The sequence below is a fragment of the Thalassococcus profundi genome, assembly GCF_003344785.1.
GTDB lineage: Bacteria > Pseudomonadota > Alphaproteobacteria > Rhodobacterales > Rhodobacteraceae > Puniceibacterium > Puniceibacterium profundi.
The window spans coordinates 1-57014 of record NZ_QPMK01000011.1 but is presented as its reverse complement, the minus strand read 5'-3'; the positions used below and the strand labels follow the sequence as shown (position 1 = coordinate 57014).

The following is a 57014-nucleotide window of genomic DNA, read 5'->3' as shown; positions in this document are numbered from 1 at the left end:
GTCCTTGAGCGTGGTGACGTGCGGATCCTTGTCTGGATCGGTGATTTTCGGGTTGTTCGGCGTTTTGTCAGCCATGGTCGCCCCTCCTTATTCGGCCGGGACGGCTGCGGCGCCGGCACCTGCCTTGGCAGGCGACCGGGTGGCAGTCATCCAGAGATTGTAGCACATGATGAGCGCGCCCGTGAGGTACAGGACCCCGCCCAGGCCGCGGACGACATACATCGGGAACTTGGCGCTGACGGTGTCGGCAAAGCTGTTCACGAGGAAGCCGTTGGCGTCGACTTCGCGCCACATCAGGCCTTCCATGATGCCGGTGACCCACATCGACGCGGCGTAGAGCACGATGCCGATGGTCGCGAGCCAGAAGTGCCAGCTGACAAGCCCGAGGCTGTAGAGCCGCTCGCGGTGCCAGAGACGCGGCACGAGGAAGTAGAGCGCGCCGAAGGTGATCATGCCGTTCCAGCCAAGCGCGCCGGAATGCACGTGCCCGATGGTCCAGTCGGTGTAATGCGACAGCGAGTTCACCGCACGGATCGACATCATCGGTCCTTCGAAGGTCGACATGCCGTAGAAGCCCAGAGAAATCACCAGCATCCGCAGCACCGGGTCGGTGCGCAGCTTGTCCCAGGCGCCCTGCAGGGTCATCAGGCCGTTGATCATGCCGCCCCAGGAGGGCATCCAGAGCACGATCGAGAACACCATGCCGAGGGTCGAGGCCCAGTCTGGCAGGGCGGTGTAATGCAGGTGGTGCGGACCGGCCCAGATGTAGAGGAAGATCAGCGCCCAGAAGTGGATGATCGACAGCTTGTAGCTGAAGATCGGGCGGTCGGCCTGCTTGGGCACGAAGTAGTACATCATCCCGAGGAAGCCCGCGGTCAGGAAGAAGCCCACGGCGTTGTGGCCGTACCACCACTGCACCATCGCATCCTGCACGCCCGCGAAGACCTGAACCGACTGGCTGCCCCAGATCGAGACCGGAAGGCTCAGGTTGTTGACGATGTGCAGCATCGCCACGGTGACGATGAACGACAGGAAGAACCAGTTGGCGACGTAGATATGCGGTTCCTTGCGCTTGATGATCGTGCCGAGAAAGACCGCGAGGTAGGCGACCCAGACCAGCGTCAGCCAGATGTCGACGTACCATTCCGGCTCTGCGTATTCCTTGGACTGCGTCGCACCCAGCAGGTAGCCGGTGGCGGCCAGCACGATGAAGAGCTGGTAGCCCCAGAACACGAACCACGCGAGGTTGCCGCCCCAGAGGCGGGCGGCGCAGGTGCGCTGGACCACGTAGAAGGACGTGCAGATCAGGGCGTTGCCGCCGAAGGCGAAGATCACCGCCGAGGTGTGCAGCGGCCGCAGGCGGCCGAAGTTCGCATAGCCTTCGGACCAGTCGAAGTTGAGCCCCGGAAAGGCCAGCTGGAAAGCGATGAAGGTGCCCACCAGGAACCCGGCGATGCCCCAGAAGGCGGTGGCGATCACGCCGTAGCGGATGACCCCGTCCATGTAGCTTGCCGACAGGTCCGAATCGGGTGTGACCGGCTCGTCGGTGTTGCGCAGCACCCACAGGAACATGGCGCCCGCGATCACCATGATCAGCATGGCGTGGACCATGTAAGACAGATCGCGCGCGTAGTTCGCGGCGATCATCGCGACGAGGGTGATGAGCCCCAGCGCGACCAGTTTGACGTAATTCAGCATGTGCGTCCCCTCGTCTGTTCCACGCCGCGCACGTCGGCGCGACACGGTTTTCGTCCGGGCCGTCATGCAGGCTTTGGGGCGGGCGATCTTTGATCTGGGTCAAGCCGCGATGTTTGTGTGCGATGTGTTCCGTGGACGCCGTGTGGCTTGACCCATGTCAAGGACCGGTCATTGTGGCGGGCGCAAGGTGGGCCATAACCACCGAAAGGGAGGATCCATGCATTTCAAATCCATTCTGACCGTGCTCAGCGACGAAAAACTCGGCGACCTGACCATGGAACATGCCGCCGAGCTGACGCAGGCGCATGACGCGCATCTGGACGTGCTCTGCCTCGGCGTGGACCGGACCCAGCAGGGCTATTACTACGGTGGGGCGAACGCGATGGTGATGCGCGAAACCCTGGCCCGCGCGCAGGACGAGGCCGAGGCCCTGGCCGCCCATGCGCGCGAGTGGCTGGGCCGGACCGATCTGCGCTGGGGCGTGGAGGAGGATGTGGCGATCCTGGCGCAGATCGGTCAGCAGGTGGCGGGGCGCGCGCGGTTCTCGGACCTCGTGGTGCTGCCGAAACCCTATGGCAAGGATCACGGCGTCGAGCTCGAGCCGGTGATCGAGGGCGCGCTGTTCGAAGGGCTGACGCCGGTGATGGTCGTGCCCGACGACGCGACGCCCATGGTGGCGCCGAAATCGGTGCTGGTGGCCTGGAACGGCGGCGCCGAGGCGCTGCGTTCGGTGCGCGCGGCGATGCCGCTCTTGCGCGGGGCCGAGCGGGTGCACGTGGTGCTGGTCGATCCGCCGCGGCAGGGGCCGAACCGGTCCGACCCGGGCGGCGTGCTGGCGCAGTATCTGTCGCGCCACGGCGTGAAGGCCGAGATCGACATCCTCGCCAAGACCAGGAACCGGGTGTCGGACGTGCTGTTGCGCCACGCGGGCGACACGGCGGCGCAGATGATCGTCATGGGCGCCTACGGCCATTCGCGGTTCCGCGAAGCGATCCTGGGCGGTGCCACGCGCAACATGCTCGAACAGACGGATGTGCCGGTGTTCATGGCGCATTGAGGTCGGCGCGGGACGGCATGCGGCCGCTCGCGCGCCGGGGCGCGCGTCGCCCCGCCCGCCATCCCGCGATTGCGCCGATGAGCCGCCGATGCTAGGCTTGGGACCGGCCCTGCAGGGGGCCGCCCGATCCGCGGAAAGCGTCGCGCACCTGCTTACGAGAACCGATCACATGCGGTTTTTTCTGCGCCCCACCTGACGGCGGATCCCGGGGCGGCACCAGGAGGAACCTGCCATGGCCCGTATCACGGCCCCCGAACCCGATCTTACCCCCGACAGGCTGCGCCGAGAGGCCAAGACATTGCGCCGCGCGAGCCGCGCCGGCGAGCCCGGCGCGCTCTACCGTCTGCGCACGGTGCTGCCGAAGGCCGATCCGCAAAGGCTCAGACATGCCGACGCCCTGCACGTCGTCGCCCGCGAGCACGGCTTTGCCAGCTGGCCGAAACTGAAGCTTTCGGCAGAGCTGCACGGCCTCGACCGTGCGGCGGCGGCGCAAAGGCTGGGGCTTGCTCTCCAGCTCGGGCAGGCCGCCGTGGCGGAGGCGCTGCTTGTGCGAATGCCTGATCTGCCGCAGGGCTTTTTCGGTTTGCAGGTCGCGCTTTACGACATCGACGCGGTGCGCGCGGCCCTCGCTCGGGAGCCGAAGCTGGCCACGGACGTGGCGGGCACCAAGCGTCCGATCCTGCACCTGGCGTTCTCGCGCTGGATCAAGGCGCGGCCGGACCTCGAGACCGAGATGCTCGCCGTGGCCGAGGCGCTGGTCGCCGCGGGTGCCGATGTGAACGACGGCTTCGCCCCCGATCCCGGCGATCCGCACCGGCTGTCGGCGCTTTACGGGGCCATCGGCCATGCTGACAACATGGCGTTGGGGCGCTGGCTCCTGGACAAGGGCGCGTCGCCCGACGACGGCGAGTCGCTCTATCACGCGACCGAGCTCGGTCATCACGAGGGGCTGCGGATGTTGCTGGAGGCCGGGGCGACGCCTCACGGCACAAACGCGCTGCTGCGGGCCATGGATTTCGACGATGTCGCGGCGGTGGAGATGTTGCTGGCGCACGGCGCCCGTGCCGACGACTTCAACGCGGGCGAGGTCGGCGGCGAGCAGCCCTGGGTGGTCCCGCCGCTGCACCAGGCGGCGCGCCGGCGCTGCAGCCCGGAGATGGTGGATCTGTTGCTGAAACACGGTGCCGATCCGGGGCGGCGGTATCGCGGAGCGTCGGTCTACGGCTTTGCGCGGGTGCACGGCCATGCGGCGCTGGCGCGGAGGCTCGAGGCGCGCGTCGCGGCGGTCGCGTTGACCCCGCAGGAGGCGCTTCTGGCGGCCGCTGCGGAGGGGCGGGACAGCGCCGGTTCCGCGCTCGATCCGGCACATATTCCCGAGGCCTACCGCGATATCCTGCACGAGATCGTGCCGATGCCGGACCGTCTGGATCATGTCCGCCACCTGCTGGCGCTCGGTCTGCCCTTCGACCAGCCGGATGCGCAGGGGTTGACGCCGGTGCAGATGGCGGGCTGGGCCGGGCTGCCGGAGGCGCTGCGGCTTTTTCTCGACCTTGGCCCGGACGTTGCGCATGTGAACGGCTACGGCGGCGGGCTGGTCGATACCATCCTGCACGGGGCCGCCAACAATCCGGCCCGCGCGGAGACGTCGTGCGATTACGAAGCCTGTCTCGACATGGCGCTCGCGGCCGGGGCGCTGCTGCCGCGCCGGTCGATGCGCACCACCGCCGACGACGGGTTGCGCGCGCTGATGGAAGACTGGGCCGAGGCGCATCCCGAGAGGGTCGCCTGAACCGCGCAAGTCTCGCGGGGTAGGGAGTTTTCGCTTAACCCCGCGGGTGCGTCGTGTATCATCGCCGCGGAACGGATCCGGGGAGGGATCGCATGCGGTTGAGAGGCGTTCGGCGCAGCAGAAACATCGAGGACCGGCGGCGCAGCGGCGGGGGCGGCAAGGCCGGGATCGGCGGCGTCGGCCTGATCCTCGTGCTGGCGATCGGCTATTTTGCGGGTATCGACGTGACCCCGCTGCTGCAGCAGGTGCCGCAGCAAAGCGCCGCTCCCCGCGATCTGAGCGAGGCCGAACAGCAGGCGGCGGATTTCAGCGCGCGGGTGCTGGGCACGACCGAAGGGGTCTGGGACCGCATCTTTGCGGAGCAGTTGGGCGCCGAATACTCGGCCCCGACCATGGTGCTTTATTCCGGTGTTACGCAATCGCCTTGCGGCGGGGCCAGCGGCGCCACCGGGCCGTTCTACTGCCCGGCGGATGCCAAGGCCTATCTCGACACCGATTTCTTCGCCACGCTCAGCCAGCAGCTGGGCGCCAAGGGCGATTTCGCGGCGGCATACGTCATCGCGCACGAGGTCGCGCATCACGTGCAGAACGAGCTGGGTATCCTGGGCGAGGTCAACACCCTGCGCCAGCGCGCCAGCCAGACCGAGGCCAACGCCCTGACCGTGCGGCTGGAATTGCAGGCCGATTGCCTGTCGGGCGTCTGGGCGCGGTCGGTGGACGGGCTGCTGGAGCCGGGCGATCTGGACGAGGCGCTGAACGCCGCGCGGCGGATCGGCGACGACTACCTGCAGAAGCGCGCGGGCCGGGTGCCGCAGCCGCATACCTTCACCCACGGCACGTCGGAACAGCGCTCGCGCTGGTTCGCGCGCGGCTACAAACAGGGCGAGGTCGCGGCCTGCGATACCTTCGGGGCGGAAAGGCTCTGAGCCGATGACGGTGATCCACGCAGTCCCTGTCGGCGGCGGTATCCTCGCCATCGCGCCGCTGCCCGGATCGGACGGCGACTATGCCGGGGACCTCGAGCATATTCACGGCTGGGCGCCCGCGATGGTGCTGTCGCTGACCACCCTGGCCGAGATGGTGGCGGTGGGGGCGCAGGACCTCGGCGCGCATCTGCACGACAAGGGCACGCGCTGGGTGCATCTGCCGCTGGAGGATTTCGGCGCGCCCGACGCGGATTTCGAAGAGCGCTGGCCCGCGGTTCGCGACTCGGCGGTGCGGGCGCTCATGGGCGGCGGCCGGGTGCTGGTGCATTGCCGGGGCGGCTGCGGGCGGTCCGGCATGGTGGCGTTGCGGCTGATGATCGAGGCCGGAGAGGCACCGGACGAGGCTCTGGCGCGGCTGCGCGGGGTGCGGCCCTGTGCGGTGGAAACCGACGGCCAGATGGACTGGGCCATGGCGGCGCGGCGCGGGGCGGCGGTCTTCCTGCGCCACGCGCACTGAACGGCGGCCTTACAGGCGGATGACCGACATCAGACGGCCATAGTCCGCTTCTTTTTGGTGGGTAGCGCGGCGGTAGGAATAGAACCTTTCGGGATCGAAATAGGTGCAGTGCCGCGTCCATTCCGCCAGGCCGACCCCGGCTTGGCGCAGGCGGTAGAGGCCGAACCCCGGCAGGTCGAAATGCATCCGGTCGTTTTCGCCACCGGCGAAGAACCGGCCGTTCTGCGGGTCCTCGTCAAGAAAGCTCTCGAAGAACTCCGGCCCGACCTCGTAGGCGCGCTGGCTGATCGACGGGCCGATCACCGCGCGGATGTTTTCGGGCTGCGCGCCGAGGTTGGTCATCGCCGCCACGGTGGCGTCCAGAACGCCGTCGAGCGCGCCGCGCCAGCCCGCATGCGCTGCACCCACGACGCCCGCCTGCGGATCGGCAAAGAGCACCGGCTGGCAATCGGCCGTCAGCACCGCCAACGCGATGCCGGGGGTCGCGGTGACCAGTGCGTCGGCCTTGGGTCGGCTGCCGTTGAGCGGCGCCGACACCGTGACGACATCCGCCGAATGCACCTGGTGGACCGTGACCAGCGCCTCTTCGGGGACATCCATCGCCGCGGCGACGCGGGCGCGGTTGATCTGCACGATTTCGCGCTGGTCGGAACTGCCGGTGCCGCAGTTCAGCCCAGCGAAGACTCCCGAGGACGCGCCACCCCTGCGGGTGAAGAACCCGTGCCGCATCGGTGCGAGTGCGTCGGATGTGATGATTTCGAGCGTCATGGGTCCAGTCCGGGCGGCGGTGCCGCACCCTGAGGGAAAAATCCGAGAATCTGGAACAGCGTCCCCATTTCTTCGGGGTGGGTCAACCGGCGATGTGCCGCTACATGGGCGCTCAACCGCTCGCCGTCGAGGCCGGCTGCCAGCGCCTGCGCCCGCTGCGCGATTCCCAGCCGTTCAAGGAATACGCCCTGCGCGGTCATGGGGCTGTGAGCACAGGGGACCGCCCCGGCCAGCGCTGCAAAATCCACATGCGCGGTGAGGTCGGCAGCGCCCGGCGAAGCCAGCGGGTCGGTCTTGTCATGGGCCCGCACCGCCTGGAAGGTATCGCCGGTACTGGCCCAGTGCCCGTAGTCGACAATCAGCGCCGAACCGCCGTTCCGCGCGATGCGGGTGCCGATGGCGGTGGCGATGGCGGCCCCGGCGCCGCAGGTCTCGACCAGGTCGCCCTGTGCGGTGCCGTTCCATCGCGGCTCCAGCGTGGCGATGCGGCTGGGCTGAGTCAGGCCGAAGGCCAGTTGACCCTCTGCCAGCCCGACCATCCGCTCGCGCCAGCCGGTGTCGTCCTTCAGGAACTGGCGGATCGGCAGGGCATCGAAGAATTCATTCGCAACGAGGAACAGCGGCAAATCGTCCGGCAGGGCGTCGGCGCTGTCGTGCCAGGCCGGGGAACGCGCGGCGAGCGCCCTGGCCTGTTCGGCGCGCAGTTTCGGCGCCACTTCGACGAGGTGCAGCCGTGCCGCGGCGTGAAACCCGGGCACCTTTGCCGTGGCGCGCAGGATGTCGGCCATGAGCGTGCCCCGGCCCGGGCCAAGTTCGGCCAGCACGAAGGCCGTCGGCGCGCCCTGGTCCAGCCAGCTTTGCGCGAGGCCGAGGCCAAGCAATTCGCCGAACATCTGGCTGATTTCCGGCGCGGTGACGAAATCCCCTGCGGCGCCCAGCGGATTGCCGGTGGTGTAATAACCATGCTCTGGGTGCAGCAGGCAAAGCGTCATGTAGTCCGCGATGGTGAGCGGGCCGGTCCGGGCGATCTGTGCGGCGATGATATCGCGCAGCGCGGTCATGTGCGGCGGCGCGTCCAGAGGACGACCGCGAGCCCGCCCAGCAGCATCGGCAGCGACAGGATCTGACCCATGGTCAGGCCCCAGCCGCCCACATGCCAGGCAAGTCCCAGCGGATTGCCTTCGGAGATGAACTGCGCATCCGGCTGGCGGACGAATTCCACCAGGAACCGGGCAAGCCCGTAACCCGCGAAGAACAGCCCGGCGATCAGTCCGGGACGTTTCAGCGCACCACGGCGGAACGCCAGCCAAAGCAGCAGCGCGCCGAGGATCAGCCCTTCGAGCAGCGCCTCGTAAAGCTGCGAGGGATGGCGCGCGCACAGGCCGGTCACCGCGGCGCCGCAGTCCTGCGCCGCCGCCCCCGGAAAGATCACGCCCCAGGGCAGCTCGGTGGGGCGGCCCCAAAGCTCTGCGTTGATGAAGTTCGAGATGCGGCCCAAGAGCAGCCCTGGCGGTGTCGCCAGCGCCATCATGTCAGCCATCGACGCCACCGGCAGGCCCTGGCGCAGGCCGAAGATCAGCGCCGCGAGCACCACGCCGATGAGCCCGCCGTGGAACGACATGCCGCCCTGCCAGATCATCAGGATCTCGGCCGGATTGGCGAAATAGTAGCCCGGCTGGTAGAACAGCACGAAACCCAGCCGGCCGCCGAGGATCACGCCAAGGATGACCCAGGTCAGCAACTCCTCGACCTGCGCGGGCGTCATCGGCGGCGTGTCGCGCGGCCACAGCGTCGGGCGTTTGACCGTCGCCACCGCCAGCTGCCAGCCGATCAGGATGCCGGCGATATAGGCCAGCGCGTACCAGCGCAGCGCGATTTCGATCCCGAAAACCGTGAAGGACACAAGCTCGGGTGACAGGGGCGGGAAAGGGATCGCGGCATACATGCGCGATCTGAGACTATGCCGCGCGAAAGAAGTCAACCTTGAGACTTTGCCCCTGCGCCTCCATATAGAGGGCAACCGAAGATGGAGAATGACATGCAGACGCGCAACAAGGTGTTCGATGACCTGTCCCAGCTGATGACCAACGCGATGGGCGTGGCTCAGGGCGCCAAGGATGAAGCCGAGACGGCGATGAAATCCATGATCGACCGCTGGCTGGCAGACCGCGATTTCGTGACGCGCGAGGAATTCGACGCGGTGCGGGCGATGGCCCAGAAGGCCCGCGAAGAGAACGAAGCGCTCAAGGCGCGGCTCGACGCGCTCGAAGCCAAGGGCTGAGGCGGAACGGTCCCCGCGTGCGGGAACCGGCGCGACCGACAGGGGCACACGCCCTGCGATTTTCCGGCGCCAAGGCACGATTCGGGAATATCGACCTATCTGATCCGGTGTCCATGAGACCGGCGTTCTGACAGCTTTCAGAGCGTGACGTACATTTCGAAATCAAACCGGTCCTGTCGCTTGGCGATGTTCCCCGGCCCGGCAAGCGGCAGCGGGATCGTCTTGGGCGCCTGCGTGCCGGCTTCGTGTATTTCCAGCATCAGCCGGTCTTCGGCGGAGTAGCTTTCCCGAATATCCAGCGGTGCCAGAGAGCGGAATGTAACAGCCGGCGATCCGCCGATTTTCTCGACCACACCCTCGCCGAATGGGCTGTTGCCTTCAGCGTCGACGATACGGAGGGGTTTCGTCTCCTCCAACGGGTCCGACGATGCGACGTGGTAGACCCAGGTTCCGCGTCGTGCGTCGACCCCGATCTCGGCCCGCCGTGGCAGATCCGCTGCGTGGCGCGGCGGGGCCCATCCCAGTTCCAGCGCAATGGGCACTTGCGCGGCGGGGAGGGCGGTCAGGTAAAAGTCCAGAACCACCGCGTCGTCCGCCATCAGCAGATACCGCCCGTCCGCCGTCACATCCGACAGGTTGATCGGGGCTGCGGGCGGCAGCCCTTGCGGTTCCTGCCAGACCGCGGTGTCGTCGAACCAGCGCACAAGGCTCAGCCGGCCCGAAGCGTCCTCGGGCCGCGGAAAGCCGCGCGGCCGCGCCGGCAAGACCGTTGCGCCCGTTGCGGGCAGGGACACCGGGTCGTCCGCGGTGCGCCCCTTGTTCGAGAGGTAGAGGCAATCATCCGGTGACAACTCGCCCGGCCAGACGGGCTCCGTCACGACGAAGAAGTCCGGATCGCTGCTGGGCAGGGTGAAGCCGAGGATCGTGCCATCGGGCAAGTCCAGCGCCGGGGCGATGCCGGTCTCTTCGGCGTACCAGATCTCGGCCAATCCGGGGGTGGCGCGCAGGCGGCACAGATGGCCCGACAACACGTTGGCCGTGATCGCGGTCGGGGCCAGGGTGAGGCTGCGGGCGGTCCCGCCGGTGTAGTAGCCGTGGCGCAGCGCGAGGCTCAGAAAGGGTTTGTAGTGCACGCTGCGGGTCATCGGTCGGCTCCGCCGGTTGGCGCGGCGGGCCTTTGCACGGCTCCGGCGCGCGTGCGGGGAACGACGACCCTGTCGCGCCGGTCTGGTCTTCTTTGGGCAGCGGTTTGCAGGGGCTCTCGACTGCGGACGGCGTGGCGTTCGCGCCCGGCGCTGTCGCGGCGAAACACGCGATGTGCCCTGCAACAGTGAGCGGTCGCGCGTGCCGCGGCAGGAAGAGGTAACGCGCCGGGGCGGGGCCGATCTTCGACGACCCGCTTTCGAACAAGGTTTGGCTTGCGCTGGGGATCTGAGCCGGAGGCATGGCAGCTTGGTCGAACACGCGCAGGGCACCCCAAGGCCGACAAGTTTGCCGTGACGTGCCCGATCCCGCCAAGCGTCCGGGTGCGTCCGGGCGGTTCGCTGGCGCGGGGCCGCAAGGTCAACTTTGACTCGATCATGGCGCGACGGCCCTTTTTCGGCGGCGGATCACGAAACGCGCGATTGCGCCGGTTCGCGTGCGATACCGTTGCGCAGATCGGCCCAGGTCACAAGCGTCCCGACGTGCGGTGCGACGTTGAAGCAGACCTTCGGACGCGGCCCGACAGGGCTTTCGTCGCTTCCATGGCCCATATTCTTCGGCCACACATCTCAGGATGTCTGCATCTTCTGCTGAAAGGTGATGACGATGAATTCCGCCGGGCGGCTGATCGCGACCCGCACCGTGACGCGCATGTATCCGTCGAGGATGTCGCTGGCGGTCATGGTCGAACCGAGACCTACGCTCACGTCATAGGCGTCTGCCGGTGTGGCACCGGCCAGCGCGCCCTGTTTCCACTGGCCGTCGAGAAAATTCGCGATCATGGTCTGCACGGTCTGCCAGGTGCCTGCGTCGTTGGGAGAAAAGACATAGGCTTGCACGGCGTAGAAGATCGACTGTTCCAGCATGATCAGGGTGCGGCGCACGTTGATGTAGCGGAAATCCTGTGAATTGCCGTCGAGCGTACGTGCCCCCCAGACTAGCACGCCGCGCCCTTCGAAGGTGCGGATGGCATTCACCGCCTTGCCGTCGAGCGGCATGTTCAGATCCTGCTGCTGTTCCGAGGACATCGGCACGCAGGGCGAGGCGACCGACGCGATACCGGTGTTGGCCGGCGCCTTGAACACGCCGACAGTGTTGTCGATGCGGGCGATGACCCCCGCCATGGCGCCGCTGGGCGGCAGCACGTTGATCGCCCTGAGCACGCCCCGCATCGCTTGGACGTAATGCGGGCTGATCGCCATCAGCGCCTGATGGGTCTCTGACGCAGGGTGATCTTCGGACGGCGGTTTGGTCAGCCGCGCGACGATGTCGAGGATGTCCTGCTCCGCCGCTGCCATGTTCGCGGCTTCGGCCAGGTGGGTCTGTTCCGCGTCGATCTCGGTTTTCAGGGTCTTGCGGCTGTCGTCGCTCAGGTTGGTGAAATCCACCTCTTCCGCCACGGTGAGTGTCGTGTTGAGCCACGGATAATAAGCCATGCCAAAGCTGGGCTGATCGCCGAGCTCCACGGTGTTGCGGAACCCGTCAGGTCCGGAGATGACCTTGGCGATGTCGGGGTCGTCGCCGTTCCAGATATCGAGGATCGCAACGCGCGATTGCAGCGCGGCGCATTCGCGCATCATCCGTTCGGAGATGGCCGTGCAGTCGGGTTTTCCCAGCGCCACCGCGTCGGGCACGACAACCATGGTCGGCTCCGCTTCAGCGGCGAGCGCCGACCAGATCGCGTCGGAGAACTGGTCCTTGCCGGGCCTCTCGGTTTCATACGAGCCGACAGACACGATCCAGCAGGGGCCGCCTCCGTTGTCGAAGAAGATCCGCATCGCGTCGAACAGGTAGAAGGTCTGGCCTTGGTACGCATAGACGGCGGTCTTGTCCGCGCGCACCGTCCGCAAGATCAGGCGCGGGGGCGGACCGCCGAAAACAGCCTTGAACTCTGCCATGTTGCTGATCCGCGTCGGCACCCCGGTGAGGTCCGAGCCGTCGCGATCGGCGCGTTCCGTGTAGCCCAGAAAGGCCGGCACAGCCGTTGGCACCTCGACGACCGAATTCGGAAATGCATTCTTTTCAACGATGTAAACGCCGGGCGTTTTGTATGTGGTCATGCGACTCTCGATAATTGAATAGCTTTTCCTCAGGACGTGGGGCAGAGGTCGACGTGTCCGGTGTGCCTTGCGCCTGAGCTCTCTGGCGGACGTCCGTTTGCGCCGGGAAATTGTGCGTGAAATCCAAAAACGTGTTAAAGCGAAAACAGCGAGTTGAAAAAAGCACGCCGCATATTGCCTCATTTTGAGCGGCATGGCTTGCAAGACTGTTCCACAGGTCGCACATCCGATCAAGGTGATGCCAGGAAACGCCGGAACAATCTTCGCGTCAGGGGCGTTTATCCGGTATTGGGTGATGCACGAAGGTTGATGGAAAAATTCATATTGTCCTAACCAGCCCGATTTAGGGTTTAAAAGTTATCCACAAATTTACTGCTCCTTGCGTTTTATTGCGGATGCTATACCATATCCAGACGCAGCAGGTCGAAAGAACATAACAGAAAAATGGACTGCAATGCCTGAAACCGGAGAACAGATCGCAGCTTTGCCCATTCGCTGGAGCAAGCGTGACGACCTGCAGATCCTTTTGATCACGTCGCGGGACACCGGCCGTTGGGTGATGCCCAAGGGATGGACGATGGACGGCTACAAACCCTGGGCCGCCGCCGAGATCGAAGCGCTCGAGGAAGCGGGCGCGAAGGGCTATATCTCGAATGAACTGCTGGGAACCTACCGCTATCCCAAGATCATGGATGACGGGCAGATCGTGCCGTGCCGTGTGCGGGTCTATCCGATGATGGTCGAAAAACTTTTGAAGACCTGGAAAGAGCGAGGCGAGCGGCGGCGCAAATGGTTTTCCGCGAAAGCGGCGGCAAAGCAGGTGGATGAACCCGACCTGTCCGAATTGCTGAAGGGGTTGGCCAAGAGACCGCGCAAGCAGCCGGGCATCGCCAAGCTGCTCAAGGCCTCCTGACGCAGGGGGCAAGGCGCGTTGCGGTATCCTATGCGGCGCTTCGCACCTGCTTGGAACGTCCCATCAGACGCCCATCTCTCCGGACCTGAGAAGTTCCGCGATGGTTTCGTTGGTAAAGGGCTGCTTGGCGAGCCAAATACGGCAGGGCATGTCGCCCAGGACGTCCGGTTTGTTGGTGATCACGAACAGCGGCGCATCCCAGGTCGCCAGTTGCAGGGCAAGGCCCGAACGGCTGATATCCTGGCGCGGAGAAATCACGACGGCCCCACCGACATCCTCGCTTTCGGCGAGGTAAGCGGCGGCATCGTCGAGGGACTGTACCAGCTTGACCTGCGCATCGGGATAAACCGCGACGATCGCTTCGGCGGCGTCCTCGCCCACGAAAGGCTCCGCGCACACGACGGCGAAAGACCGCCCCTGGCGGTGCGTCATGTGATTTCCCTTCGGTATCTGAATCGATTCAACTGTTGCCATGGTTCATATGGAACAGAACTGCGTCAGCAGGCATTAAACTAGGACATAGGAAGAGGGTATTATGTCCGTCAAATGTATAAATTGTCCGCTGCGCAAGTCCGATCTCTTTCACAAGATGAGTTCCGAGACGCTGGAATTCATGCAGCGTTTCAAGGTCGGCGAGATGGAGGTCGAGCCGGGCACCCCACTTTTGTCGGAAGGGTCGAACGCGCCGCAGCTTTATACGGCGCTCAGCGGCATGGGGCTGCGCTACAAGCTTCTGGAAAACGGCAGCCGACAGGTGATTTCCTTTGTTTTTCCGGGAGATTTCCTTGGCTTGCAGGCTGGCGTCATGAAAGAGATGACGCATTCCGTCGAAGCGACCACCGCGATGAAACTTTGCGTTTTCGACCGGAAGGAACTGTGGTCCCTGTTCCGGACAATTCCGGATCGCGGCTTTGACCTGGCCTGGCTTGCCGCAACGGAAGAACGGTTTCTGGGCGAGGCGCTTACGTCGGTGGGCCAGAAGTCCGCGCTGGAGCGTATGTCGTGGGCTTTGGCCCGCATTTTCCGCCGTTTGAAGGCGACCACACCCGCGGCGGGGGACCTCGTGCGGCTGCCCTATCGCCAGCAGGACCTCGCGGATGCGCTTGGACTGTCGCTCGTTCACACCAACAAGACCTTGGCGAAGCTCCGCGAACGGCAGTTGGCCACATGGTCGGACGGCAAATTGTCCGTGCCGAACCTTGCGCGGCTGGAAGAGCTGGCCCTGATCGAGAACCCGGAGCTGCCGACACGTCCGTTGATGTAAGCCGGAGCGAGGCTGCAGCAACGCTTACTTCCTGCGACGCGGCGCCTCGGTGCCGCCCGGCCGGGAAGGGCGTTTCGAACCGCCGCCGGCTTTGCTGCCCGGCGGGGTAAAGCGTTTGGAGGTGTCGGACGCCTTGGGTTTCGGTTTTTCGGATGCCGTGGTTCTCGGCCCGGAAGATTTCGCGGCACCGGGTTTGCCCTTGGCGTCCCAGGGTTTGCCTTTCGACGGCGGTTTGCCCTTGCCGCCGGGACCGCCCGGGGCCTTGCCGGACTTTTCGAAGGGCTTCTTGCCGGGCTTGGAATACTTCGCCTCGGTCTTCGGCGCCGGATGTGCAGCGCCGGATTTGCGCGGTGCCGATTTTGCGGCGGGTTTGGGTTCTGTGGCGACCGGAGTCGGCTGCGCGGGCGCGACATTGGCGGGCTTGCTTGAAGGTGCCGCATCTGCAGGCTTCGTTGCGTGACCGTGGTCGGGGTGGCGCGGTTTGCCGCGATGTGGTTTCGGCCCTTCGCGCCGGGGCGTGTCGCCTTTCGGCGCGCGGCGCGGCGGCGCGGCGAGATCGGGCGCGGTGTCGAGCCGGGTCAGGGTGATGCCGTCCTCGAGCGTGCCCGATGCGGTGGCGGTGGTGAAGCGGTCCAGCGCATCAGCCGACAGTTCGACGAAACTTTCGTCGTCCTGGATGCGGATCGCGCCAAGCGCGTCCTTGTCGATATTGCCCGCGCGGCAGAGCAGTGGCAGCAGCCAGCGCGGCTCGGCCCGGTCGTTGCGGCCCACCGACAGGCGGAACCAGACCGAGGGGCCGAAGTCGCGTGGTTTGCGCTCGGGCTTTGCTTCCCGCGCGTCAGGCGGCGACAGGTCCTCGGGCGCGGAGCGGCGGGACTGGTAGAGCCGCAGATAGGCGGCGGCGATCTGGTCGGGCGTGAACCGCTCGGTGAGCTTGGCGGCAAAGGCGGCTTCGGCCTCGGACGGGGCTTCGGTCCAGGCGGGATCGTTCATGAGCCGCTCTTCCTCGCGCCGGGCGATGTCGTCGACCGAGGGCGGCACGGTCCAGTCGGCGGTGAGCTTGGCGAATTTCAGCAGGCGCGTGGCCTTAGACCGGACCTTGGGCGGCACGATCAGCGCCGACAGGCCCTTGCGCCCGGCGCGCCCTGTCCGGCCCGAGCGGTGCAGCAGTGTTTCGGAGTTGCTGGGCAGTTCCGCATGCACCACGAGATCGAGGTTGGGCAGGTCGATGCCGCGGGCGGCGACGTCGGTCGCGACGCAGACGCGGGCGCGACCGTCGCGCATGGCTTGCAGCGCGTGGGTGCGTTCGGACTGCGACAACTCGCCGGACAGCGACACCACGGCAAAGCCGCGGTTGGCCAGGCGGGCGGTCAGCCGCGCGACCATGGCGCGGGTGTTGGCGAAGACGATGGCGTTCTGCGCGTCATGAAACAGAAGCAGGTTGATCACCGCGTGTTCGACGTCGTGCTGGGCGACGTTCAACGCCTGGTAGGTGATGTCGGCATGCTGCGACGCGCCGGTGGCGGTGTTCACCCGTGCGGCGTCGGTCTGGTAGGTCTGCGCCAGCGTCGCGATCATCTTGGGAACGGTGGCCGAGAACATCAGCGTGCGCCGGTCTTCGGGCGCGGCGGAGAGCATGAATTCGAGGTCTTCGCGAAAGCCGAGGTCGAGCATCTCGTCGGCCTCGTCCAGCACCACGGCACGGATGGACCCGAGGTCCAGAGATCCGCGCTGGATGTGGTCGCGCAGGCGGCCCGGCGTGCCCACCACGATATGCGCGCCGCGTTCGAGGCTGCGCTTTTCGCCGCGCATGTCCATGCCGCCGACGCAGGTGGCGACGACGGCCCCGGTGCGGGCGTAGAGCCAGGTGATCTCGCGCATGACCTGGAAGGCCAGTTCGCGGGTGGGGGCCACGATCAGCGCCAGCGGGGCGGCGGCGGGACCCATATGCTCTGCGCCGTCCAGCAGCGTGTCGGCGATGGCGAGGCCGAAGCCCACTGTCTTGCCAGATCCGGTCTGCGCCGAGACCAGCATGTCGCGGCCCGCAAGCGCGGGATCGGTCACCGCCTCCTGCACCGGGGTGAGCGTATCGTAGCCTTTTTCGGCCAGGGCGTCGGCGAGGGTCTGGATCATGGCAGCCTTGAGAAGTGTCGCGGCCGGTCGGTCGGCCAAGGCGCTGCCCTAGTCCGTCTTGACGCGGATGTATAGGGGGTGCTGCCGCGGCGCGCCCTTATCCGCCCGTGCGGACGTCTGCGGGACTCAATCCGTCGGGGCAAAGCCGCCGTAGCTGCCGCCGAAGAACAGCAGTGGCTCGCCGGCGCGGGTGCTGACCCGGGTGACGCGGGCGACGATGATCGTGTGGTCTCCGGCATCGTGTTCGGCGGTGCGGGTGCATTCGAACCGCGCGAGGCAGCCCCCCAGCAGGGGCACGCCGCTTTCGCTTTCCTCCCAGTCGAAGCGGTCGAAGGCATCGCCGCTGCGCGCGAACCCCGTGCAGAGCGCCGATTGCTCCGCACCCATTACGTGGATCGCGAAATGATCGGCGGCGGAGTAGAACGGATAGCGCGACGACGCCTTGGCGGGCGCCCAGAGCACCAGCGGCGGGTCGAGCGACACGCTGGCAAAGCTGTTGGCGGTGATGCCCAGCGGACCGTCGGGCGTGGCGCAGGTGACAACGGTGACGCCGGTGCCGAACCGCCCCAGCGCGTCGCGGAAGGCGCGGCTGTCATGGGATGCGGGGTCGAAATGCTGTTCGGGTGCTGTCACGGATGACCTTTCGTGTCGCGGTACAAGGCGCCCCGGCGATCAGTCGACCTCTTGGCCGAGGGCGTGGCTATAGACCTCGAACCAGTCCTGCCGGTCAAGGCTGACCTTGGCGGCGTCGCCGATACGTCCGATGCGGTCCGGGTTGTTGGTGCCGAGCACAGGTAGGATGCGGGCCGGATGGGCCAAGAGCCAGGCGATGGCCACCGCCGTTTCGTCGACCCCCTGGTCCGCGCCGATGCGTTCAAGCGTCTGGCGCAGCGCCGCGTGCCGTGTGTCGAAGAAAAGGTCGCCGCCGCCCAGCGGCGACCAGGCCATCGGCGGAATGCGACGTTCCTGCATGAAGGCCAGGTCGCCGTTGGTCAGGGACGAAAGTTCCAGCAACGAAATCTCGATCTGGTTGGTGCAGAGCGGGGTCGTCATCGCCGATTGCAGCAGAGACCAGTCCCAGGGCCGGAAGTTCGACACGCCGACCGCGCGGACCTTTCCCGCGGTCACGAGGTCGTCCAGCGCCGCGCCGGTTTCCTGCGGGTCCATCAGCGGATCGGGCCGGTGCAGGAGCAGGAGGTCGATCACCTCGCAGCGCATCACGCGCAGGGAGTGATCGACCGAGGCGAAGATATGCGCTCGGGACGTGTCGTAATGTTTGACCCGCGCCGCGGCATGCCGACCCTCGGGGGCCACGATGTCGCATTTCGTGACGATCTCCATGCGCGCGCGCAGGTCCGGGGTCAGCGCATCGCCGAACACGCCTTCGGTCGTGTAGCCGCCGTAGATATCCGCGAGATCCATGCTGGAGATGCCCTGGTCGAGACAGGCGGCGATCTTGTCGCGCACGCGCTCGGGGGCGGTGTCATCGGAGTCGCCGAGCCGCCACAGGCCGTAGACGATGCGGCTGAGGCTCAGATCGGGGGTCAGGGAAATCCGCTCCATCGGCATCTGCTCCTGCGTCGGGTGGCACGCCCGGCTGACGTGTGCCTCTGGCGGGCGGAGCCGCCGCGCGCGCCAAAGGTGCATCCAGCCGGACCCGGTTCGGGCGCGCGCGTCAAGTGGCAAGAGCCGAAAACGGCAATCCCTTGTCCGGCAAAAGCGGCGGAGCGTTGGGGCGCGACCGAGTCAGTCCGGAACCGCCCGCCGCGTGTCCGGGCGGCGACCGAGGGCGCAAGACTTGCGAAGCGGGTGGGCATAAGTCCTTGAAAGAATATCAACTAATTGTGCCTGGCTGCGACGGATACGCGATATATTTGCACCGCCCCTAGGGCAAAAAATCAGATCGTCTACCTAAAATCTCTGGCGAAAGACAATCGATTGCGGTATTTCTGCGGCAAATTAACAAGGCGGCGAAAATGCTGCCACGAGGTAGAGCGGTGTTATCATGAATGCGATTGATTTCGTAGCCCGTACACGTGCGGGCGCAACCCATTACGGTTCCGTCGGCGGCGCAGAGCAGGGGTCCACGATCCCGGCGGGCAACGGCGAAGAAATTTCCCTGAACCTGCGGCAAAGCGATCTGCGTGGATACGACCGGGCTGGCGATGATCTGCTGATCACCCTGGCGGATGGCCGGGTGATCGTGATCGAAGGGTATTTCGCCGATGCCGGCGAGGCGGCGAACAGGCTGTTTCTCAGCGCCGACGGCGTGCTCAACGAGGTGACCTTCGAAGCGGCGGAAGGCGGAACGCTGTATGCCGGCTACGGCCCGACCGAAGCCTGGGGCAAGTGGAGCCCGTCGGACGAACTGATCTTCATGGATCGGCCCGAGGTGCTGGCCGAGGCGGCGCCTGCCGAGGACGAAGAGGTCAGCATGCTGGCGGCGGGGCTGCTGGGCCTTGGCGGGCTGGGGACCGCGGGAGCTGCGGGAGGCGCCGCGCTGGCCGGTGCGGCTTTGCTGGGTGCCGCGGGCGGCGGTGGCAGTGGCGGCGGTGGCAATGGCGACGACGACACCCATGGCGTTGGGACCGGTGATGGCGGCAGCGGCGGCGAAAATGGCAACGGCGGCGGTGGCGGCGACGGCACCGGGTCCGGCGGTGGAGGCGGTGGACCGGCGGTGCCGCAGATCGTCACACCCGATGGCAACGTCAGCATCGGTGGCGGGGATGAGCCTGTCATTACGGTCGGCGGAACGGGGGAGCCCGGCTCCGAAGTGGTCGTGACCATCGGCGAAGAAACCGGGTCTGGCATCGTCGATCCGGACGGCGGCTGGAGCATCGACTTCGAGAACGAGAGCTTCCCGGTCGACGGGTCCTATCCGATCGAGGTGTTCGTGACCGATCCCGACGGGACCGAGACGGAATTGACTGGTCCCACCATCACCATCGACACGACGCCGCCGAATTGCGACGTGGACAGCGGTACGCAGTCCACCGGTGACATCGTCAATGCCGAAGATCACAGCGATGGCGCCACGATCACCGGAACCGTCGAGCCGGGGGCGACAGTCGTCGTCGTCGTCGACGGGACGAGCTACGATGCGGTGGTCTCGGAAGGCGGCGCCTGGTCGATCAGCTTCGATTCCACGGTCCTCCCCGAAGGCGAGTATTCCGAGGCGATCCAAATCATCGCCACGGATGATTTTGGCAACCAGACCGTGATTTCCGACGCGGTCGATATCGACACCGTGCCGCATCCGCTGACCATCGATCCGGTCGGGGCCGACAACCTGATCAACGGTGCCGATGCCGATGCCGGCTTCGAAATCACCGGCACGTCCAATGCCGGCGCGGTGGTGTCCGTCGTCTTCGGCGACGTCACCCACGAGGTGACCACGGATGCAGAGGGCATCTGGACGGTTACTGTGGGGTCGGGCGATTTCGCCGGCGGCGAATACATGGCGGATATCAGCGCCAGCACCGTCGATGCGGCGGGCAACACCAGCCAGGCCACGTCGCAGGTCGAGGTCGACACGATCAGCACGGTGACCCTGTCGGGTGACGCCATCCAGGGCGACGATATCGTCAACGCCGAGGAGCACGCCGGCGGCACCGATTTCAGCGGCACGACGCAGCCGGGATCGACGGTCGTGGTGACCGTCGGCGGCACGTCGCTCGACGCGACGGTCGATGCCACGGGCAACTGGTCGGTGACCTTCGGTCCGGGCGATCTGGCGACCGGGACCTATGCCACCGAGGTGGTGGTCACGGCCACGGATGCGGCGGGCAACACCAGCACTGTGTCGCAGGCGTTCCGGGTCGATACCGAGATCGGCGGCAGCATCGACGCGAACACCGCGGGCGACGGCGTGATCAACGCCGCAGAGGCCGCGGCGGGCGTCGAGATCACCGGCTCGGCCGAAGCGGGGGCCTCGGTGACGGTCAGCTTTCAATCCGTGGACTATACCACCACGGCGAGCGAGGCGGGCACCTGGTCGGTCACGGTTCCGACCGGCGGCATCGCCGCGGGCGTCTACGACGCGACGATCACCATGACGGCGCAGGACGCTGCCGGGAACAGCTATACGGAAAGCGCCACGGTCCAGGTGGACACCACCGCGTCGGTGACCTTCGATCACGCCTCCGTCGGCGGCGACGGCACCGTCAACGCGGCGGAACGCGATGGCGGCGTCGCGCTCACCGGCACCGCGCAGGCGGGGTCGTCGGTCGCAATCGAGCTGGCCGGCACGACACACACCACGACGGCGCAGAGCGACGGCAGCTGGAGCGTAACGGTTGCCGCCGCCGACCTACCGGCGGGGTCGCGCGATGTCACCGCCACCGTGACCGCCGAGACCGCGGCCGGGAACTCGGCGACCACCAGCGGCACCTTCCGCGTCGATACCGAGGGATTTGTCGATTTCGACGCCATCGCGGTCGAGGGCGACGATATCGTCAACGCGGCGGAACGCGCCGATGGCGTGACCCTGACGGGTATTTCCGAACCCGGCTCCAGCGTCGAGGTCAGCATCGGCGGGGTCACACGCCCGGCCACCGTCGCCGCCAGCGGCGCCTGGAGCGTCACCTTCGGCGCCAACGAGATCCCGCAGGGCACGCAGAGCGTCACCGCCACGGCCACCGCAACCGACGCCGCCGGCAACGTCAGCAGCGCCACCGACAGCTTTGCCGTCGACACCGAAACCTCGGTCTCCATCGACACGGCGGCGGTCGAAGGCGACGGCACCGTCAACGCAGCGGAACGTGCGGATGGCGTGACCCTCACCGGCGAGGCAGAGCCCGGCAGCACCGTTTTGGTGCAAATGGGCGGCGCGACGCGGCCTGCGACCGTCGCCGCCGACGGCAGCTGGAGCGCGACCTTCTCTGCCAACGAGGTGCCGACCGGCGAACGGGCGGTGCCCGTCACCGCCACCGCCACCGATGCTGCGGGCAACAGCAGCACGGCCAGCGGTAGCGTCGATATCGACACGCTGGTGCGCAACTTCGCCATCACCTCGACCCCCGGCGGGTCCGATGGCGTGATCAACGCGGCCGAGGCGGCGCAGGGGCTGACCTTGACCGGCACGACCGAACCGGGCGGCACCGTGACCCTGACCCTCGACGGTGTGTCGCGGCCCGCGACCGTGGCCGCCGATGGCAGCTGGAGCGTGACCTTCGGCGCGTCGGAATTGCCCAGCGGCGAGCGCAGCGTGACGCTGACCGCCAGCAGCACCGATGCGGCAGGCAACACCGAGGTGCTGACCCAGAGCGTCGCCATCGACACCGAGGCCGGCACGCTGACCATCAGCCCCGATCCGGTCGAGGGCGACGACATCATCAACGCCGCCGAACGCGCCGACGGCGTGACGCTGACCGGCACCTCAGAGCCGGGACAGATGGTGGAAGTGACCTTGGACGGTGTGACCCATTCCGTACGCACCGACAGCACCGGCATCTGGCGCGCCACCTATGCCGCCGGTGAGATCACGCCGGGCACACACGAAGCACAGATCACCGCCACGATCACCGATCCGGCGGGGAACACGCTGACCCGGACGGACTCTGTCCGTGTCGATACCGAAGTGCTGAATTTCGGCGTCAGCGGAGCGGCGGTCGAGGGCGACGACGTCGTCAACGCCGCAGAGGCGTCGGACGGACTTGTCCTGACCGGCACCACCGAACCCGGCGGCAGCGTCACCGTGACCTTCGAGGGCACCGCGCGCGCCGCCAGCGTCGATGCGGCGGGCAACTGGACCGCCAGCTTCACCGCCGCGGAAATCCCGGCGGGCCAGTACGACGCGCTGGTCGCCGTGGCCACCACCGATGCGGCCGGAAACACCGCCAGCACCACCACCGGGTTCCGTGTCGATACGCTCGTGGACCGCCTGGCCATGTCCGACGATCCGGTCACCGCGGACAACGTCGTCAACGCCGCAGAGGCCGCGCAGGGCGTGACCCTGGCCGGCGTCGTCGAGGCGGGCAGCCAGGTCGACGTGACCATCGGCGGTGTCGTGCATGCGGCCGCCGTGGATGCGATGGGCAACTGGAGCGTCGATATCCCGCCCGCGTCGATCCCGGCGGGCACCAGCGATGCGCCGATCCTGATCGAGGCGACCGATGCCGCGGGCAACACCCGGGCGATCACCGAAAGCCTCTCTGTCGACACCGATCCGCCGGTATCTGTGAACGTGGAAAGCTACACCCGCGATCACACCGGTCTGCGCGGCATCTCCATCGCCCTGACCGACGATACGGTCGACGTGGGCCACGTCGTGGACGGGCCGGGCGGAGTTCAGGTCGATCCGGTGTCCTTTGCCAGCTACGACCTTTCGGCGCTGGGCGAAACCAGCCTTGGCTTTACCCAGAACGTGCCGGACGGCTCGCACTTGGTGATCACGGCGACGGACGATGCCGGCAACACCACCGGCACCTACCTGGTCGTCGACGACACCACGACGTCGGTGGTCGACATGAGCGGCGCCGCGACGCTGGGCCAGTTCCAGATCGAGACGATCGACCTGCAATTCGCCGAGGACAGCGAGCTCACGATCACCGAGGCGCAGCTTCTGGCGCTGTCGTCGCACAGCGACACGGTCACCGTCACCGGCGGCGGCGACGACACGGTGACGATCACCGGGGCCACCCTGACCGGAACCACGACCGACGAAACGGGCCAGGGCTTCAACATCTATTCCCTGGGCGAAGGCACGGTCCGGATCGAGGACGACATTACCAACGTGGTGATCTGAGGACCGCCGTGCCCGGAGCCTCTGGCTCCGGGCCGGACAATGCAGACAGGCCAGCGGGGCAGGATCATGGGACAGGGAGCGCAGCACGCAAAGTGTCTGATCGCGGCGACGGTGCTGCTGGCCGGATGCGGTGCAGAGCTGACGAGCCCGGTCACACGGTTCCTGAGCGGCGATGCCACCGCGACGCCAGCGATCCCAGCGGAGAAGCCGCGCGGGGCGGAAACCTCGCCGATCATCGCCGAATTGCGCAGCCGGCACGCGGTCCTGGCGCCGGGCAGCCCGTATGCGCAGGTGGCGCAATCGGTGCTGGCCGCCGATGCGCGCGTCGCCGAGGCCGAGCTGCGCGCCGCGCGCCTGCGGGCCGAGGCGGCATCGAGGAACTGGCTGCCCACCATCGGGCCGCGGGTGTCCCTGACCTCTCTCGGCGACCTGGTGGCGGATCTGGTGGTCAACCAGGTTCTCTTTGACAACGGTCGCAAGAAAGCGGAGCGCGACCTTGCCAAGGCGGATGTGGAGCTGGCGGCCGTCGGTTTGGCGGAAGACGGCAACACCCGCGTCTTCGAGGCGCTGTCGCTGTATCTCGCCGCCGAGGAGGGCCGTGCCACCGAGCGGCAATACGCGCAGGCTGCCGAAGACATGACGCAGTTCGAATGGGTGATGAACGAACGCGTGAAGGGCGGCGTGTCCGACATGTCCGATCTCAACGTGTTGCGCCAGAAACTCGCGGACCTGCGCGCCAAGCGCAGCGCCGCGCGGGAAAAGACCGAAACGGCACTGGCCGAGCTGGGGGCGATGAGTGCCACGCCGCTCACCGGGCTGAGCGGGCTTGGCGGGCTGGCTGCGGCGCCCGATGGCCCCGAGCCGCTGGCGGTGCTGCGGGCACAGGCCGAGCGCGACCGCGCGCTGGCCGAGGCGCGGATCGCGCGCGCGAGCCATCTGCCAGGCCTTTCGGCGAACGTGAGCGGCGGCAACAGCCCCACGAACTACGGTCTGCAGATGGATGCGCAGCCCTTCGGCCTGGGCACCGGCGCGTCGCTGGACGCGATCGAGGCCGGCACCGAGACCGCAAAGCGGCGCGTGGCCGAGACCCGCGAAGCCGAAGAGCGCAAGCTGCAATCGCAGGCCCGGCAGTTGGAGGCGCTGCGACGGCAGGCGGCGGAAGCCGGGGCGCTGACGCATCAGGCCAAGACCAACCTCGACCTGTTTCAGCGTCAGTACGATGGCGGTCAGCGCCAGGTGATGGACGTGGTGGGCGTCTATGAAACCTATGCGCGCGCCATCGAGACCGAGCTGAGCCTGACCTATCGCGCTGCCCGCGCCGAGCTTGAAATCGCGCGCATCCGCGGCGTGCTGGCCGAGGGGGCGCTGATGTGACCGGGGTTACGGTGCAGGGGCTGGCGGACCGGGCGCGCAAGGCGCTGCTGAAGCCCGTGCCCACGCAACCTGCCAACCTGCCGGCGCGCGCCCCGAGGCACAGCGACCGCGCCCGCAACCGCGCCGAACTGATCCGGGTGCTGGGGCGGCGGCTGGGGGTCGAGCCGCGGCTTCCCGATGTGCTGGAGGCACTGAGCCTGCATCGCCGCGAAAACGACCGTTACGACGCCGACGCGCTCTGCGCCGGGCTGATCGCGGCCGGGCTCGAGGCGACTCAGGTCGCGCCGAGGCGGCTGGAGACCGCGCGCTGGCCGGCGCTGGCGCTGATGTCGAACGGGCAGGCGGTGCTGGTGCTGGACCGGCAGGGCGATGCCTTGCGGATCTACGACCCGACCCAGACCGACCACCAGTCCGAGGTCCCGCTGGCGGAGTTCCTGCCGCATTTCAGCGGCACTCTTTTGCAGGCCGAAGCGCCGATGGCGCATCTGGCGGACACTCACGCATCGGTCATCCGCGAGGCGCATTGGTTCTGGGGTCGCTTCGCCGCCTTCCGCCGCCAGATCGCAGAGGTGGCGCTGGGGTCCTTCGTGGCGAACCTGCTGGCCGTGGCGGTGGCGCTGTTCTCGCTGCAGGTCTACGACCGGGTGATCCCGCACCAGTCCGAGGCGACGCTCTGGGTGCTGGCCGCGGGCGCAGCGATGGCGCTTCTGATGGAAGGGTTCCTCAAGACCGCGCGGGCGCAGCTTCTGGACGGCGCGGGCCGGCAGATCGAGATGGGCGTGCAGGGGCTGCTGATGGATCGGCTGCTGGGCATGCGCTCGGACCTCGCGGGCCGGTCGCCGGCACAGCTTTTCTCGTCGATGCGGGAGTTCGGGTCGGTGCGGGAATTCTTCACCGCCTCGACCGTCGGCGCGCTGACCGACATCCCGTTCATCTTCGTCTTCCTTCTGCTGGTCTGGTCGATCGCGGGCAACGTGGTCTGGGTGCTGATGCTGGGCGGCGTGCTGATGGTGGTGCCGGGGTTCCTGATGCAACGGCGGATGATCCGCCTCACGCAGGAAATGCAGGGCGCCAGTGCCCGGTCCTCGCGGCTCTTGCAGGAAACGGTGGTCGAGCTCGACACCATCAAGACCCAGCGCGGAGAGGACCGGTTCCGCCGCATCTGGGCGGAACTGACGGCGGTGCAATCGCTGAAATCGTCGGAACAGCGGCGGCTGTCCTCGGCGCTGACCTTCTGGAGCCAGGGGGTGCAGCAGGCGACCTATGTCGCGGCGGTCATCACCGGCACTTACCTGGTCTTCGCCGGACAATTCACCGTGGGGTCGATCATCGCCACGGGCATCCTCACCTCGCGGACGCTGGCGCCGCTGACGCAGCTGTCGGGCATCATGGCGCGCTGGGGCAATGTCAAGGCGGCGCTGGACGGACTCGACGGCATCGCCGATGCGCCGCAGGACCGCAGCACGACGCGCACCTACCTTCGCCGCGACAAGATCGCCGGGCGCTACGAGTTACGCGGCGTGAGCTATCGCTACGATCCCGACGGTGCACCGGTGCTGGACATCGCGCAGCTGGCGCTGAACGCGGGTCAGACCGTCGCGGTGCTGGGGGCCAACGGGTCGGGCAAGTCGACGCTGCTCAAGCTGCTGTCGGGGCTTTACGCGCCGGGCGAAGGCAAGCTGCTGATCGACGGCACCGAAATGGGCCAGATCGACCCGCGCGACCTGCGCCGCGGGATCGGCTACCTGGGCCAGGAGGTGCGTCTGTTCCACGGCACGCTGCGCGACAACCTGAACCTCAACCTGCTGGAACGTGACGACGACAGGCTCTATGCCGCGCTCGATTTCGCCGGGCTGGGGCAGTACATCAAGGCGCATGCCAAGGGGCTGGACCTCGAGATCCGCGACGGCGGCGAGGGCTTGTCAGTGGGGCAGAGGCAAAGCATCGGCTGGGCGCGGCTGTGGCTGCAGGATCCGGGAGTCTGCTTGCTGGACGAACCCACCGCGGCGCTGGACCAGACGCTGGAGCGGACGCTGATCTCGCGGCTCGAGGGCTGGCTGCAGGGCCGTACGGCAGTGATCGCAACGCATCGCGTGCCGATCCTGGCGCTGGCGGAACGCACGCTGATCCTGGCCAATGGCCGGATGGCGGTGGACGGGCCGCGCGACCAGGTGCTGGACCACCTGCGCACCGCTAGCCAGGGGGGCAGCTAGATGGCGACGCCGACGACGGCCTTTGGCGACCAGATGGCGCAGCGGATGCGCGGGCCTTCGCTGATGATCTGGCTCTGCGCCGCGACTGTTTGGCTTTTCATCATCTGGGCGGCGAACGCCTGGATCGACGAGATCGTGCGCGCCGAGGGCGAGATCATCAGCTCGTCGCGGCCGCAGATCATCCAGAACCTCGAAGGCGGCATCCTGTCGGAACTGCTGGTCAAGGAAGGTGACGAGGTGCTGCGCGGCGACGTGCTGGCGCGGCTGCATGGCACGATGTTCGAATCCTCGGTGGACGATCTCGAGGATCAGATCGCGACGCTGGAGGTGCGGCGGCTGCGCCTCGAAGCGGAACTGGCGGGGCAGACCGCCTTCGATGTGCCCGCGGACCTGGCGCAGCGGGCGCCGGACATGGTGGCGTCGGAACGCGCGCTGCTGGCGGCCCGGCAGGCGGATTTCTCCAAGCGCAGCGACGGCGCGCGTCGGGTGCTGGATCAGGCGGCCAAGGAACTGAGCCTGCTCGAGGATCTGCTGGACAAGAAGGTGGTGGCGTTGATCGAGGTGACCCGCGCGCGAAAGGCGCATGCGGATGCGCGGATCAAGTACGACGAAATCGTCACCCAAGCCGAACTGGGCCGCGCGCAGGACTATTCCGAAACGCTGCGCGAACTGGCGACGTTGCGCCAAAACCTCAGAGCGAGCATGGATCAGCTGAACCGCACCACGCTGCTGAGCCCGATGCACGGCGTGGTGAACACACTGTCGGTCACCACCATCGGCGGCGTCGTGCGCCCGGGCGAGGAGATCCTGCAAATCATCCCGCTGGACGAGGAGCTGTTCGTCGAGGCCAAGGTCGCGCCCGAGGATATCGCGGGCATCCGCCCCGGGCAGGAGGCGACGATAAAGCTCTCGGCTTATGACTACACGATCTACGGCACGCTCAAGGCGCGGGTCGACGTGATCTCGGCCGACACCTTCAAGGACGAGCGCACGCGGGACGAGGATCCGCATTACAAGGTCACGCTGCGGGTCGACATGGGGTCGCTGACGGAACGGCAGGCGCAGATCGAGATCCGGCCGGGCATGCTGGGGCAGGTGGAGCTGCACACCGGCGAAAAGACCGTGCTGCAATACCTGCTCAAGCCGCTTTACAAGTCTCGCGAGGCGCTGCGCGAACCCTGAGCAATGCGCGGCGCAACGGCCACCGTCACGGTGGTCTTGGCCGGTGTTAAGCCTTGCCGCCTAAATCCCTTTGCCGAAGCAACGGCCACCTCCGGGCCGCGGTGCGAGGAAAGGGACAGCGATGAACAAGGCGATTACCGATGGCGTGGTGCTGATGCCGCCAGAGTTTGGGGCGGGTCTGGGTGTCTGGGCGCGCGGCGACGGCGTGCCGGGCTCGGACACCTATCAGAACGTGGCCTCGGCGGCCTTCGTCCCGGCGGACCAGGATTTCGGCGGCTGTCTCGAACTGCTGAAGACCGACTCCGTGCAGAAGATCCGCTACTTGGGCGAAACGCCGCTGTTGCCGGGCTGCTACCTGCGGATCACGGCGCGGGTCAAGGCGGTCTCGGGCAACCTGCCCTCGGTGCGCATTGCCGGCTGGGCCGGGGCCGCAGGCGGCGGGCATGTGAACGGGGTGACCGAGGTCGGGCCGTCCGCGACGATCACGAATTACGGCGAGGTCGTCGAAGTCTCGGCGATCGTCGGTGCGGGCAACCGGACCGGGGTCGATATGGTCTGGGGCGTGCAGCCGATCTACGGCCATTTCGGGCTCGACCTGACCGGTCCCAACGGCGGCGTCGTCCGGGTGGATGACATCGTCATCGAGGACGTGACCGAGGTGTTCCTGCGCAACATCCTGAACGTGGTCGACGTGCGCGACTACGGCGCCGTGGGCGACGGCACCACCAACGATGCCGCGGCCTTCGAGGCGGCGGATGCGGATGCCCGCGGGCGCCGGGTGCTGGTGTCGGCGGGCACCTACCGGCTGGCCAGTTCGGTGACGCTGGAAAGCCGGGTGGAGTTCGAAGGTTCGGTCACCATGCCCGACCATGCCATCCTGTCGCTGACCAAGGATTTCTCGCTGCCCACCTATATCGACGCCTTCGGCGGCGACGAGGAGATGGCGTTCAGGAAGGCGGTGCAATCGCTGATGAACAACGCCGATCACGAAAGCCTCGACCTCGCAGGCCGGCGGGTGTCGATCACCGCTCCCATCGACGTTCAGCAAGCGGTGAACAACCGCACCGCCTATGCGCAGCGCCGGGTCATCCGCAACGGCCAGCTGCGGGCGGAATCCACCGGCAACTGGGCGCCCACGGTGGTCACAAGCCAGGCGCGCTATGCGGCCGACAACCGGTTCCGCCTGACCAACGTAACCAATGTCGCCAATATCCCGGTGGGCGCTTTGGTCGAAGGCAACGGTGTCGGGCGCGAAATTTATGTGCGCGACGTGAACGTGGCCGCACAGGAGGTGACGCTCTCGCAGCCGCTGTCGGATGCGATCGGCACGCAAAGCTACACCTTCACGCGGTTCAAATACATCCTCGACTTCAGCGGCTTCGAAAAGCTCGACCAGTTCGTGCTCGAAGATATCGAGTTTCAATGCCAGGAAGAGGCCAGCGGCGTGCTGCTGGCGCCGCTGGGCACGATCATGCAGATCCGCGATTGCACCTTCAACCGGCCCGGACATCGCGGCATTTCCAGCCCCGGCGACGGTTGCCAGGGGATGCTTGTGGATTACTGCCAGTTCATCAGCCACGAAGGCGGGACGCTGACGCAGAACCGTGTATCGGTGGCGATCAACTCGAATGCCAACGACGTCAAGATCCGCAACTGCCGGGCCTCGCAATTCCGCCATTTCGCCGTCATCAGCGGGGCGCATACGACCATCGCCAACAACCACTTCTTCCAGGGCGACGAATCCTCCAACGGGCTGCGGTCCGCCGGGATCGTGCTGTGCCTGCGGGCCTGCAACGCGTCGATCACCGGCAACTACATCGACAACGCCTTCATCGAATGGACCAACGAACGCGAACCCGAGCCGGATTTTTCCGGCGGTTTCGGTTTCGCCGGCCTGTCGGTCACCGGCAACGTGTTCCTGTCATCAAACGTGGCGCCGTGGTTTTCCTTCGTGGTGGTCAAGCCGTATGGCAGCGGCCAGTTCGTCAACGGCCTGAATGTTTCGGGCAACACCTTCCGCTGCGTCGGCACGACGATGAACCGGGTGGAGCGGGTCGACACCTCGTTCTCGGGACTCGACTTTGCACGGATGAAAAAGATCACCTTCGTCGGCAACACCTACCACAACATCGAATTCGGGGCCGAGAACCCGCTGGTGGTGGCGCATTCCCAGAACACGCCCGAACAGGTGTGGGAAGTGTCCACCGACGGCCGCTTGCCGTTCAACGGCTACGCGCTCGACGTGGATGCGGTGGCGCTGCGCGGTCGGTTGCGCAACGAATCCAACGTCAGCCGCTACGACAATCCCCATACGGAAACCCGGCGCGGTCCGGCAGAGGACGAAATTCACCTGACGTTTTCCGCGCCGATGCGCGGGGACGTGAACGTGACGATGCGGATGGACTGAGGCGCAGGCTTTGACGGCGGGGAAGGGCTGCGCGCTGCGCGGCCCTTTTTCGTTTCAGTTGCCGGCATATTGCGCGTCGGTGACTTCCTCGAGCCAGTCGGCGGCGCTGCCGTCTTGCGCCTCCTGCATGGCGAGATGCGTCATCGGCGCGTCTGGACCGGCCCCGTGCCAGTGCTTTTCACCCGGCGCGAAGAATACCGTGTCGCCCGGGTCAAGCCGCATCACCGCGCCGCCGTCGGTCTGGGCAAGGCAGGTGCCGGAGAGGACCAGCAGGGTCTGACCCAGCGGATGCGTGTGCCAGAACGTGCGCGCGCCGGGGCCAAAGGTCACCCGCGCGGCGTTCAGGCGGGCGGGCGCATCCGGCGTCGGTACCGGTTCGAGCGTGACGGTGCCGGTGAAATAGTCGGAATTGCCAGAGCGGCTGTCGTGATCGGCGCTGCGGGTGATCTGCATGGGTCCGGGTCCTTTGCGGCTTTCGGGCAGGGAACACCAATGGCGGTGCGTTGCCAAGGGGGGTGGCGCGCCATTGCCAAATGACGAAAAATGTATATACATACGATATGCATTGCAAAGGCGATGCCCCGTTCGTGGAGATCTGAGCCGTGCCGGACAAGAAGAAGCCCAAGAAAAAGGGCCTGAAGGACAGCCAGCTGATCATCAGGATCGCCGGCTCCGACAGGGACCGCTTCGTGGCGTTGTGCGAGGATCTCGACACCAGCGCCGCGCGCGAAATCCGACGGTTCATTCGCGAGTTCCTGGCCGCGCATGACGTTGCGTCCTGACGCAGGGCCACAGAATGTCAAAGGAGACACCGATGTCGAAGAAATCCAAGATCAAGTCGCTCAAGGCCGAGGTCAAAAGCCGTAAGGCCAAGATCAAGCGTCACGAGAGCAAGTTGAAAACCGCCAAGAAGGCGCTCAGGAAAGTCGCCTGAGGCATGGGTCCGCGTTGCCGATGTTCGGCATCGCGAACCGCTCAGACCAAGGAGAGTGAGACGATGAAAACGCTCGAAGAGGTGCCCGGCGTCGGACCGGCCCTTGCCACGCTGCTGCGAAAGAACGGTATTGCAACTGCCGCCGATCTCGCGTCCCGCAGCGCAGACGACCTGCAACAGATCCCCGGCATCGGCGCCGCGCGTGCGCAGAAGCTGGCAACCTCGGCGACCGCGGAGACACCCGCCACGCCATCCGCGCAACCGGCGCCTGCTTCCGCAACGGATGTGACGCCAGGTCCGCAACCGGAACGGTCAGCGCCCGCGGTCAACGGCAAAGACGCACTGCCCGCGAAAGTCGCCAAGCCGACGCAGACCGACAGGGACGCCAAGCCGGCCAAAGCTTCCAAAACTGCGAAAGCTGCCACGCCTGCGAAGTCGGCAAAAGCGGCCAAGCCCAAGAAGGCCGGAAAGCCCGCAAAGCCGAAAAGCGCTGCAAAGTCCGCCGACACAGCAGCGGCCAAGACGGCAAGCAAGAAAAAGACCGCGGCGAAGGATAAGCCAGCCACCGCAAAGAAGAAGGCCGACAAGGCGGTAAAGAAAGCCGAAACCATTGCCGAAAAGGCCAAGGCAAAAGCCCGAAAGGCTGCTGCCAAGGCCGAGAAGGCGATCGAGAAGGCGAAGAAGAAGATCAAGAAGGCCAAAAAGGCCAGGTCCTGATCCCGCATCACGAAAAAACGCCCCGCGTTGCTGCGGGGCGTTTGCGTCTGTAAAGCGCGGTGCGCCTCAGAGGTTGGGGTAGAGCGGGAAACGCGCGCAAAGCTCGGCCACTTCGCCGCGCACTTTCTCTTCGACCGCGCCGTTGCCGTCTTCGCCGTTGGCGGCAAGACCGTCCACGACTTCGTTGATCCAGCGGGCGATCTGGCGGAACTCCGGCTCACCGAAGCCGCGGGTGGTGCCCGCCGAAGACCCCAGCCGGATGCCGCTGGTGACGGTCGGCTTTTCCTCGTCGAAGGGGACGCCGTTCTTGTTGCAGGTGATGTGCGCGCGGCCCAGGGCCTTGTCGGTGGCGTTGCCCTTCACACCCTTGGGGCGCAGGTCAACCAGCACGATGTGGGTGTCGGTGCCGTGGGTCACGGTCTCGAGTCCGCCCTTGTGCAGTTCGTCCGCCAGCGCCTGTGCGTTGGTGATGACGTTCTTGATGTAGCTCTTGAACGAGGGGTCGAGCGCTTCGCCGAAGGCCACGGCCTTGGCGGCGATCACGTGCATCAGCGGTCCGCCCTGAATGCCGGGGAAGATGGCGGAGTTGAACTTTTTCGCCAGCGCCTCGTCGTCGGTGAGGATCATGCCGCCGCGCGGACCGCGCAGGGTCTTGTGCGTGGTGGTGGTCGCCACGTGCACATGCGGGAAGGGGTTCGGATATTCGCCCGCCGCGATCAGACCGGCGAAATGCGCCACGTCCGCCAGCAGGTAGGCGCCGCAGCTGTCGGCGATTTCGCGGAACTTCTTGAAGTCGATGGTGCGCGGGATGGCCGAGCCGCCGGCGATAATCATCTGCGGCTTGTGCTCTGCGGCCAGCGCGGCCAGCTGATCATAGTCAATATCCAACGTGTCGCGCTTCACGCCGTATTGCACGGCGTTGAACCACTTGCCCGACTGGTTGGGCGCGGCACCGTGGGTCAGGTGACCGCCGGCGTCGAGGCTCATGCCGAGGATGGTGTCGCCGGGCTTCAGAAGCGCCTGGAACACGCCCTGGTTGGCCTGGCTGCCAGAATTCGGCTGCACGTTGGCAAAGCCGCAGCCGAAGAGCTTGGTGGCGCGGTCGATGGCCAGTTCCTCGGCCTTGTCGACCCATTGGCAGCCGCCGTAGTAGCGGCGGCCCGGGTAGCCCTCGGCATACTTGTTGGTCATGACGCTGCCCTGCGCTTCCATCACGGCGGCAGAGACGATGTTTTCCGAGGCGATGAGCTCGATCTCGTCGCGCTGACGGCCCAGTTCGCCGGTGATGGCGGCGCTGATTTCGGGGTCGCGCTTGGCAAGGCTGTCGGTGAAGAAACCAGTGTCGCGGTGCGGGGCGTTCATGGCGTGGCCTCCTGTTGGGTGCATCAATTCTGCGGGTTTCCTATAGGAAAGTATGCAGCGATCAAGGTCTGTAAAGCGTGAAATAGTCTTAAGACTCCGGCTTTGCTGGCCCTTGCGGGAAACTTGTGCTTGTTTCAGAAACAGATAGCCGGAACCGGATCGCCTGATGACTTTACGAATTGCCTTCGCCGCGAGCCATGCGCCCATCGCACAGGCCGCGCGTGAATCGCTGATCCGGCAATACGGCGATCATGCCGAGGACGGCGCGGACGTGATCGTGGCCCTCGGCGGCGACGGTTTCATGCTGCACACGCTGCACCGGACGCAGGGGTTCGCGGCGCCGGTCTACGGCATGAACCGCGGCACGGTCGGCTTTCTGATGAACGAATATTCCGATCACGGGCTGGTGGACCGCTTGCAGGCGGCCGAAGAGGCGGTGATCAACCCGCTCTCGATGCATGCGGTGACGGCCAGCGGCGCCGAACACCACGAGCTTGCCATCAACGAGGTGTCGCTGCTGCGGCAGGGGCCGCAGGCGGCGCGGCTGCGGATCAGCGTCGACGGGCGGCTGCGCATGTCGGAACTGGTCTGCGACGGCGCGCTGGTGGCGACGCCTGCGGGGTCGACCGCCTACAACTATTCGGCGCACGGCCCGATCCTGCCCATCGGGTCGGATGTGCTGGCGCTGACGGCGATGGCGGCGTTCCGGCCCCGGCGCTGGCGCGGGGCGCTCTTGCCCAAGACCGCCGAGGTCCGGTTCGAGGTGCTGGATGCCGAGAAGCGCCCGGTCATGGCCGAGGCCGACGCCCGGTCGGTCCGCGACGTGGTCCGGGTGGACATCCGGTCAGAGCCCAGCATCGCCCACCGGGTGCTCTTCGACCCCGGCCACGGACTCGAGGAGCGGCTCATCCAGGAGCAGTTCGTCTAGCGCAGCAGGCTGCCGTGCAGATAGTCCGGATGCGGCGCGGCACCGGGCCCGGAGTCAAGGCCGCTTGCGGCCGCCGGGCCAGCGTCATGCCGAAGGCATGCCTCTGGCATGACCCGCCCCGTCGCACCAGAGGTGCGCCGCTCTCCTTGGCACGCCTTTGGCGTGGTGGGCGGCGCTTTGGCTGGTCTTGGCGAAAAGCTGGGGCGGCTTTCGGGTTTGGCGGACATAAAGTGCAAAGCGGTGTGGGCAGAGGCGCCACCCCGCGGGCCGGCGCTGGACAGGCGGCTTCGACTGTTACGCCGAAAATCGTGTCAACGTCTGCGCAAACAGCCCCGCATCCACGTTCCCGCCCGAGATCGTGACGATCACCGCCTCGCCCTCGACCTCGCCCGGATGGAACAGCGCCGCCGCCAGCGCCACCGCGCCGCCCGGTTCGGCGACCACGCGCAGGTAGCGGAAGGCCAGCGCCATGGCGCGCTGCGCCTCGTCTTCGGTGACCACGAGGCCCGGCCCGCAAAGCCGGGACATGATCGGAAAGGTCAGATCGCCCGGGCGCGGCGTCACGATGGCATCGCAGAGGCCGCCCGGCGCGCGCCGGTTCGTCTCGATCCGGCCCGAGGCCAGCGACCGGGCCACGTCGTCGTAATGCTCGGGCTCCACCGGGCGGACGCGCAGGCCCGGCGCGCGGGCTTCGAGCGCCAGCGCAATGCCCGAGGTGAAGCCGCCGCCGCCGCAGCAGACCAGCATGTCGCCGCGTTCGACTCCCATTTCCGCCGCCTGTTCGGCGATCTCCAGCCCGCAGGTGCCTTGCCCAGCGATGACCTGCGGTTCGTCGAAGGGCTTGATCAGCGTCAGACCTCGTTCGTCGGCCAGCCGCGCGCCGATGGCGTCGCGGTCCTCGTTCGCGCGGTCGTAAAGCACCACCTCGGCCCCCAGCGCACGAGTGCCGTCGATCTTGGCGCGCGGCGCGTCGGAAGGCATGATGATCACCGCCGGTGCGCCGAAGCTGCGGGCGGCAAAGGCCACGCCCTGCGCGTGGTTCCCCGAGGAAAAGGCGATGACGCCGTGGGCGCAGGTGTCCGGGTCGAGCGCAGAGACCGCCGACCAGCCGCCGCGCCCCTTGAAGCTGCCGGTCACCTGCAGGCACTCGGCCTTGACCAGCACCCGGCGGCCCGCGATCTCGTCCAGGAAGGGCGAGTTCAGCAGCGGCGTGCGCCGGATGTGGCCTTTCAGGCGGGCCGCCGCGGCGTCGATCATGTCGATGTTCATGGATGTGCTCCGGTCAGGTGCGGGCGCTCAGCGCATCGCGTCGAGCCAGCGGTTGAGCGCGACGACAGCGCCGGTTTCGTCGAGGAAGGGAATATGCCCGCGATCCGGGATCTCCGCGGCAATCATGTCGGGACGGCGGCGCTGCATCTTGTCGAAGGTGGGCAGGCTGAGCAGATCGGAATTGGCCCCCCGGATGGCGCAGAGCGGCAGGCCCTCCAGCGCATCGAAAAGCGGCCAGAGGTCCGCCGCGGGCTGTGCGCCGGACCCCAGCACCGCGTCACGCAGTTTCGGGTCGTAGGGGATCTCCAGCCCCTTTTCGGTCTCGCGGAAAAGCCGCGCGGCGATGGTCCGCCAGCGCTCCGGTGGCACGCCGGGGAAGGCAGGCTGCGCGGAGAGCGCGGTCGCGGCCTCTGCATGCGTGTGCCAGACCGGGGTTCGGCCAAGGTAGTTCTTGATGACCTCGAGGCCCGCGTCATCGATCTCGGGGCCGATGTCGTTGAGCGCCACGCCCAGCAGCCGGTCCTTGGCGGAGGCGGCCAGCACCATGGCGATCAGCCCGCCGCGCGAGGTGCCCAGCACCGCGGCCCTGTCGAGTCCGAGGTGATCGAGCAATTCCAGCGCGTCGCGGCCCTCGACAGGGATGGTGTAGGTCTCATGGTTGGCCCAGTCCGACTGCCCGCGGCCGCGGTAATCCAGCCGGATGAGCCGCACGTCCCGCAGATGCGGGGCGACGTCGTCGAAATCGTGCCCGTCGCGGGTCAGACCGGCGAGACAGAGCACCGGCAGGCCCTGGCCTTCGTCGGTGTAGTGCAAAGAGACCGAATCGGAGGTGGTGAAACGGGGCATCAGGTGACGAGCTCCGGCAGGGCGGTGAGGTCGGACAGGATGTGTTGCGGGCGGTGGGGCAGGCGGTCCAGCGGGTCGCCCGCGCGGTTGACCCAGACGGTCTCGAACCCGTAGCCCGCGGCGCCGGCGGCGTCCCAGCCGTTCGAGCTGACGAAGAGCACCTCGGTCCGGTCGCAGCCGAAGTGCTTGCCCACGAGGTCGTAGACACGGGAATCCGGTTTGAAGATGCCCACGTCCTCGACCGACAGCACCGCATCGAGGTAGATGCCGATGCCGGCGCTGTCGACCGCGCCATCGAGCATGTCGGGATTACCGTTCGACAGGATCGCGCAGGCCTTGCCGTGCGCCTTGAGCGTCGCCAGCATCTTCGGCACCTCGGGAAAGGCCGCAAGCTCCCAGTAAAGCGCCAGAAGCCGCTCGCGAAGCTCCATGTCTCCGTCCAAGCCGTGACGCTCCATCGCCCAGTCCAGCCCGTCCTTGGTGACCTCCCAGAACGAGGTGTGTTCGCGGGTGATGGCGCGCAGCCAGGTGTATTGCAACTGCTTCAGGCGCCAGTCCTCGGCCAGCTTGGGCCAAAGCGCCGCCAACGCGTCGCGCCCGGGCTCCGCTGCGGCCACGCGCGCGGCGGCGGCCACGTCGAAAAGCGTGCCGTAGGCGTCGAAGATGCAGGTGGTGATCGGCATGTCCGTCCTTTCCGGTTTGGCGCAGAGTTGCATGCAGGCGGCGGAGGGAAAAGGGTGAATAGGTCCCTGTCACGGCTTTGCCCGGGAGCCGATTTGCATTTCACGGCGGTCGTGCATAGACTCGTGGAGAGCATGAGAACCCGCGCAGGACGCGGCCTCGCAAAGCAACCCATTCCCAAAAGAACTGGATATTCATGATGACCGAAGTCAAAACGGGCGACACCGTACGTATTCACTACACCGGCACCCTCGAGGATGGCAGCACCTTCGATTCGAGCGCGGGCCGCGATCCGCTGGAATTCCAGGTCGGGTCGGGCCAGATCATTCCCGGGCTCGACAAGGCGATGCCCGGCATGAGCGTCGGCGAGAAGAAGACCGTGGCGGTCCCCGCGGACGAGGCTTACGGGCAGCCCAACCCCGAGGCGCGCCAGGCGGTGCCGCGCGGCGAGATCCCCGCCGACATCCCGCTCGATCCCGGCACGCAGCTGCAGGTGCAGACGCCGAACGGACAGGTGATGCCGGTGACCGTGGTCGACGTGACCGATGCCGAGGTGACGCTGGACGCCAACCACCCGCTGGCCGGCAAGGACCTGACATTCGCCATCGAACTGGTCGAGATCGCCTGATCGGGCGTGATCCTGCGGAGTGGCCTGCGGCCACGCCGGTTTGACTGAAAAACGCCGGGCCCTTCGGGGTCCGGCGTTTTTGCCTGTGATCCATGATGCGCATCTGTCCGGACGGTCCGCCGCTGGCAAGGGCAGGAGCCTCCGGCGGGAGTTTATCGGCAAGATGAAGTTACGGGCGGCGCGCTTTTGTGGCGTCGGCTCGCCCTGGATGGTGCGAGGTGCGCAGACATACGACTGCTGGTCGCCGGAGGCTCGTCTTCGTTCATTCTTGTCGAACAGGTCGACGGTGCGGCGGTCGCACAGCTTTGCGTGGTTCAGAGCGATGTGGTCCGGACCTGGCCAGGTTGGAGGAAAAGTTGCCGGGGCTCGAGTCGGCCGGGTTTCGGTCATGTGGCGCGGCCTGGGTTGACACCGCGTGGCGCTGTCCCGAGAACGATGCGACCGCGACCCCTGAGGAGCCCAAGCCGATGCCGCCCAAGCCCCGCGCCCGCGCCGGAGACGGCCTGATCCCCGCAGTCTGGGGCGTCGGTGCGATGTTCGACGACCCCAGGCCGCTGGTCTTTTCGACCGCGCCGGTGGTGCTCTCCTGGTCGCCGAAATCCGCCTGCACCCATGTTTTGTGCTGGTTTCTGGCGCATGAAGGTCTGATGACGGCGGCGGAATACTACGACCTCTGGCCGCATGAATTCCGCGGCAAGGTCTATTACCGCAGCCGGACATATCGCGCGGCGGCGACGCGGTTCCTGGACAGTGGCGGAGCGGGGTATACGCTGATCCGGATCACCCGCGCGCCCGAGCGGCGGCTGGTGTCGGTCTTTCGCCACGCGCTGCGCACCGGGCTGGTCCGTGCCGCGCTCGATACCGAACTGGGCCGCGACACGCGCGCGACCGGGGCGTCGCTACAGGAATTCGGCGCGCATCTGGCGGGGCGGCCGCTGGTCACGCCAAGCGAGGTCAACATGCACCTGCGTGCCCAGTATCACCCCGTCTGGGACATGGCGTTCGACCGGGTCATCACGCTCAACATGGATGAAACCGGGCTCGACGCCGGCCTGGCCGCGATCGAGGCGGACCTGGGCCTTCCATCGCAGGATCCGATGGCGCACGCCTATTTCCGGCAGGTGCGGCAACGGCATTACAGCCGGGATGTGCCCTGGACCGGCCCCGGCCCGGTGGAGGCGGCGCGGCTCGGTGCCGCCGGCGAGGACGGTTTTCCGAAACGGGCACTGGAGGGCACCGCGCTGGTGCGCGAACTGGCGCAAGAGCTTCACGGGATCGACCATGGCCGCGTCGCGACCGCGGACACGGCCGGGCGGTTGTTTCGCTAGCGGCGGCGCGAGACGTCTCCGGCTTTCAATGGCAGGATGAAACCGGGCGGGGCAGCTCTGTCTTCATCTCGCACCGGGCGTCTGGCGGCGGAAAACACCGCGGGGGGGGGCTGCGGCGCTGCTTGGCCGCTATTTGCACCGACCCAAGCCGGTGCTGGACCTTTGAGGTGCGCGCGTCGGCACCGGGTCAAGAGCATAGCGCGATCTGCGCACGCGCCACCCAAGAAATCCTTGCATCGCCGAGCTTTACCGCTTTCCTGGGCGCATGGTGAAGCTTGTCCTCCTCCACAAGGCCGACTCGATCTACGAGGACGAGCCGGACGTCGTCTATGACTTCCCGCGCTCCTACCTGAAGGCCATCGAGGAAGCCGTGGGTGACTGGATCGTCTACTACGAGCCGGTCAAGGCAGGGCTTCGGGGCTACTTCGCGGTGGCGAAGATCGAGCGGGTGATACCGAAGCCCGGTGCCGAGGGGCGGTTCCTCGCCATGATCGAGCCCGGGACCTTCCTTCCCTTTGACCGGGAAGTGCCGCGGCTGGTGGAAGGCCGCCCCATGGAAGCGGCGCTGACCGAGCCGGACGGGACGCCGAAGAAAGGCGGTGCAGCTTGCCGTGCGGCGGCTGCCCGAGGCGGACTTCGCCCGCATCGTCGATTTCGGGCTGCCGCAGGAGCTGGAGCAGATCGAGGCTACGCGCTACGATCCGCAGCCGGCCGAATTCGGCGAGGGTGCCGAGCCATTCGAGCGCCCGGTGCTCGAGCGCCTCACCCGTAGGCCCTACCGCGAGGTCGCATTCCGCCGGAAGGTGCGGGAGGCCTATGGCTACCGCTGCGCCATGTCCGGCTTGATGCTGCGCAATGGCGGCGGCCGGCCAGAGGTGCAGGCGGCGCATATCCGGCCGGTTGGCCGTGAGGATGACTTCCCGCAGTGGCCCGTGCCGCGTCGGTCGCCAGGGGTCCTTCCCGGCACGGAAGGTCAAGCACGGAGGACAGGCCCAAGCCGCGCCCCTGCCTCGTCCTCGAAGTCGAGGAGATGGCCAGCAAGTCCTCGACGAGATCGACCCCCTCAACACGCAGATCGCGAGTAAGGTCGCTGCCGGCAGCAGCCAGGTGTTTCGCCCGCACGAGAGCGGTCCTACACACGGCGACGTTGAGACAGTCCACGATCGTCGCGCAATGCTTCTGTCGTGCGCCGGCTATCTGCTCCAGCTGCTGCGGCGGCGTATGGCTCGCTCAATCGCCGAGCTTGGTGATGCCGAGTGTGCGCTCAATCTGCTTCCGAAGATTCTTGAGGCCCCTATTCTCGCTCGGCGTCTTCGGAAGCGTGATTGAATCGAGGCCTTGGACGCCCTTTTTCGCTTCAAGTCGGACGTGCTTGTTGTCGGACTTCTCCGAATACCCATGCCGCGCAAGGAGGGTGGTTAGCTCACTGGCAACGCGCTTCGGGTCTTTGGTTGCTCTGTTGAGATCCTGGGAAAGCTCCTCAAGCGCGGGTGACGCGGGTAGACGGTCGACAACGCGTTGCAGAATAGCCTTAGACCTCGGATCCAGCCCGATCTGATCAGCGGGAGACAAAGTCGTCTTTGCAGCAAAACGCAGTCTGTCCGAAATTTCTCCCCGGTAAACCTCCGGGCCGATCCGATGAACGAGATTCGCGGTTGAGAACTCCGCCTCATCTGTCCCAATGCTCACAGCCGGAGTTGCATCCAGCTGTTGCTCCAGCTCGCGGACCTTGTCCTGAAGGTTGTCGACCTGCTCCTGATGCAGCTGGTTCCATTCTGCCTCGGTCAGACTATCCTTCTCACGTTCGCGCTGAACACGAAGAGCCTGCTCTTGCAGTTCGGTCCAGTCCCAACCGAACGCCGGCATCTGGCTCCGAAGGGTAACCGCCGCTGCCACAATCGCGGCAGCCAGCTCTTTACCGTCCGCGATCTGCCATCCGAGGTAATATTGCCTGACGATACCCTGTCCGGGCACGGACAATCCAACCGTTCCCCCGTAGGCGTTGCGTCCATCCGTCTTGTCGCGGAGATGAAAAGAGAATGCTCGATCAGGCTCTACAACCACATGGGCAACCCCGCCGAGGTCGTAGGCCAGTTTCTCAATTTCCTGCTGGCTGATGAACCAAGAAGATACCCCAGTCGCAGACACATAGACTGTCGGAAGCCATTTTGCGGCTTCGCCCAGAACCACGGATTTCGCTAATGCGAGGCCGGTATCGTTGTTCTCGATCCAAAGAGGTTGATCAGTGACGTTGAACGGATGGTCCCTGGCTCCCCAGCCGTTCTTCAAGAGCGCTTTGATCAGGTAGGGCTTCCTGGGAGTATCCAAACGTGCGCCCGGCGTCGTAGCTATGCATTGGGTGCGAAGGCGAACCAAATCCTGTCCACCTTCTGCGGCACCACGTTTCAGGACGCACTCCGTTCGCCACACACGTCCGAGATCATCAGGAAGATCATGTCGAATACCGATGGCTGTCCAGTCATCGCCGGTCCGCAACTCCCGCATGCGGAGTTCTTCGCCGGTATGCGAGCGGAGGTGAACATTGGCTCCGTCGAGCTCAGCCTCAGACTTACTCGAAAGCACGGTCTGATGCTGCATGCCGCGGATCCAGGCGACTACTTCCGCCGCGAAGGCAGCCCGGTTGTCGCTGGGGATTAGAGGGAACTCGGTCGAGAATGGGAGCATACTGGAGGGATCGTGGATAAGCTGCCGGCGGTCAATCCCAAATGGCAGCAATCGGCCAAGGTGGCAGCTTCGGTCTCCCACGAACGACTCGCGAACCCCGCCGCTCTACCGTGTCGCATCTGTGTTGCACGAAAGAATCGCGTCTTGCCTAACCTACCAGCGCCGGCCTCCCGACGGGGTCGAAAGGGACATCCTCTCGACGCTCTCCCACCAGCAAACGGAGCAACACAAACCAGGGTGGCAGGGCCAACCGCCTCTACATCGGCCGCGCACGCGTCTGTGCGACGACCCGAAGCTATCACCCGGAAACCGGGACCAAGCGCACCATCCTGACGCCGCAGGACGAGGTGGAGGTGGAGATTCCTCAGCTGCGCATCGTGCCGCAGACTCTCTGGGACGCCGTTCATGAAGAACTGGATCAACGGAGCAGCCAGCGCACAGCCGCGTCCAACCCTGGTGGAGCCCGGCGGAGCCAGCACCTCTTTTCCGGACTGCTCGTATGCGGGTGCTGCGGCGCGCCCTACGTCAAGCACAACCGAACCAGCTTCCAATGTCGCGAGGCGATCAAGCGGGTCTGCCGCGACGCGGTTCCGATCTCGCAGAAGCGCATCGAGGCTCGGGTCTTCGGGTGTCTGCGCGAGGCCTTCCTCTCGCCGGAGTTCATCGCGCGGTTCGAAAGCGCGGTCGCTGCCGAGCGCGAGAAGCTCGGTTCAAGCGACATCGAGAGCGAGATCGCCGGCCTGAAGGCGGCCCGGGCGGACGCTCGTTCGCGCCTGACGGAGATCATGTCCTCCATTGAGCAGGGCGCGCCATATCACCTCTTCAAGGCGCGGACCGAAGAGCTCGATGGAAAGATCACCGAGATCGAAGACCGCCTTGCGAGGGCCAAGGCTCGTCTGGTCGCGCGGGACGCTGTCCAAGTGGATATCGCCCAGGTCTACGCCGATGTCGTCCACCAGATGGAGACGCTTCTCGGCGATCCCGATCTCGTCGAACAGGCCCGCGGCTTTCTCGGCATGCTGGTCCACCGGATCTTGCTGACGCCGGACACAGCGGCGAAACATGGCGTCGCAGCCGTGATCGAGACGGACCTCGGCAGCCTCGTCCCCGGCAGCGCGCGCGACGATGACCCCGAGGCGATCGCTCAACGGGTCACCAGAATCGCTTGCTGAGTTGATCGGCTGACCACTATCTTGCTGAGCGCGGCGCCTTCAGAGACGGAGGCGCCGCGTTGCGTTTCAAAAGTGCAAATAACGGCCGGGCAGAGGGGGCTGCCCCCTCAATGCCGTCCGGCGGTGCCCGGCCCGACCCCGATCGGACCGCTTGGCGGGACCGACTGGACGTCAGTCCCGCCTGCCCGAAAACCGCGTTTGCCACTCTTCGCGCTCTGCATCGGTGATCTTGCGGAAGGTCACGTCGGGCACGGTGAAGGCGTGGCCGGCGGGCAGGGCGTGCAGGGCGGCGGCGGCGGCGTCCGGCCAGTCGGCGCCTTCGGATTGCATCGCCGCCAGCAGCTCGGCGCAGGCATCGGGGATGAAGGGCTGCGAGATCACCGCGTAGAAGCGGATGAGGTTCAGACCAAGGCGGATCTGCATCGCGGCGGTCTCGGGGTCGGTCTTGATGGTGGTCCAGGGGGCGACTTCCTGCAGGTATTCGTTGCCCAGCACCCAGAGCGCACGCAGGGCGGCGGCGGACTTGCGGACCTCCATCGCCTCCATCTGGCGTTCGTATTCGGCAAGGCCCGTCGCGATGTCGTCGATGAGCTGGGCTTCTCGGGCGCCCTCCGCACCGCCTTCTGGCACCGCTTCGCCGAATTTCGACCGGCAGAACTTGGTCACGCGGCTGGCGAAGTTGCCCAGCACGTCGGCGAGGTCCTTGTTCACCGAGGTCTGGAAATTCTCCCAGGTGAATTCGGCATCCGAGGATTCCGGCGCATGGCTCAGCAGCCACCAGCGCCAGTAATCCGCCGGCAGGATCTCGAGCGCCTGGTCCATGAACACGCCGCGCCCGCGCGAGGTGCTGAACTGCCCGCCCTCGTAGTTGAGGTAGTTGAAGCTCTTGATGTAGTCGACGAGCTTCCACGGCTCGCCGCTCCCGAGGATCGTGACCGGGAAGCTGAGGGTGTGGAAGGGCACGTTGTCCTTGCCCATGAACTGGGTGTAGGTCACATCCTCCGCGCCCTTGTCGGTGCGCCACCAGCGTTCCCAGACACTGTCTTTATCTGCGCCCGGTTCGGGCGCGGGGCCTTTGCCGGCCTCCTGCCATTCCTGGGCGCAGGCGATGTATTCGATGGGCGCGTCGAACCAGACGTAGAAGACCTTGCCCTCCATGCCGGGCCAGTCCTGATCGCCGCGTTTCACCGGCACGCCCCAGTCGAGGTCGCGGGTGATCCCGCGGTCCTGCAGCCCGTCGCCGTCGTTGAGCCATTTCTTGGCAATCGAGGTGGTGAGCACCGGCCAGTCAGCCTTGCTGTCGATCCAGTCCTGCAGCTGCTGCCGCATCTCGGACTGCCGCAGGTAGAGGTGCGTGGTCTCGCGCATTTCCAGATCCGTGGCGCCGGAAATGGTCGAATGCGGGTTGATCAGGTCCACCGGGTCCAGTTGCTTGGTGCAGTTGTCGCACTGGTCGCCGCGGGCGCTGTCGAAGCCGCAGTTGGGGCAGGTGCCCTCGATATAGCGGTCGGGCAGGTAGCGCCCATCGGTGGGCGAATACATCTGCGTTTCGGACACCTCGCGGATCAGGCCGCGGTCGGCGAGGCGCGCGGCGAAATGCTGGGTCAGCCGGTGGTTCTGCGGCGAGGAGGAGCGGCCGAAGTGATCGAAGCTGAGGCGGAAGCCCTCGGCGATCTTCGCCTGCACCGCATGCATTTCGCGGCAGTATTCGGCCACCGGCTGGCCGGCCTTCTTGGCGGCAAGCTCGGCCGGGGTGCCATGTTCGTCGGTGGCGCAGAGGAACAGCACCTCGTGCCCGCGGGCGCGCTGGTAGCGGGCGAAAAGGTCGGCGGGCAGCTGGCTGCCCACGAGGTTGCCGAGGTGCTTGATCCCGTTGATGTAGGGGATCGCGGAGGTGATGAGGTGGCGTGCCATGTCGGTCGTCCCGGAAGTTCAGGGTTTGCGATGGCATAGCGGATGGTGCGCGCGGTGGCCAGTGCCTGGGAGGTCTCAGCGCCGGGCGTCCGTCCCGTCGGACTTTTTGGTTTCGCGGCTGCGGCCCAGCAGGCGTCCGATGACGAAACTGGTGCGCGGCGCATAGACGTAACGGGTGCGGGCGGCGGCAGGGCGCGCGCGCATGCGGACCAGGCCGAAGACCACGAGGACTGCGTGTCCCAGCCCGATGAGCGCGAAGAGCGCCGGCGGGCCGAAGGCGTTCATCAGCACCGAGGCGACGTAGGGCGCCGCGATGGCGCCGACCGCGTACCAGAACATCAGTGCGGCCGAAAGCTCGACCCGCTCGGTGCTGTCGGCGAAGTCATGGGCATGGGCGCAGGCGACCGAGTAGATCGGAAAGGTGGTGAGCCCGAAGATCGCCGCGGTCAGCATGATGCCGGGCGTACTGAGCCCGGTGAGCGTCGCGGTGGTGGCGCAGCTGACGATGGCCGCGAGCGACAGCCAGATCAGCACCGCGCGCCGGTCGAAGCGGTCCGCCAGCCAGCCGACGGGATATTGCGACAGCGCGCCGCCGGCGACGAAGGCGGCGAGGAACCAGGCGATCTGGTCCACGGCCAGCCCGACGCCCTGGCCGTAGACCGGCCCGACCATGCGGAAGCTGGCCGAACTCAGCGCCGCCACCACCACCCCGGCGGCCGCGAGCGGCGAGCGGTCGACGGCCAGCCGCGGGCGCAGGCGCGGGGCGGCGGGGATCTCGGGCTGCCTCGAGGTGGTGAGCGCCAGCGGCAGCAGCGCGGCGCAGCAGAAGATCGCCAGCAGGTTGTAGCTGAGGTAATGCGCAGGCTCGAGCACGCCGATGAGCAGCTGTGCCAGCAGCGACGCGCCCATGTCTGCCACCCGGTAGCTGGCCATCGCGCGGCCGCGGGTCTCGTTGGTGACCTCGGCCTGCATCCAGGCCTCGATCACCGTGTAGCAGCCGGCGACGCAGATGCCCGTGCCGATCCGCATCAGCGCCCAGGCATAGGGGTCGAGCACGACCATGTGGCCCAGCAGGCCGATGGTGCCGAGCGCGGTGAAGGCGGCGAAGGCGCGGGCGTGGCCCACCGATCCCATCAGCCGCGGCGCGATCCAGCAGCCCAGGAAGAAGCCGACGAAATGCGCCGAGCCCAGCATGCCGATTTCGGCGGTGGAGAAATCGAGCGCGAAGCCCGACAAGGCATCGAGCGGCCCGACGCCGCCCGAGCTGATCTGCAGCAGGATGACCGACAGGAAGAGGGCGGTGAAGGACAGGGGCAGGCGCATTGAGGTGTTAAGCCACGGGCCGCGGGGCCTGTCGAGACGGGATGCGACCTTTGCGGGTGCGTTTGCACCGGGCGGTCGTGGGCGGCGCGCCGAGTTTCTCGAGAAAATCGGTCCGAAAATCTCGAGATTTTCGGGGGGCTGCAGATCGAAGGTTTGCGCAAGGCGCGTTTTTCTCGAGAAAAACGGTCCAAAAAATCTCGAGATTTTTTGGGTCTGGGAGCGGTGTCGCGATCGGCGTCGGCGGGTTCTGCTGTTCCGGAACTGTCCGGCGCGCTGCCCGCGGGTCAGGCGACAGGCGCTGGCGTGCTCCGGGTGTCGGGGCGCAGCTGGCACAGCCCGCTTCCGTCCCGGGGGGCGTCCACCTGCCAGCGTTTGTGCGGCGCCATGCGGGCGCGCAGCCGCTCCAGCGTCCAGGCGCTTTGCCCCGCCGTGTGCGCCGGTTCCAGGCCAAGGCGCGTCTCGATCCCCGGCGCGCCGCCGGTGCCCGGCGTCAGCAGCAGGCCGATGGGGCGGCAGAGACCCGCGCCGCAGCCGGTCTCGGCGGCGAGGTGCAGGCGGCGCACCGGCGTCATCGCGGGCGGGTCGGAGAGGTCCGCCACCACCACCGGCACGGTGCCCGCGCGCAGCGCCTCCTCCATGCACCAGAGCATGTCGCCCGCGCGTTCGGGCCGCACGAAGACCACGTCCCGCGGCGCCAGGTATGGCTGCATGCCGTCGGGGTTGAGCGTATCCACCCCCCAGGCGGGCGCGATCCAGATCACCGGCGCCCCGGCTTGCGCGGCGATCATCAGCGCCAGCGTGCGCCGCGCCCGGCCGCAGAGCTCGTGCACCCGGCCCAGCGGCAGGGACAGGTCGGGCAGAAGCGACAGCGCCGGGGCGGGGCGATGCGGGGCGCGGCTGAGCAGGGCGTGTGACATGGAGTCGAGTATATGCGTTCGTGTTTTGTTCTCAAGTGGAATCCGCTCTGCGACCAAAGGCCGGTTGCAGAGGCAGCCGCGCTTTGCCACCAAAGCTTCAGTCCTTCCGAAAGGCCCGCCATGTCCGGACTGCTTCGCCTTCTGCTTGCCCTTGCGGTCCTCTGCGGGCCGGCCCGTGCCGCCGACATCACCGTCTTCGCCGCCGCGTCGCTGGGCGATGCGCTGTCCGAGGCGGCCGAGGCCTGGACCGCCGGGACCGGCCACGGCGTCACCATCGCGCCCGCGGGCAGCTCCGCGCTGGCCCGGCAGATCGCGGCGGGGGCGCCTGCGGATGTCGTGATCCTGGCCAATACCGACTGGATGGACTGGCTTGCCGGTCAGGGCCTGCTGCGCGACGGGACGCGCCGGGTGCTGATGGGCAACAGTCTGGTGCTCGTGGCCCATGGCGCGGGCCCGAACACGCCGGAGGTGCTGGCCCCCGGTTTCGACATCGCGGCACGGCTCGGTCCCTCGGAGCGGCTGGCCATGGCGCTGGTCGAGGCGGTGCCGGCGGGGATCTACGGAAAGGCGGCGCTGCAGGCGCGCGGCACCTGGGACGCGCTGGCGCCCCGCGTGGCGCAGACCGACAACGTGCGCGCGGCGCTGGCGCTGGTGGCGCTGGGTGAGGCGCCGCTGGGCATCGTTTATGCCACCGACGCCCGGGCCGAGCCGCGGGTGCATGTGCTGGGCACCTTCGCCGCCGACAGCCATCCGCCGATCCTCTATCCCGGTGCCGTCACCCGCGAAGCGGTCGCGCCGCTGGCGGCGCTGGCCTTCCTCGACTGGCTGGGCGGCGCGGAGGCGCGGGCGATCCTCGCCGATCATGGCTTTGTCGCGCCGCCCGAGTAGGATAACAGCGTCCACATGGAGTTTCTCGGACCAGACGCCTGGCGGGCGGTGGCGCTGTCCCTGAAGGTCGCGTTCTGGGCAACGCTGGCCGCGCTGCCCTTTGGCCTTGGCACCGCCTATCTGCTGGCGCGGGGACGGTTTCCGGGCCGCAGCCTGCTCAACGGACTGGTGCATCTGCCGCTGATCCTGCCGCCCGTCGTCACCGGCTACCTGCTGCTTCTGACCTTCGGGCGGCGCGGCCCGGTGGGGCAGCTGCTGGAGGAGTGGTTCGGCATCGTGCTCGCCTTCCGCTGGACCGGCGCTGCGCTGGCGGCGGCGATCATGGCCTTTCCGCTGATGGTCCGCGCCATGCGGCTGGCGATCGAGGCGGTGGACCCGAAGCTCGAAGCGGCGGCAGCCACGCTCGGCGCGTCGAAACTGCGGGTCTTCGCCACCGTCACCCTGCCGCTGATAGCACCCGGCGTGATCGCCGGGGCGGTGCTGGCCTTTGCCAAGGCGATGGGCGAATTTGGCGCCACCATCACCTTCGTCTCGAATATCCCCGGCCAGACCCAGACCGTGCCCTCGGCAATCTACGCCTTTCTGCAGGTGCCGGGCGGCGAGGACACCGCGCTGCGGCTGGTGCTGGTGTCGGTGGCGGTGGCGATGCTGGCGCTGGCCCTGTCCGAATGGCTGGCGCGGCGCGTGGCGCGCCGGATCGCGGGCCGATGAGCCTGAGCGTGTCCCTGCGCCACCGGCTGGGCGATTTCGCCCTCGATCTGGCGTTCGAGGCGCCGGACGGGGTGACCGTGCTCTTCGGCCGGTCTGGATCGGGCAAGACCTCGGTGATCAACGCGGTGGCGGGGCTGATGCAGCCCGACGCAGGCCGGATCGCGGTCGCGGGTCGGGTGCTCTTTGACAGTGCCGCAGGCGTGTCGGTGCCGGTCCACCGCCGCCGTCTGGGCTATGTCTTCCAGGAGGGGCGGCTTTTTCCGCACCTGACCGTGCGCCAGAACCTGACCTACGCGCGGCGGGTGCAGCGGCTGGGACCGGATGCCGCGGCATTCGACCGCGTCGTGGCGCTGCTGGGGCTCGGGTCGCTGCTGAACCGCCAGCCCGTGGCCCTGTCGGGCGGCGAGGCGCAGCGTGTCGCTATCGGGCGGGCGCTGCTGTCGGACCCGGTGATGCTCTTGATGGACGAGCCGCTGGCGGCACTCGACGGCGCGCGCAAGGCCGAGATCCTGCCCTATCTCGAACGGCTGCGGCGCGAGGCGGGCGTGCCGATCCTCTACGTCAGCCACAACATGGCCGAGGTCGCGCGACTGGCCACACACGTCGTGGCGATGGAGGGCGGGCGCGTCACCCAGGCCGGGCCCGCCGAGGCGATGCTCGCCGATCCCGGACTCGTGCGGGTCATGGGCCTGCGCGACGCGGGCGCGGTGCTGCAGGCACGGGTGCTGCGGCACGGCGAGGACGGGGTCAGCGATCTTCAGGTCTCGGGCGGCGTGCTCTGCCTGCCGCTGGTCGACGCGCCCGTCGGCACCGACTTGCGGGTGCGTATCCTCGCGCAGGACGTGATGCTGGCGACTGAACGGCCGCGCAACATCTCGGCGCTCAACATCCTGCCGGTGACGGTGCTGGCGCTGCGGCGGGGCGACGGGCCGGGGGTGATCGTGCAGGTGCAGGCGGGCGACGACCTGCTGCTGGCCCGGATCACCCGGCGCAGCGCCGATGCGCTGGGTCTGCGCCCGGGCGGCACCTGTTTCGCGGTGCTCAAATCCGTGGCGGTGGCGCCCACGGACATCGGTCTTGGCTTGCAGAGCTGACCGCAGCCCCTAGTTTGCGCCGAAATCAACGAGGGACCGCAAGAATGAAAATGAATCCGCTGGGCCGCACCGGCCTTTCCGTGTCCGAACTGTGCCTTGGCACCATGACCTTCGGCACCCAGACCGATGAGGCCGAGGCGCATGCCCAGATGGACCGCGCGCTGGAGGCAGGCATTAACTTCCTCGACTGCGCGGAGATGTATCCGGTCAATCCGATGACCGCCGAAACCGTGGGCCTGTCCGAAGAGATTCTGGGCCGGTGGTTCGCCCGCACCGGCCGCCGGGACGAATGGATCGTCGCCACCAAGCATTCCGGCGCAGGGAGCGTCGCCCGCGGCGGCGAGCCCATATCGGCGGACAGCATCCCGCGCTGTATCGAGGCCTCGCTGAAGCGGCTGCAGACCGATGTCATCGACCTCTACCAGTTCCACTGGCCCAACCGCGGATCCTACATGTTCCGCAAGAACTGGAGCTTCGATCCCTCCGGGCAGGACCGGGCGGAGACGGTGCGGCACATGCACGACTGCCTGGGCGCGCTGCAGCGCGAGGTCGAGCGCGGCACGATCCGGCATTTCGGCCTGTCGAACGAAAGCGCCTGGGGGACGGCCATGTGGCTGCGCATCGCGGAAGAGAAGGGCGGGCCGCGGGTCGCGTCGATCCAGAACGAATATTCGCTGATGTGCCGACTGGCCGATACGGACCTCGCGGAGCTGATGGTCAACGAGGACGTGAGCCTGCTGCCGTTCTCGCCGCTGGCGGCGGGGCTGCTCACGGGCAAGTACCAGGACGGTGCCTTGCCCGAAGGCTCGCGCATGGCGCTCAACGGCGACTTGGGCGGGCGCAAGGGGCCGCGCGCCTTCGAAGCGGTGGCAGCCTATCACAAGGTCGCGGCGGAATTCGGGATCGACCCGGTGCACATGGCGCTCGCGTGGTCGGCGCGGCGGCCCTTCGTGGCCTCGTCGATCTTCGGCGCGACGACGCTGGCGCAGCTCGATCACCTGCTGCCCGCCGCCGAGGTGACGCTGAGCGACGAGCTGATCTCGGCGCTCGATGCCGCGCACAAGGCGCATCCGATGCCCTACTGATCCGGCGGGTCTCCGAAATTCTCGAGAATTTCGGCCCGTTTTCCTCGAGGAAAACGGGGGTGCGGCGGTTGCGTTCGGGACATCGGAAATCTCGAGAGTTCCGGCCAGTTTTCCTCGAGGAAAACGGTGCGCTGCGCTGTTCAGCCCCGCATGTAGCGGTGTTGCAGTTCCTCGAGATGCGCGGGGATCGCCCGATCCGCGACGCTGGCCTCGCGCACGAGGTGGTCGAAGTGCAGCGTGAAGGCCGAGATCCGTTCGGTGTCGCGGAAGGCCAGGTAGTTGCGCCCCAAGTAGAGCACCGCCAGCAGCGGGCCGAAGACCGTCACCGGCGCCGAGTAAAGCCGCCGCGCATCGAAGAGCGACAGCCGCAGCCGCGGGTAGAGCGCCTCGTGCAGCGCCAGCAGATGCGCGATCTGCGCCCGCCGTATCTCCAGCGGCAGGCCGTCGTAATAGCCCGTCGCGGCGGCGAAGCTCTGCAGCTCGTAAAGCGGCAGGGCGATTTCGTAATCCGACTTTGCCTGACGCATCCAGTCCAGGCGGTCGGCCGAGGCGTTGATCGCCTGCTCCGTGGTTCGGCCCAGGTGCGGGCGGTACTCCCATTCCAGCATCTCGGCGGTCTTGAGCATGTCCGGCAGGCCCGCCGGAACGTGCCGGATCTTGTAGCCCGCCGCCTCGCGGTGCCAGGCGAAGATCTGTTCGTCGACCAAGGCCCGCGGCGCTTCGGTCAGGGACAGGGAATTGGCAAGGATGTCGGCGGCGCTTTCGGGCCTGTCCGAAAGGCCCAGCAGCCAATCCGCCGAGACCCCAAGCGCGCTGGCGCAGCGTCCGACCACATGGGCATTGGGCAGCCGGGCGCCGTCGCCCGTCAAAATCTGAGAGATCGTCGAGCGATCGACCTGGGTGTTGCGGGCCAGCGCGCTCTGGCTCAGCCCTCTTCGGCGCATCGCCTGGGCAAGGCGGGTGCGGAACAGATCGGCGCGGGCGCGCTTGTCGATTACTTTTTGCATATGTTTCATTTTATCACATTAGATGGCTTTTGGTAACTATTTCCCGAATTCCACTCCGTGCCAGCCCGCCTTAGCACTGTCCGCATGCACAGCTTGCGTATTCACACAGATGCGGCCTTTCGAGCGGCCTTCCGCAATGCGGAATGGCCGACCTTGGCGCTGCTGATCGTCTGCTACGGGCTCTGGGCGCTCGGCACGACCGCTGCCGCCGCGGCCTGGCTGCCGCTGGGCATGGTGCTGGTCGCCGCGACCACGGCGCTGCATGCCTCGCTCAGTCACGAGGCGCTGCACGGCCATCCGTCGCGCTGGGGCAGGCTCAACGCGGCGCTGGTGTTTCCGGCGCTGTCGGTCACCGTGCCCTACCTGCGGTTCCGCGACACGCATCTTGCGCATCACCGGGACGCGATCCTGACCGACCCCTACGACGATCCCGAAAGCAACTACCTCGACCCGGCGGTCTGGCACCGGCTGCCCGCGCCGGTCCGCCGGCTCTTGCAGGCCAACAACAGCCTGGCCGGGCGGCTGCTGCTCGGGCCCTTCATCGGCCACGCGGTGTTCTGGGCGGGCGACGCCCGACTGATCCTGCGCGGCGACCGCCGGGTCGTCCTGAGCTGGGCGCTGCACCTTGCAGCACTTGTGCCGGTGGTCTGGTGGATGGTCGCGGTGGCGCAGATGCCGCTCTGGGCCTGGGGGCTGAGCGTCTACGGCGCCCATGCGCTGCTGAAGATCCGGACCTTCCTCGAACACCAGGCACATCAGCGCGCCCGTGGCCGCACCGTCATCATCGAGGATCGCGGGCCGTTGGCGCTGCTGTTTCTCAACAACAACCTGCACGTGGTGCATCACATGCACCCCAAGGTGCCGTGGTTCCGGCTCTGGGCGCTCTACGACGGCAACCGCGACCGCTACCTCAGCCGTAACAATGGCTATCGCTATCGCTCCTATGCCGAGATTTTCCGGCGCTACCTGCTGAGAACCAAGGATCCGGTCGCGCATCCGCTCTGGCCAAAGCCCTGAGGCTGCGCCAATAGGAGGCATGGACCTCTGGATCGCCGCCACCGTCGCGGCCGCCTTCTTTCAGACGCTGCGTTTCATGCTGCACAAGGTGCTGAGCATGGGCCGTCTGACCACGACCGGATCGACCTTCGCACGGTTCGCCTATGCCGCGCCGGCGGCCTGGGTGATGATCGGCGGGTATCTCTGGGTGCAGGGCGCGCCGGTTCCGGCGCTGACCGGCACCTTCTGGGGCTATGCGCTCAGCGGCGCGCTGGGGCAGGTTCTGGCCACGCTCTGCGTCGTGGCGCTGTTCCGGCAGCGCAATTTCGCGGTCGGCATCACCTTCAAGAAGACCGAGGTGATCCAGACCGCGCTGGTGGGCCTCGTGGTGCTGGGCGAGGCGCTGAGCGCGGCGGGTTGGGCGGCCATCGCCGTGGGCCTGGCAGGGGTCGTGCTGCTGTCCGACAGCCCCGGCGGCACCGGCGGCTGGCTGCGGCGCATGGGCAACCGCGCGGTGGCGCTGGGGTTGGCCTCGGGGTTCTTCTTCGCCATTTCCGCGGTGGGCTACCGTGCCGCCTCGCTGCAGATCGACGCGGCGGATCCGTTGATCCGGTCGGGCGTCACGCTGGTCTGCGTGACCAGCAGCCAGGCGCTGGCCATGGCGCTGTGGCTGCGGCTGCGCGAACCGGGACAGCTGAGCGCGGTCTGGGCGGCGCGGCGCACGGCGATCTGGCTGGGACTCGCGTCGATGGCCGGCAGCCTCGGCTGGTTCACCGCCTTCACCCTGCAGACCGCCGCCTACGTGCAGGCGCTGGGGCAGGTGGAACTGATCTTTTCGCTGATGGCGAGCGTGCTCTTTTTCCACGAGACGATCACGCGCCGGGAACTCGCCGGGATCGGCCTGCTCACGCTGTCGGTGCTGATGCTGGTCGCCTTCGTCTGATCTTATCCCGCCCGGACCAAGGCCGCTTGCGGCGGCCGGGCAGCGGCAGCCAGCCCTCCGGGCTGCCGCTATGGTTGGTCTCGGCGCTACGCTGCCAGGTCTTGCGGAGATGGCTGGGACAAAGTGCCGAGCAGGACCGCCGGAGCGGCATCCCGCTGGCTGTCGGGCACCGTTTGGTGTTCCAGGGGGCAAAGTACGTCCGTGCGGACCTGTCCCGCCCGGAACAAGGCCGCTTGCGGCCGCCGGGCAGCGGCAGCCAGCCCCCCGGGCTGCCGCTTTTCTGGTCTTGGCGAAGCGCTGCCAGGTCTTGCGGTTGTGGCCGGGATAAAGTGCCGAGCGGACCTGTCGGCGCGGCCTCCCGCTGGCTGCCGGGCACCGTTCCGCCACACGGACGCTGTCAGGGTCGCTGGGTGCGGAAGGCGTCCCGCCTCAGTCGGTCATCGGATGCCCGCGCAGGCGCAGGAACAGGCTTTCCTCGTCGTCGTTGCGGAAGAACGGCACCGAGGTCGGCGGTTCGGGGTCGGCGGTGCGGGCACTGACCTCGGCCAGAACCACTTCGGTGATGAAGGGCATGTCGAGACGCCGCACCTCTTCGAGAGACACCCATTGCAGATGGCTCAGCTCGTCCGAGGCGGCGCCAAAATCGTCCGGGTCGGAGGCCAGCGCCTCGGCATCCAGAAGGAAGAACCGGGCGTCGAACCGGCGCGGGCGGCCCGGCGGGGTGATGGCGCGGAAAACGAATTGCAGCGCCGCGGCGGACGGCACGTGACCGGTCGCAGCGAATGTCTGCCAGTCCGCCGGAATCTCGCCGCCCCAGGTGCCCGGCACGCCAAGCAGCTGGCCGGTCTCCTCCCACAGCTCGCGGATGGCGGCGGCGGCCAGCGCCGCGGCGATATGCGGATCGGCGTCTTCGGTCAGCCTTGCGGCGCAGACCGGTGGCAGCGATCCGGCCAGCGGTATCGCCGCGTCGCCGGCATCGACCGCGCCGCCGGGAAAGACGAACTTGCTGGGCATGAAGGCTGCCCCGGCGCCACGCTGGCCCATCAGGATGCGCGGCGCGGTAAAGCGGTCGCGCAGCACGATCACGGTCGCGGCGTTGCGGATGGCGGTCTTGTCAATCGGGCTGGTGGCGGTCATGCGCGTCCCTTTGCAGGATCACGCCACCGCCGAGAAGCCGTGCATGTAGCGCGACCACTGGATCGCGACGATCACCCCTTTTAGTCGCGGCAACAGATACAGCGACAGCGCCGTGCAGCCAACCGCGAAGATGGTGAACAGGATAAGAGGCTCGGGCCGGAAGGTCTCGAACACCACCAGCAGCAGCGGCGCCATCAGGTGCCCGACGATCAGGATCGTCAGGTATGCCGGACCGTCGTCGGCGCGGTGATGGTGCAGCTCTTCGCGGCACACGGGGCAGGTGTCGCGCACCTTGAGATAGCCGTGCAAAAGCGGACCATTGCCGCATTTGGGGCATTTGCGCCGCCAGCCCTTCCAGACTGCGGGCCACGTGGGGCGGTCCTCGACGGGCGCCGCACTCTGAGTCGCTGCATGGTGTTCCATGGCTGCAAGATGGCGGTCCGCGGCCCGCGTGGGAAGGGGCCAATCCGCCCCGCGTCCGGATGTCGCAAATCACGCGGCCGTGACGCAGAAAGTTTGCGCTTTGGCGACGGAAACGGCGGTGCCGCCCGTTAGAGCCTTTGGGATCGGGGCGGAACACGGGCGCCGGTCCGGCAGAATGGCAAGGGAAAAGACCATGAAAAAAGGCACTTTCATCACAGCGATCCTCGTTTCGGCCCTGAGCGTCACGGCCATCGCCGCCGCCGCGCACGACCGCGGCGGGCGGGGCGGACCCGAGCGCATGCCGATCGCCTTCGAGGCGCTGGACGCCGACGGCGACGGCCAGATCACCCCGGAAGAGATGGCCGCGCAGCGCGAAGCGCGGTTCGCCGCCGCCGATGCCAATGGCGACGGCCAGCTCGACGCGGCAGAACTGCTGGCGCAGCGCGAGGCACGCGAAGCGGCGCGCCGCACGGCCCGGGCCGAGGCGATGGTCGAGCGGCTCGACAGCGACGGCAATGGCACGCTCAGCCTGGAGGAGATGCAGGGACGCCGCGACCCGGCGCGGATCTTCGACCGGCTCGATGCCGATGACGACGGTCAGATCAGCGAAGCCGAGTTCGCCGCGGCCGCGGAGCGGATGCATGAACGGCGCGGCAAGCACCGGGGCGACGACTGAGGACCGCAATGCCGGGCGGGAACGTTTCGCCCGGCATTGCGCCACGGCCCGGCGCGGGCTAGGCGCGGAAAGAACGGACCATGCCGCTGGATGCCATGAGCGATCACGACGACGAGGACCTGCTGGCGCGTTACGCCCGCGGCGACGCCGAAGCGGCGCGCGCCCTGACCCTGCGCCTGACGCCGCGGGTGCTGGCCCACGCCGTCCGGCTGCTGGGCGACCGGGCCGAGGCCGAGGACGTCACGCAGGAGGCGCTGCTGCGGCTCTGGCGGATGGCACCGGACTGGCGGCGGGGCGAGGCCAGGGTCTCGACCTGGCTTTACCGGGTGACGGCCAATCTCTGCACCGACCGGCTGCGGCGGCGGCGCGGGTCGGCGCTGGACGACCTGCCCGAGATCGCCGACGGCGCCGAGCCGGTCGAGGCGCGGATGCAGCGCGGCGCGCGGGCCGAGGCGTTGCAGGCGGCGCTGATGCAGCTGCCCGAGCGGCAGCGGCAGGCGGTGGTTCTGCGGCACATCGAAGGTCTGGGCAACCCTGAGATCGCCCGGATCATGGACATTGGCCCGCGTGCGGTGGAGAGTCTCACCGCACGGGGCAAACGGGCGCTGGAAGCGATCCTGCTGGATCGCCGCGCCGAGCTGGGGTTGAGCGATGACGGATAGGCGCGACTTTGACGATGGTGCCCCGGGCCCGGACGGGCTCGAGGCGTTCTTTGCCGCGGCGTGCGGCGACGCGGCGCAGCCGGACGGCGCGCTGCTGTCGCGGATCGAGGCCGATGCGCTGGCGGCCCTGCCGCGCCCGGCGCGAACCAAGCGGCGCG

General features: G+C 67.2%; 49 protein-coding genes. 27 read left to right on the top strand and 22 right to left on the bottom strand.

Annotated features, from left to right (window positions below):
• Window positions 1-87 precede the first annotated feature (87 nt).
• Window positions 88-1698, bottom strand: a complete 1611-nt coding sequence (ccoN, locus tag DU478_RS14085) for a cytochrome-c oxidase, cbb3-type subunit I (RefSeq protein WP_114511607.1) — start codon at window positions 1696-1698, stop codon at window positions 88-90.
• A gap of 217 nt (window positions 1699-1915) precedes the next feature.
• Here ccoN and DU478_RS14080 point away from each other — a divergent pair, with 217 nt between their 5' ends.
• The 4 genes from DU478_RS14080 (at window position 1916) to DU478_RS14065 (ending at window position 5987) form a co-directional block, all read left to right on the top strand.
• Window positions 1916-2755, top strand: coding sequence for a universal stress protein (locus DU478_RS14080; RefSeq protein WP_114511606.1), 840 nt, complete (start codon window positions 1916-1918; stop codon window positions 2753-2755).
• 232 nt (window positions 2756-2987) lie between these two features.
• Window positions 2988-4544, top strand: coding sequence for an ankyrin repeat domain-containing protein (locus tag DU478_RS14075; RefSeq protein ID WP_114511605.1), 1557 nt, complete (start codon window positions 2988-2990; stop codon window positions 4542-4544).
• Between the two features lie 92 nt (window positions 4545-4636).
• On the top strand, window positions 4637-5470 hold the full coding sequence (gene ypfJ, locus DU478_RS14070; RefSeq protein ID WP_114511604.1) for a KPN_02809 family neutral zinc metallopeptidase: 834 nt from the start codon (window positions 4637-4639) through the stop codon (window positions 5468-5470).
• Between the two features lie 4 nt (window positions 5471-5474).
• Entirely contained in the window at window positions 5475-5987 is a 513-nt protein-coding gene (locus DU478_RS14065) for a protein-tyrosine phosphatase family protein (protein WP_114511603.1), read from the top strand.
• Between the two features lie 9 nt (window positions 5988-5996).
• Here DU478_RS14065 and pgeF read toward each other — a convergent pair whose 3' ends face one another.
• Genes pgeF through lgt form a run of 3 tightly spaced genes read right to left on the bottom strand, consistent with a single transcriptional unit; the run spans window position 5997 to window position 8700 of the window.
• Window positions 5997-6755 carry a peptidoglycan editing factor PgeF gene (gene pgeF / locus DU478_RS14060; RefSeq protein WP_114511602.1) on the bottom strand — a complete coding sequence of 253 codons (759 nt, stop codon included), beginning with the start codon at window positions 6753-6755 and terminating at the stop codon, window positions 5997-5999.
• Complete coding sequence (locus DU478_RS14055; protein ID WP_114511601.1) at window positions 6752-7816, bottom strand: class I SAM-dependent methyltransferase; 1065 nt, start codon at window positions 7814-7816, stop codon at window positions 6752-6754. Before DU478_RS14055 ends, pgeF begins: the two co-directional genes overlap by 4 nt.
• Complete coding sequence (gene lgt / locus DU478_RS14050; protein WP_114511600.1) at window positions 7813-8700, bottom strand: prolipoprotein diacylglyceryl transferase; 888 nt, start codon at window positions 8698-8700, stop codon at window positions 7813-7815. Before lgt ends, DU478_RS14055 begins: the two co-directional genes overlap by 4 nt.
• Window positions 8701-8793: 93 nt before the next feature.
• On the opposite strand from lgt, the gene DU478_RS14045 reads away from it, so the two are divergent.
• Window positions 8794-9036, top strand: a complete 243-nt coding sequence (locus DU478_RS14045) for an accessory factor UbiK family protein (RefSeq protein WP_114511687.1) — start codon at window positions 8794-8796, stop codon at window positions 9034-9036.
• Window positions 9037-9173: 137 nt separating this feature from the next.
• Here the strand turns inward: DU478_RS14045 and DU478_RS14040 are convergent, their stop codons facing one another.
• The gene (locus tag DU478_RS14040) at window positions 9174-10181 is read right to left on the bottom strand and encodes a hypothetical protein (RefSeq protein WP_114511599.1); all 1008 of its coding nucleotides are present in this window, start codon (window positions 10179-10181) and stop codon (window positions 9174-9176) included.
• Between the two features lie 627 nt (window positions 10182-10808).
• Entirely contained in the window at window positions 10809-12299 is a 1491-nt protein-coding gene (locus DU478_RS14035; RefSeq protein ID WP_114511598.1) for a phage tail sheath family protein, read from the bottom strand.
• A 454-nt stretch (window positions 12300-12753) separates the two neighbouring features.
• Here DU478_RS14035 and DU478_RS14030 point away from each other — a divergent pair, with 454 nt between their 5' ends.
• Window positions 12754-13212 (top strand): NUDIX hydrolase, encoded by a 459-nt coding sequence (locus DU478_RS14030; RefSeq protein ID WP_114511597.1) that lies wholly within the window; start codon window positions 12754-12756, stop codon window positions 13210-13212.
• A gap of 63 nt (window positions 13213-13275) precedes the next feature.
• Here DU478_RS14030 and DU478_RS14025 read toward each other — a convergent pair whose 3' ends face one another.
• The gene (locus DU478_RS14025) at window positions 13276-13644 is read right to left on the bottom strand and encodes a hypothetical protein (RefSeq protein WP_114511596.1); all 369 of its coding nucleotides are present in this window, start codon (window positions 13642-13644) and stop codon (window positions 13276-13278) included.
• Between the two features lie 103 nt (window positions 13645-13747).
• On the opposite strand from DU478_RS14025, the gene DU478_RS14020 reads away from it, so the two are divergent.
• Entirely contained in the window at window positions 13748-14476 is a 729-nt protein-coding gene (locus DU478_RS14020) for a Crp/Fnr family transcriptional regulator (protein ID WP_114511595.1), read from the top strand.
• Window positions 14477-14500: 24 nt separating this feature from the next.
• Here DU478_RS14020 and DU478_RS14015 read toward each other — a convergent pair whose 3' ends face one another.
• From DU478_RS14015 to DU478_RS14005, 3 genes are all read right to left on the bottom strand, one after another.
• Entirely contained in the window at window positions 14501-16609 is a 2109-nt protein-coding gene (locus tag DU478_RS14015; RefSeq protein WP_114511594.1) for a DEAD/DEAH box helicase, read from the bottom strand.
• A gap of 126 nt (window positions 16610-16735) precedes the next feature.
• Window positions 16736-17242 (bottom strand): flavin reductase family protein, encoded by a 507-nt coding sequence (locus DU478_RS14010; RefSeq protein WP_114511593.1) that lies wholly within the window; start codon window positions 17240-17242, stop codon window positions 16736-16738.
• A 39-nt stretch (window positions 17243-17281) separates the two neighbouring features.
• Entirely contained in the window at window positions 17282-18172 is an 891-nt protein-coding gene (locus DU478_RS14005; RefSeq protein WP_114511592.1) for an aldo/keto reductase, read from the bottom strand.
• Between the two features lie 442 nt (window positions 18173-18614).
• Here DU478_RS14005 and DU478_RS14000 point away from each other — a divergent pair, with 442 nt between their 5' ends.
• The 5 genes from DU478_RS14000 to DU478_RS13980 all read left to right on the top strand — a co-directional run bounded on the left by DU478_RS14000 (window position 18615) and on the right by DU478_RS13980 (window position 30530).
• On the top strand, window positions 18615-23354 hold the full coding sequence (locus tag DU478_RS14000) for an Ig-like domain-containing protein (RefSeq protein ID WP_114511591.1): 4740 nt from the start codon (window positions 18615-18617) through the stop codon (window positions 23352-23354).
• A gap of 66 nt (window positions 23355-23420) precedes the next feature.
• Window positions 23421-24728 (top strand): TolC family protein, encoded by a 1308-nt coding sequence (locus tag DU478_RS13995; protein ID WP_233501272.1) that lies wholly within the window; start codon window positions 23421-23423, stop codon window positions 24726-24728.
• Between the two features lie 56 nt (window positions 24729-24784).
• Window positions 24785-26941 (top strand): ATP-binding cassette domain-containing protein, encoded by a 2157-nt coding sequence (locus tag DU478_RS13990; RefSeq protein ID WP_233501294.1) that lies wholly within the window; start codon window positions 24785-24787, stop codon window positions 26939-26941.
• Window positions 26942-28123, top strand: coding sequence for an HlyD family efflux transporter periplasmic adaptor subunit (locus DU478_RS13985; protein ID WP_114511590.1), 1182 nt, complete (start codon window positions 26942-26944; stop codon window positions 28121-28123). It begins immediately after the preceding gene.
• 121 nt (window positions 28124-28244) lie between these two features.
• Complete coding sequence (locus tag DU478_RS13980; protein ID WP_114511589.1) at window positions 28245-30530, top strand: glycosyl hydrolase family 28-related protein; 2286 nt, start codon at window positions 28245-28247, stop codon at window positions 30528-30530.
• A gap of 54 nt (window positions 30531-30584) precedes the next feature.
• Here the strand turns inward: DU478_RS13980 and DU478_RS13975 are convergent, their stop codons facing one another.
• The gene (locus tag DU478_RS13975; protein WP_114511588.1) at window positions 30585-30983 is read right to left on the bottom strand and encodes a (R)-mandelonitrile lyase; all 399 of its coding nucleotides are present in this window, start codon (window positions 30981-30983) and stop codon (window positions 30585-30587) included.
• A gap of 149 nt (window positions 30984-31132) precedes the next feature.
• Between DU478_RS13975 and DU478_RS13970 the strand changes: the two genes are divergently transcribed.
• A complete protein-coding gene (locus tag DU478_RS13970; RefSeq protein WP_114511587.1) occupies window positions 31133-31312 on the top strand; it encodes a hypothetical protein in 180 nt (59 codons plus the stop codon).
• Between the two features lie 215 nt (window positions 31313-31527).
• Window positions 31528-32181 (top strand): helix-hairpin-helix domain-containing protein, encoded by a 654-nt coding sequence (locus DU478_RS13965; protein WP_158545787.1) that lies wholly within the window; start codon window positions 31528-31530, stop codon window positions 32179-32181.
• Between the two features lie 66 nt (window positions 32182-32247).
• Here the strand turns inward: DU478_RS13965 and glyA are convergent, their stop codons facing one another.
• Window positions 32248-33543, bottom strand: coding sequence for a serine hydroxymethyltransferase (glyA, locus tag DU478_RS13960; RefSeq protein WP_114511585.1), 1296 nt, complete (start codon window positions 33541-33543; stop codon window positions 32248-32250).
• A gap of 166 nt (window positions 33544-33709) precedes the next feature.
• Between glyA and DU478_RS13955 the strand changes: the two genes are divergently transcribed.
• Window positions 33710-34471, top strand: a complete 762-nt coding sequence (locus DU478_RS13955) for an NAD kinase (RefSeq protein ID WP_114511584.1) — start codon at window positions 33710-33712, stop codon at window positions 34469-34471.
• Window positions 34472-34765: 294 nt separating this feature from the next.
• On the opposite strand, the gene DU478_RS13950 is transcribed toward DU478_RS13955, so the two are convergent.
• Genes DU478_RS13950 through DU478_RS13940 form a run of 3 tightly spaced genes read right to left on the bottom strand, consistent with a single transcriptional unit; the run spans window position 34766 to window position 37269 of the window.
• A complete protein-coding gene (locus tag DU478_RS13950; protein WP_114511583.1) occupies window positions 34766-35740 on the bottom strand; it encodes a threonine ammonia-lyase in 975 nt (324 codons plus the stop codon).
• 27 nt (window positions 35741-35767) lie between these two features.
• Window positions 35768-36586, bottom strand: coding sequence for an alpha/beta fold hydrolase (locus DU478_RS13945; RefSeq protein WP_114511582.1), 819 nt, complete (start codon window positions 36584-36586; stop codon window positions 35768-35770).
• Window positions 36586-37269, bottom strand: coding sequence for a haloacid dehalogenase type II (locus tag DU478_RS13940; protein ID WP_114511581.1), 684 nt, complete (start codon window positions 37267-37269; stop codon window positions 36586-36588). The genes DU478_RS13945 and DU478_RS13940 overlap by 1 nt, the downstream gene beginning before the upstream one ends.
• Before the next feature lie 197 nt (window positions 37270-37466).
• Here DU478_RS13940 and DU478_RS13935 point away from each other — a divergent pair, with 197 nt between their 5' ends.
• The 3 genes from DU478_RS13935 to DU478_RS13925 all read left to right on the top strand — a co-directional run bounded on the left by DU478_RS13935 (window position 37467) and on the right by DU478_RS13925 (window position 39995).
• Entirely contained in the window at window positions 37467-37895 is a 429-nt protein-coding gene (locus tag DU478_RS13935) for an FKBP-type peptidyl-prolyl cis-trans isomerase (protein WP_114511684.1), read from the top strand.
• Between the two features lie 467 nt (window positions 37896-38362).
• Window positions 38363-39223, top strand: coding sequence for a hypothetical protein (locus tag DU478_RS13930; protein ID WP_114511580.1), 861 nt, complete (start codon window positions 38363-38365; stop codon window positions 39221-39223).
• Window positions 39224-39488: 265 nt separating this feature from the next.
• The gene (locus DU478_RS13925) at window positions 39489-39995 is read left to right on the top strand and encodes a hypothetical protein (RefSeq protein WP_233501267.1); all 507 of its coding nucleotides are present in this window, start codon (window positions 39489-39491) and stop codon (window positions 39993-39995) included.
• Window positions 39996-40453: 458 nt separating this feature from the next.
• Here DU478_RS13925 and DU478_RS13920 read toward each other — a convergent pair whose 3' ends face one another.
• Window positions 40454-41821 carry a hypothetical protein gene (locus tag DU478_RS13920; protein WP_147276351.1) on the bottom strand — a complete coding sequence of 456 codons (1368 nt, stop codon included), beginning with the start codon at window positions 41819-41821 and terminating at the stop codon, window positions 40454-40456.
• Window positions 41822-42261: 440 nt separating this feature from the next.
• On the opposite strand from DU478_RS13920, the gene DU478_RS13915 reads away from it, so the two are divergent.
• Window positions 42262-43080, top strand: coding sequence for a zinc ribbon domain-containing protein (locus DU478_RS13915; protein WP_147276350.1), 819 nt, complete (start codon window positions 42262-42264; stop codon window positions 43078-43080).
• A gap of 171 nt (window positions 43081-43251) precedes the next feature.
• On the opposite strand, the gene metG is transcribed toward DU478_RS13915, so the two are convergent.
• The 3 genes from metG to DU478_RS13900 form a co-directional block, all read right to left on the bottom strand.
• Window positions 43252-44994, bottom strand: coding sequence for a methionine--tRNA ligase (gene metG / locus DU478_RS13910; RefSeq protein ID WP_114511577.1), 1743 nt, complete (start codon window positions 44992-44994; stop codon window positions 43252-43254).
• A gap of 75 nt (window positions 44995-45069) precedes the next feature.
• On the bottom strand, window positions 45070-46317 hold the full coding sequence (locus DU478_RS13905) for an MFS transporter (RefSeq protein WP_114511576.1): 1248 nt from the start codon (window positions 46315-46317) through the stop codon (window positions 45070-45072).
• A 284-nt stretch (window positions 46318-46601) separates the two neighbouring features.
• The gene (locus DU478_RS13900) at window positions 46602-47234 is read right to left on the bottom strand and encodes an ImuA family protein (protein WP_114511575.1); all 633 of its coding nucleotides are present in this window, start codon (window positions 47232-47234) and stop codon (window positions 46602-46604) included.
• Window positions 47235-47354: 120 nt separating this feature from the next.
• Here DU478_RS13900 and modA point away from each other — a divergent pair, with 120 nt between their 5' ends.
• The 4 genes from modA to DU478_RS13880 are packed head-to-tail and all read left to right on the top strand — an operon-like array spanning window position 47355 to window position 51012.
• A complete protein-coding gene (modA, locus tag DU478_RS13895; protein ID WP_114511574.1) occupies window positions 47355-48122 on the top strand; it encodes a molybdate ABC transporter substrate-binding protein in 768 nt (255 codons plus the stop codon).
• Window positions 48123-48137: 15 nt separating this feature from the next.
• Window positions 48138-48833 (top strand): molybdate ABC transporter permease subunit, encoded by a 696-nt coding sequence (gene modB, locus DU478_RS13890; protein ID WP_114511573.1) that lies wholly within the window; start codon window positions 48138-48140, stop codon window positions 48831-48833.
• A complete protein-coding gene (gene modC / locus DU478_RS13885) occupies window positions 48830-49927 on the top strand; it encodes a molybdenum ABC transporter ATP-binding protein (protein ID WP_114511572.1) in 1098 nt (365 codons plus the stop codon). The genes modB and modC overlap by 4 nt, the downstream gene beginning before the upstream one ends.
• Window positions 49928-49971: 44 nt before the next feature.
• Window positions 49972-51012: an aldo/keto reductase gene (locus DU478_RS13880; protein WP_114511571.1), complete on the top strand. Its 1041-nt coding sequence runs from the start codon at window positions 49972-49974 to the stop codon at window positions 51010-51012.
• A gap of 140 nt (window positions 51013-51152) precedes the next feature.
• Here DU478_RS13880 and DU478_RS13875 read toward each other — a convergent pair whose 3' ends face one another.
• Complete coding sequence (locus tag DU478_RS13875) at window positions 51153-52019, bottom strand: helix-turn-helix domain-containing protein (RefSeq protein WP_114511570.1); 867 nt, start codon at window positions 52017-52019, stop codon at window positions 51153-51155.
• A 93-nt stretch (window positions 52020-52112) separates the two neighbouring features.
• On the opposite strand from DU478_RS13875, the gene DU478_RS13870 reads away from it, so the two are divergent.
• Complete coding sequence (locus DU478_RS13870; protein WP_233501263.1) at window positions 52113-53036, top strand: fatty acid desaturase; 924 nt, start codon at window positions 52113-52115, stop codon at window positions 53034-53036.
• Window positions 53037-53055: 19 nt separating this feature from the next.
• Window positions 53056-53958 carry a DMT family transporter gene (locus tag DU478_RS13865; RefSeq protein ID WP_114511568.1) on the top strand — a complete coding sequence of 301 codons (903 nt, stop codon included), beginning with the start codon at window positions 53056-53058 and terminating at the stop codon, window positions 53956-53958.
• Window positions 53959-54387: 429 nt separating this feature from the next.
• On the opposite strand, the gene DU478_RS13860 is transcribed toward DU478_RS13865, so the two are convergent.
• Both DU478_RS13860 and DU478_RS13855 read right to left on the bottom strand, forming a co-directional pair.
• The gene (locus DU478_RS13860) at window positions 54388-55095 is read right to left on the bottom strand and encodes an NUDIX hydrolase (protein ID WP_114511567.1); all 708 of its coding nucleotides are present in this window, start codon (window positions 55093-55095) and stop codon (window positions 54388-54390) included.
• 18 nt (window positions 55096-55113) lie between these two features.
• The gene (locus DU478_RS13855) at window positions 55114-55518 is read right to left on the bottom strand and encodes a DUF983 domain-containing protein (protein ID WP_114511566.1); all 405 of its coding nucleotides are present in this window, start codon (window positions 55516-55518) and stop codon (window positions 55114-55116) included.
• Window positions 55519-55711: 193 nt separating this feature from the next.
• Between DU478_RS13855 and DU478_RS13850 the strand changes: the two genes are divergently transcribed.
• Entirely contained in the window at window positions 55712-56194 is a 483-nt protein-coding gene (locus tag DU478_RS13850) for an EF-hand domain-containing protein (RefSeq protein WP_158545786.1), read from the top strand.
• 80 nt (window positions 56195-56274) lie between these two features.
• The gene (locus DU478_RS13845) at window positions 56275-56856 is read left to right on the top strand and encodes an RNA polymerase sigma factor (RefSeq protein ID WP_114511564.1); all 582 of its coding nucleotides are present in this window, start codon (window positions 56275-56277) and stop codon (window positions 56854-56856) included.
• The last annotated feature ends 158 nt before the right edge of the window (window positions 56857-57014 follow it).

Coding starts and splice junctions, on each gene's coding strand:
- DU478_RS13860 (WP_114511567.1), bottom strand. CDS start 55,095: ATGACCGCCACCAGCCCGATTGACAAGACCGCCATCCGCAACGCCGCG.
- DU478_RS14040 (WP_114511599.1), bottom strand. CDS start 10,181: ATGACCCGCAGCGTGCACTACAAACCCTTTCTGAGCCTCGCGCTGCGC.
- DU478_RS13930 (WP_114511580.1), top strand. CDS start 38,363: ATGCCGCCCAAGCCCCGCGCCCGCGCCGGAGACGGCCTGATCCCCGCA.
- DU478_RS13850 (WP_158545786.1), top strand. CDS start 55,712: ATGAAAAAAGGCACTTTCATCACAGCGATCCTCGTTTCGGCCCTGAGC.
- DU478_RS13865 (WP_114511568.1), top strand. CDS start 53,056: ATGGACCTCTGGATCGCCGCCACCGTCGCGGCCGCCTTCTTTCAGACG.
- DU478_RS14035 (WP_114511598.1), bottom strand. CDS start 12,299: ATGACCACATACAAAACGCCCGGCGTTTACATCGTTGAAAAGAATGCA.
- DU478_RS13980 (WP_114511589.1), top strand. CDS start 28,245: ATGAACAAGGCGATTACCGATGGCGTGGTGCTGATGCCGCCAGAGTTT.
- DU478_RS13950 (WP_114511583.1), bottom strand. CDS start 35,740: ATGAACATCGACATGATCGACGCCGCGGCGGCCCGCCTGAAAGGCCAC.
- DU478_RS14080 (WP_114511606.1), top strand. CDS start 1,916: ATGCATTTCAAATCCATTCTGACCGTGCTCAGCGACGAAAAACTCGGC.
- DU478_RS14020 (WP_114511595.1), top strand. CDS start 13,748: ATGTCCGTCAAATGTATAAATTGTCCGCTGCGCAAGTCCGATCTCTTT.
- DU478_RS13975 (WP_114511588.1), bottom strand. CDS start 30,983: ATGCAGATCACCCGCAGCGCCGATCACGACAGCCGCTCTGGCAATTCC.
- DU478_RS13905 (WP_114511576.1), bottom strand. CDS start 46,317: ATGCGCCTGCCCCTGTCCTTCACCGCCCTCTTCCTGTCGGTCATCCTG.
- DU478_RS13925 (WP_233501267.1), top strand. CDS start 39,489: ATGGTGAAGCTTGTCCTCCTCCACAAGGCCGACTCGATCTACGAGGAC.
- DU478_RS13965 (WP_158545787.1), top strand. CDS start 31,528: ATGAAAACGCTCGAAGAGGTGCCCGGCGTCGGACCGGCCCTTGCCACG.
- metG (WP_114511577.1), bottom strand. CDS start 44,994: ATGGCACGCCACCTCATCACCTCCGCGATCCCCTACATCAACGGGATC.
- DU478_RS13940 (WP_114511581.1), bottom strand. CDS start 37,269: ATGCCGATCACCACCTGCATCTTCGACGCCTACGGCACGCTTTTCGAC.
- DU478_RS13845 (WP_114511564.1), top strand. CDS start 56,275: ATGCCGCTGGATGCCATGAGCGATCACGACGACGAGGACCTGCTGGCG.
- DU478_RS13900 (WP_114511575.1), bottom strand. CDS start 47,234: ATGTCACACGCCCTGCTCAGCCGCGCCCCGCATCGCCCCGCCCCGGCG.
- modC (WP_114511572.1), top strand. CDS start 48,830: ATGAGCCTGAGCGTGTCCCTGCGCCACCGGCTGGGCGATTTCGCCCTC.
- DU478_RS13945 (WP_114511582.1), bottom strand. CDS start 36,586: ATGCCCCGTTTCACCACCTCCGATTCGGTCTCTTTGCACTACACCGAC.
- DU478_RS14005 (WP_114511592.1), bottom strand. CDS start 18,172: ATGGAGCGGATTTCCCTGACCCCCGATCTGAGCCTCAGCCGCATCGTC.
- pgeF (WP_114511602.1), bottom strand. CDS start 6,755: ATGACGCTCGAAATCATCACATCCGACGCACTCGCACCGATGCGGCAC.
- DU478_RS13880 (WP_114511571.1), top strand. CDS start 49,972: ATGAAAATGAATCCGCTGGGCCGCACCGGCCTTTCCGTGTCCGAACTG.
- DU478_RS14065 (WP_114511603.1), top strand. CDS start 5,475: ATGACGGTGATCCACGCAGTCCCTGTCGGCGGCGGTATCCTCGCCATC.
- glyA (WP_114511585.1), bottom strand. CDS start 33,543: ATGAACGCCCCGCACCGCGACACTGGTTTCTTCACCGACAGCCTTGCC.
- ypfJ (WP_114511604.1), top strand. CDS start 4,637: ATGCGGTTGAGAGGCGTTCGGCGCAGCAGAAACATCGAGGACCGGCGG.
- DU478_RS13855 (WP_114511566.1), bottom strand. CDS start 55,518: ATGGAACACCATGCAGCGACTCAGAGTGCGGCGCCCGTCGAGGACCGC.
- DU478_RS14030 (WP_114511597.1), top strand. CDS start 12,754: ATGCCTGAAACCGGAGAACAGATCGCAGCTTTGCCCATTCGCTGGAGC.
- DU478_RS13875 (WP_114511570.1), bottom strand. CDS start 52,019: ATGCAAAAAGTAATCGACAAGCGCGCCCGCGCCGATCTGTTCCGCACC.
- DU478_RS14045 (WP_114511687.1), top strand. CDS start 8,794: ATGCAGACGCGCAACAAGGTGTTCGATGACCTGTCCCAGCTGATGACC.
- modB (WP_114511573.1), top strand. CDS start 48,138: ATGGAGTTTCTCGGACCAGACGCCTGGCGGGCGGTGGCGCTGTCCCTG.
- modA (WP_114511574.1), top strand. CDS start 47,355: ATGTCCGGACTGCTTCGCCTTCTGCTTGCCCTTGCGGTCCTCTGCGGG.
- ccoN (WP_114511607.1), bottom strand. CDS start 1,698: ATGCTGAATTACGTCAAACTGGTCGCGCTGGGGCTCATCACCCTCGTC.
- DU478_RS14055 (WP_114511601.1), bottom strand. CDS start 7,816: ATGACCGCGCTGCGCGATATCATCGCCGCACAGATCGCCCGGACCGGC.
- DU478_RS13920 (WP_147276351.1), bottom strand. CDS start 41,821: ATGCAGCATCAGACCGTGCTTTCGAGTAAGTCTGAGGCTGAGCTCGAC.
- DU478_RS14015 (WP_114511594.1), bottom strand. CDS start 16,609: ATGATCCAGACCCTCGCCGACGCCCTGGCCGAAAAAGGCTACGATACG.
- lgt (WP_114511600.1), bottom strand. CDS start 8,700: ATGTATGCCGCGATCCCTTTCCCGCCCCTGTCACCCGAGCTTGTGTCC.
- DU478_RS14000 (WP_114511591.1), top strand. CDS start 18,615: ATGAATGCGATTGATTTCGTAGCCCGTACACGTGCGGGCGCAACCCAT.
- DU478_RS14025 (WP_114511596.1), bottom strand. CDS start 13,644: ATGACGCACCGCCAGGGGCGGTCTTTCGCCGTCGTGTGCGCGGAGCCT.
- DU478_RS13985 (WP_114511590.1), top strand. CDS start 26,942: ATGGCGACGCCGACGACGGCCTTTGGCGACCAGATGGCGCAGCGGATG.
- DU478_RS13935 (WP_114511684.1), top strand. CDS start 37,467: ATGACCGAAGTCAAAACGGGCGACACCGTACGTATTCACTACACCGGC.
- DU478_RS13995 (WP_233501272.1), top strand. CDS start 23,421: ATGGGACAGGGAGCGCAGCACGCAAAGTGTCTGATCGCGGCGACGGTG.
- DU478_RS13955 (WP_114511584.1), top strand. CDS start 33,710: ATGACTTTACGAATTGCCTTCGCCGCGAGCCATGCGCCCATCGCACAG.
- DU478_RS14075 (WP_114511605.1), top strand. CDS start 2,988: ATGGCCCGTATCACGGCCCCCGAACCCGATCTTACCCCCGACAGGCTG.